The following is a 56894-nucleotide window of genomic DNA, read 5'->3' on the forward strand; positions in this document are numbered from 1 at the left end:
CGCCCTGCATCGACCCTTCGGCGCTCGAGAGGAAACCCGGCCCCGAGCGCTTTTGCCCCGAGACCACGTCGGAACCGAGATTGCTCGTCGCGATCACGACCGTATTGCTGAAGTCGACCACGCGCCCCTTGCCGTCGGTGAGCCGGCCGTCGTCGAACACCTGCAGCAGCACGTTGTAGACGTCGGAGTGCGCTTTCTCGATTTCGTCGAGCAGGATCACGCAATAGGGGCGGCGGCGCACCTTCTCGGTCAACTGGCCGCCTTCGTCATAGCCGACGTAACCCGGCGGCGAGCCGATCAGCCGCGACACGGCGTGGCGCTCCATGTACTCGCTCATGTCGATGCGCACAATCGCGTCTTCATCGCCGAACACGACTTCGGCCAGCGCCTTCGCAAGCTCCGTCTTGCCGACGCCGGTCGGCCCGAGGAACAGGAACACCGCCGTGGGCCGCCGGCCGCGGCGCAGCCCGGCGCGCGAACGGCGCACCGCGTCGCTGACCGCCACGATGGCCTGCTCCTGACCGATCACGCGCTCATGCAGCCGCTTTTCCATTTCGAGCAGTCGTGTGCGTTCCTCGGCGGTCAGTTGCGTGACCGGCACGCCCGTGAGCTTCGAGACGATCTCCGCGACATCTTCACTCGTCACGTCGGAGGTCACGGTGCCGAGCTGGCCTTTCCAGTCGCTGGTGGCCTGCGTGAGCGCCTTTTCCTTGTCGGCAATCGGCTCATCCAGCGTATGGGCGCGCTCGAAGTTCTTGCGCGTCGCCGCATAGTCCTGCTCGCGCCGCAACTGCGCCAGCTCCGCTTCGAGTTCGAGGATCGCCGCGGGCCGCGAGGTGGCTGAAAGATGCACGCGCGCCGCCGCCTGGTCGACCAGGTCGATGGCCTTGTCGGGCAGGAAGCGCCCCATCACATAGCGGTCCGACAGCTCGGCCGCCGACACGAGCGCGTCGTCGCGAATGGTGACGTGGTGATGCACCTCGAGCTTGTCGCGCAAGCCGCGCAGGATGTTGATCGTCTGATCGACGCTCGGCTCGGAAACGAACACGGGCTGAAAGCGCCGCTCGAGCGCCGCGTCTTTCTCGATGTACTTCTGGTACTCGGACAGCGTCGTGGCGCCGATCAGGTTCAGTTCGCCGCGCGCCATGGCCGGCTTGAAGACATTGGCGATGTCGAGCCCGCCCTCGCCGCCGCCCTGGCCCGCGCCGACGATCATGTGCACTTCGTCGATGAAGAGCACGAGGCTTTCGCGCTGCGCCGAGATTTCCTCCATCAGGCCCTTCACGCGTTCCTCGAATTCGCCGCGATACTTTGCGCCGGCAATCAGCCCGTTGACATTCAGCTCGACGAGCCGCCGCCCACGCAGCGATTCGGGCACGTCGCCGTTGAGCATGCGCTGCGCGAGGCCTTCGGCGATCGCGGTTTTGCCCACGCCCGGTTCGCCGATCAGCACCGGATTGTTCTTGCGCCGGCGCGCGAGCACTTCCACCACGGTCTCGATCTCGCTCGAACGCCCGATCACGGGGTCGAGCTTGCCTTCGCTCGCGAGCGCGGTGAGATCTCGGCTGTATTGGTCGAGCTGCGGGGTCGCGCTCGGCCCCTTCGCGGCGGGACGCTCGCGTTTGTCGCCCTGGGCCTCCACGAGCCCCTGCAACACCTTCTGCGGCGTGACGCCGTAGCGGCCCAGCAGATGGCCCGCAAAACTCTCCGGCACCTGCGTGAGCCCAAAGAGCAGATGCTCGGGCGCGACGTAGCTGTGACCCAGTTCGCGCGAAACGAGAAACGCGCGGTCGAGCGCGCCCTTCAGGCGCGGCGAGACGCCGATGCGGCCGTCCTCGGGCGCGGGCGCGCCTTCGCGCTTCTGCGCATTGGCGTCGATGAACGCGCGCACGTCGTCGGGCTGAATGCCCAGACGCTTCAGGATCGCCGCGCCGGCGTCGTTGCCCGCGAGTTCGTAAAGCAGATGCTCGGTGTCGACCTCGCGCCGCCCGAACTGCACGGCCCGCTCCGCCGCGCGCTGGAGCAACTCACGCGCCACGTCGCTGAAATAGCGCTCGACGATCGCGCCGTCGCCGGCTTCCATCGCCTGCGGCGCGGGTTCGGCCGCCGGGCCGCCGGCGTCGCCTGCGCCGTCCGCCTGCTGCGAGGCGCGAAACAGCGCCTCCAGCGGACTCAAGGTGCGCTGATGGCGCGTGAGCTGCGCGTAGTGATAGTCGCAGACATCGAGAAAACGCCGCCTGCCGTCCTGCAACACGGCGACCCGCACCGTCGCGGGGCGCACGCCGCAGATATCGCAGTTGAACTGAGCCATTTCGTCTCCTTGGAAGCGATGCGCGACGCTCGCGGGTGCACTGCCCGCGCCCTGGAATGGCACGAGACATGTCCGCGCGAGCGCCGCATGAATGCTCTAACGAATGCCGAAGCGAAGTCCAGACGTCATCGTAACGTCGAATCGAACTGCGCGTCGGCAAGAGGGGACGTTTGCCAATCGACGGCGTCGCCTGCACACTCTCAAACGTCCTGGCGGGCTGCCGGACTGGATGCCCCGCGGGCTTGCGCCGCCGGGTCGCGGATCCAGGCGCTCAGCAAGGTGGACGAAACGGCGAGGATCACCGGGCCGATGAAGAGCCCGACGATGCCGAAGGCGAACAAGCCGCCGAGCACGCCGGAGAGAATGAGCAGCATCGGCAGATTGACGCCGCGCCGGATCAGCACCGGACGCACGAGATTGTCGAGCATGGCGACCATCACCGACCACACCGCGAGCAGGATGGCCGCGACATGCGCGTCATGCACGAACAGCCAGATCACGCCCCCCAGCAGCGGCAGCGTCGGGCCGATCTGCGCGAGACACAGCATGAGCATCACGGCCGTGAGCACGCCCGCACCCGGCACCCCGGCCACCCACAGGCCGATGCCGCCGAGCGCCGACTGCAGGACTGCCGTCACGACGATGCCGAGCGCCACCGCGCGCACCGAAGCGCCTGCGAGCTTGACGGCCTGCTCGCCGTAGGCGGGAGCCACGCGAATGGCGAAGCGCGTGACGTAGTCGGCGGCCTGTTCGCCGTTGCTGTACAGAATGCCCGTAATGATGACGGTGATGAACATGTGCATGACGAACACGCCCACCGAAGCGGCGTGGCCGATCAACCAGTGGGCCGCGATCGAAACGTACGGTTCGAGCTGCGCGAGCAGACCGCCCGGACCGGCGTCCGAAAACTCCTGCCACTTGCCGGCAATGCGCCCGCCCACCACGGGAATGTCGCTGACCCACTGCGGCGGCGCAGTCAACGCATAGTCGGGCAGCTTGCGGATCAGCTCCATGATCTCGCCGCCGTGCACCGCGAGCGTCGAGATGGCTTCATAGAGCGGCAGCACGATCACGACCAGAAGGATCAGCAGCATGACGAGCGTGGCGAGCCAGCGGCGGTTGCCGCAGCGCCGCTCGATGGCTTTCATGGCCGGCCAGGTCGCGACGACGATGGTCGTGGCCCAGATCAGCCCCGGGAGAAACGGGCGCATGACGTAGAGACTGCCGATCGTCAGCGCGCAGAGTATGGCAACAACGAACAGGATGCGGGCAAGGTCCGGCATGGCTTGCGGCTTCACGTACTTCTCCTCACGGCTGGGCGCGCCTCACGGCGCCGACGCGCTAGTCTATATCGGATAGGCTACGAATCCCTTTTAAAAGTCCCGCACGGCCGCCGCCCGCAACGCACTCTGGAATAATGGCCCTTTCCCCGACCTCGCAACGAAGAAGAGCCAGCCATGACCGCAACCGATACGAAACTGCCCTGCGTGCTCCTCACCAACGACGACGGCATCGACGCGCCCGGCCTCGCCGTGCTCGAAGCCGTGGCCGCCGAACTCGCGCACGAAGTCTGGGTCGTCGCGCCCGAACACGACCAGAGCGGCACCTCGCACTCGATCAGCCTGCATACGCCGCTGCGTGTCTCCCGGCGCGGCGAGCGGCGCTTCGGCGTGCTCGGCACGCCGGGCGATTGCGTGGTGATGGCGGTGCGCCAGCTCATGGGCGACGTGCGCCCTTCGCTCGTGCTCTCGGGCATCAACCGCGGCGGCAACCTGGGCGTGGAGACGATGTTCTCGGGCACCGTGGGCGCAGCGATGACGGGCCTGTTGCTCGGCCTGCCGTCCATCGCCTTGAGCCAGACCTTCCGTGACCGCGAGCGAGTGCGCTGGGACACCGCCCGCGCACTTGCGCCGGACGTGATTCGGCGCCTCGCCGCCGTGGCGCATGACGCGCCCGTCTGCCTGAACGTGAATTTTCCCGATATCGACGCGAGCGCCGTGGGGCCGCTCACGGTCACGCGCCAGGGCGTCGGGCTCGTGCAGGGCATCGACGTCGTGCCGCAGATCGACCCGCGCGGCATGGATTACCACTGGCTGCGCTTCAATCGCGGCCCGCGCGAAAACGGGCCCGACAGCGAAACGGCCGTGGTGAACTCCGGCCGCGTTTCGGTCACGCCGCTGCATTTCGAGCGCACCGACGAAAAGACGTTCGCCACGCTGCAAGCGGCGCTGGGCGCTGCCGCCTGAACACGGCTCGATGATTGCGACGATTATGCGCGCGCGGCGGCAGTCATCGCCCGCGCGATCGCCTCGCGGATGTCATCAGGAATGCCAATCGACTTGTGAGTGTCGAGCGAGGTGGTCACGATGGTCTGGCGTGCCGCCATGCGCAGCACGCCGTCCACGCCCGTGCACGCCCACGCGAGCGTGAGCGACGCCCCGCCCAGGCGCTCGACGTCGAGCGAGAGCCACACCTCGTCGCCCATCTTGCTGATCGCCTTGAAATCCACTTCGAGCCGCACGGTCGGCATGCCCACGCGGCGAGCGCCTATCACGCCGTGATAGCCCTCCTGCGGCAACAACTCGTCGATCCACGACTCGACGAGATCGTTGAAGAGGACGAAATACTGCGGGTAAAACACAATCCCGGCGGGATCGCACTCCGAGAAGTGAATCTTGTGTTTGCGGCGGTACGTGGGCGTCGCCATGCGTGTGTCTCCTTTCATGCCTCAGCAACGGCGCGCGACTGCGCGCGGCAGCGTCAAATCACGAGCCGCGACACCTTCACGCCTTCCAGCGACACCCCGGCCATGAGGCCCGCGTTGGTCAGCACGAACGCTTCCACGGGGCTCGTCGCGGTCGAGGTATCGACGTTGCCGTTCGCGCCGACTGTGACGAGCGCAACCGTGGCGTCGGCGCCTGCCGACCAGCCCTGGCTGCTCGTGAAATCGTTGAGCGCGACCGGGTTCATGAACGCGAAGATGATGGCCTTGGACTGCGCGCCGATCTGCAGGCCGAACGAGCCCGCAATGGTGCTGTAGTAGCCCGTCGTGCGGCCATCCACGCGCAACGCGCCGGTGCCGTACTGACCGCCGATCCAGAAGCCCGCCGAGAGAACCTGCGGAAAGACGAGCACGCCGCTCGCCTTCGAGACCAGTTCCTGCGATCCGCTCACCGTGCCGAAGAGGCGCGAGAGCGTGGCGTCGACGCCCGCGTCGATCGAATTACGCTTCGCCGCGTTTTGCGACGCGCTGTTCTGCGTGCCGAGCGGCGTTGTCGTGCAGCCGGCAAGCGCGAGGCCGCCGGCGGCGAGAGCGGCACTGGAACTGAGTAGAAATTGACGTCGGCGCATTACGTGGTTTTCCTGTGCAAATGGGGCTTCGGGTGCCCGCGCCGGCCCGATCGCGGACAGCCGGGCCGCGCGCAAAGCGCTACAGGATAGCGCGCATGGCCGCCGCCGGGGCAAACCCGCAATCCGGCGCGTGGGCAGCCGGCCGCCTGCGGCGGCCATGACCGCTCATCCTTGGGGGGATAGGACCATGCGGCGGGCATCGAGTTCGCGCGAAGATGTAAGGAAATCCCCAGCCCGCGCGTTTCGATGCGACGCAACCACCCCGCGTGTGCAAACGCGCAAGGCCGTGTTAGACTCCGCCGCGCAATCATTCTCATTCTCATGAACTCACGCAAGCACTCACTGCTTACCGCATGGCTTGGCCTCGTCGCCATGTGGCTCATCGTGCTTGTGCCGCTCGTGAGCCAGCTCGTCGCCGCGCACCATGCGCACGAGCCGGACGCCGCGCTCTGCTCGGCCGTACAGCCGGCCCAGGGCGGTAGCGCGCCGCATCTTTCGCACGACGATGCATTCGGCGCCTGCGGCTACTGCCATCTGCTCGAGCATCATGTGGCGGCGCCTCCAGTCGCCGCGCCCGGTCCGCTGGCCGCCCTCGAGCTCGCGCGCGAGACGGTCGCGCCGCCCGTCACCCACGACCTCCCCTTAGGCGCCTTCCCTTCGGGCAGGCCGCGCGCCCCTCCCGTCCTTTCCTGAGTTACGCCTTTACCGGCCGGCCAATCGCGATCTGATTGCGTGCGCGACGCGCGCACGCCGCGCGCGGCTGCTCGATTCCCGTTTTCAGGAATGCACCTCATGTCCACGCTCACCACGCGTGGCGCTGGCGTTCGCTCGCGCGAACGCACAACGCCGCGCGCGCTGCGGCACGCCGGGCGCCTCGCGCTCGCCATGCTGCCGCGCGTCTTGCCGCTGCCTCTCGTTGCACCCAGCGTCGTTCACGCGGCCCAGGCTGCCGAGGCGCAACCCGCCGATGCGGCCTCGTCCGCCACGCTGCCCACCGTCAAGATCAGTGCCACCGCTAGCGGCGCCGCGGCGCCCGCCGTCGACGCCAACCTGCCCGCGACGGTGGAAACCGTCACGCCCGCGCAGTTCGCGAACTGGAACGTCGTGAACACCGAGGACGTGCTCAAGTACCTGCCCAATCTCGCCGTGCGCAAGCGCTATGTGGGCGACCTGAACTCGATCATCGCCGTGCGCGGTACGAGCAATACGCAAAGCGCACGGGGCCTCGTCTATGCCGACGGTCTGCTGCTCTCGAACCTGCTCGGCAACAGTTACAGTTTTCCGCCACGGTGGTCGATGGTGTTCCCCGACCAGATCCAGCAAGTGGATGTGATCTATGGGCCGTATTCCGCGCTCTATCCCGGCAACTCGCTCGGCGCCACCGTGCTCATCACCACGCGCATGCCGAAGCAGTTCGAGGCGAACGCGGACGTGAAGGCGTTCACGCAGCACTTCAGCCTCTTTGGCGTGAACCAGAATTTCAACGGCAGCGAGATGAGCGCGTCGATCGGCGACCGTATCGGCCGATTCTCGTATCTGCTTGGCGTGAACCACCTGGAGAACACGAGCCAGCCGCTGCAGTTCGCCACGCTTGCGCAGTCGGCGAAACCCGCGCAGCCGGGCGACGTGCCCGTGCGCGGCGCGTACTTCTACAACAACCAGACGAACACGCCCACGGTCGTGGCCGGCGTGAACGGCGAGGGCATGCAGCACACGGCGCAGGACCAGTTCAAGCTGCGCATGCAGTACGACTTCACGCCCACCGTGCAAGGCGGCGTGACGCTCGGCTACTGGCACCAGTCCTATAACAGCGCCACCTCGACCTTCCTCTACGATGCGAACGGCAACCCCGTGTACAGCGGCAAGGTGTCGATCAATGGCTACGAGTACGCCCTTCCCGCAGCCGCGTTCGCGCCGAGCCGAGGCTGGAGCGAAAACTGGCTGTATGGCGCGACACTTCGCACGCATCAGGCCACCGGCTGGAATGCCGAAGCCATGGCTTCGTACTATGACGTAAGCAACAGCGTGGCGCGCACGGCGAATGAGGGGGGACCCGGCAACGGCCCGGGCGTCATGACGCTCGGCGACGGCACCGGCTGGAAGACGCTCGACCTCACGACGACGTGGACACCCGCCACGCGCGACGCCGGGCTCGCCGCCCACTGGCTCACGTTCGGGTATCACTACGACAACTACGCGCTCGACAACCGCACGTACAACACGCTCGCGTGGCGCGACGGCGGCGCGGGCAGTTTCGCCAACGCGTTCGCGGGCAAGACCGGGACCCAGGCGCTCTACGCACAGGACGCCTGGCGCTTCCTGCCGCGCTGGAAGCTCGTGTACGGCGCGCGCTACGAGCACTGGCGCGCCTTCGACGGCTATCAGGCGCTCGGCAGCGTGAACGTGCCTTACGCGAACGTGGGCGACCATCACTTCTCGCCGAAGGCATCGCTCTCGTTCGACGTGACCGACGACCTCACGCTGCGTGCATCGATCGCGCGCGCCTACCGCTTCCCGACAGTGAGCGAGTTGTTCCAGGGGCAGGTGAACGGCTCGTCCATCGTCAACAACAATCCGAACCTGCGCTCCGAAGATGATCTCTCGAAGGAACTCAGCGCCGAATGGGCGCACTGGAACGGCCTGTTCCGCTTGACGCTCTTTCAGGACGACGTCAAGAACACCATCTTCAGCCAGACCGATACGACGGTCATCCCGAACGTCACGAACTTCCAGAACATCGGCAAGGTCCGCTCGCGCGGCGTGGAAACGAGCTATCAGGGCGAAGACGTCATCCTGCGCGGGCTCGATCTCGCGGCGAGCGTGGCGTATACGCAGTCGAAGATCCTGGAGAACGCGCAGAATCCGGCGAGCGTCGGCAAGGACTTCTACCGCATTCCGCTGTGGCGCGCGAATCTCGTCGCAACCTGGCGCTTCGATGCGCGCTCCGCGCTCACGCTCGCCGCCCGCTACTCGGGGCGCCAGTACAACACGCTCACGAACACGGATACGAACCCGAACGTATTCGGCGGCACGAGCACCTACACGGTCGCCGACGTGAAGTACACCTTCCGGCCGACGAAGAAGAGCGAGATAGGCGTGGGCATCGACAACCTGTTCGACGCGCGCTACTTCGTCTATCACCCGTATCCCGGGCGCACGTACTACCTCGAAGCGAAGCTCGGCATTTGAGCGGCACGCTCGCAGCCTTCGTTTCCGTCCGCATTTTCGTTTGAATCATCCATGTAGTCGGGCCGTCCCGGCTCGACAGGGAGTACCCGATGTCCACGATATCCGACCCGGTGAGCGCGCCGCCTAGCCACGCGGCGCACGCGGCGCAGCCCGGCTACCGCACGCTGTGGCGCTGGCATTTTTACGCGGGCCTCTTCGTCATGCCCTTGCTGCTCGTGCTCGCCATTACGGGAACGATCTACTGTTTCCAGCCGCAGATCGAACCGCTGCTTTACCCGCATCGGCTGGTGGTCGCGCCTGCGGCGACACCGCGCCTGCCCGTGGATGCGCTGCTGGCGCGCGCGCGAACCGCGCTGCCGCCAGACGCGCGTGCGCTGCGCGCCCACGTCGAGTCGGATCCCGCGCGCAGCGCCGAATTCGTTTTCGCGCTGCCTGATGGAACCAAGACGGGGACCAAAGAGAGCGTCTACGTGAATCCCTATGATGGCGCGGTGCTCGGCACGCTCGACGTCGATCGCCGCTTCATGCAGGTCGACCGCATGCTGCATCGCAAGCTCCTGCTCGGCAAACCCGGCGAACTGCTCATGGAACTGGCCGCCTGCTGGACGCTCGTGATGCTCGCCACCGGCGTTGCGCTCTGGTGGCCGGGCGCGGGCGCGTCGTGGCTAGCCGCCCTGCTGCCTCGCTTCGGCGCGCGCGGACGGCCATTCTGGAAGAGCGTGCACGCGAGCGTCGGCATCTGGCTCGCCGTGGGCGCGCTCGCGTTCGTGTTGAGCGGCTTGCCGTGGACGGGCTCGTGGGGCAAGCAGTTCAAGGCGCTTGCCACCCGCGCGAGCCTCGGCGCGCCGCGCGGCGCGTGGGGCGGCGGCCTCGCGCTGAAGTCGGCCTTGCCGGGTGCGCAGGCCGCCGCTGCCACTGGCACTGCCGCCACTGCCGCTGCCGCCGCAGCAGCAAGCGGCGCGGCGGATAACCCTCCCGCAAGCCGCGCCGGCCCCCAGGAACACGGCGCAGAGCACGCGGGCCACGACACGGCGTCGATGCCGGGCATGGTGATGGACGACCTGCCGCTGCCGCTCGTGCCATGGGCGGTCGGCGCGATTCCCGTGCCGCACTCGCCCCACGCGTCCAGTACACCGCAACACTGGACGCTCGCCCAGGTCGTTGCCCAGATGCGCGATCTCGGCGTGCGCAGCGGCTACGACATCGTGCTGCCCGCCGCGCCCGATGGCGTCTACACGGTCTCGTACTTTCCGCCCGATCCGAAAGCGGAGCGCACGGTGTATATCGACCAGTACAGCGGCGCGGTGCTCAGGGACATTCGCCATGAGGATTACGGCGCAGTCTCGCAAGCCATTTCATATGGCACGTCGCTGCACATGGGCCGCTATTTCGGCCTCGCGAATCAGCTGATCTGCGCGGCGATCTCGCTGGGCCTCGGCGCGCTTGCGGTAACCGGCTTCGTGATGGGGTGGATGCGCCGTCCCGCGCGTGCGAAGGGCGCGTCGATGCTCGCCGCGCCCCCACGCGAGCGCGCTGCGCCCCCGCTGCGCGCCTGGAAGACCAGTCTCGTACTGCTCGGCATCGTGTTTCCCCTGATGGGCGCGACGCTCCTGGCGGTCTGGCTGTTCGACCGCGCAGCTTTCCGACGCGCCTAGCAGGCTGTCGTCCTGCCGGCATCGGCGGCACTGACGGCCCCGCGGTAATCTGCGGACACAATTCCGTCTGAACCTGGCTGCGCCAAACGGTTTCAAACGTATCTATGCGGAGATGATCGTGTTGCGGCTAATTACGACACTGGGCGCGGCAGCGGTGCTCGCGGGCTGCGCCGTCGCGCCTTATCCCGGGTACCCGGGATATTACGGCTATGACTACGGCTACCCCTACTACTCGGGCTATCCGTACGCCTACGGCTACGACTCCTACCCCGGTTATTTCGGCGGCGGCTATGGGGGCGTCGCCATCTGGGGCGGTGGCGGCGGATGCTGCTATCACCATGGCTGGCACGGCGGTGGCTGGCACGGTGGCGGGTGGCATGGAGGCGGTGGGCACGGCGGCGGCTGGCATGGGGGCGGTGGCGGCACGTGGCACGGCGGCGGCATGGGTGGCGGCGGTCACGGCCACTAACCGGTCACCACGCGATCACAGCCGGGCCGCTCCGTTGAAGCGGCCCGTATACCGTGCGAGCGCGGCGCCCCGCTTACACGCGCCCGTTCACGGGAATCAGCGCGCCGGTAATCGCCTGCGCGTCCGCGCCCAGCAAAAACGCAATCACCGTCGCGATCTCGCGCGGCTGCACCCAGCGCGTGAAATCGGCGTCCGGCATGTCGGCGCGGTTTTGCGGCGTGTCGATGATGCTCGGCAAAATCGCATTCACCGTCACGCCCTTGTCCTTCAGCTCTTCCGCGAGCGCTTCCGTCAAGCGCGCCACCCCGGCCTTCGACGCCGAATACGCGCCCATGCCGAGCCCCGCCTTGAGCCCCGCGCCCGCGCCGATGTTCACCACACGCCCCGCGCTGCTCTGCACGAGATGAGGCAGCGCGGCCTTCGAGGCATTGAGCGCCGTCTTCACGTTCAAGTCGAACATCAGATCCCACGTGCGCGCTTCGCCGTCGCCGATGGTTTCCCACCGGAACGCGCCCGCCACGTTGACGAGTGCGTCAAGCCCGCCGAGCTTGCCCTGCAATGTGCTAAACGCCGTCTGCGCCGCGTTCGCGTCGACGAGATCCACGCCGCCCATGCACAGTGCGCCCGCGAGCGCGACGGGCAACGCCGCCACTGCGGGGGCCGCGCCCCGGCCTAGCAGCGCCACGCGGGCGCCGCGTTCGGCCAGCAATTGCGCCGTCACCAGACCCAGGCTGCCGAAGCCGCCCGTTACCGCGACGACTTTGCCGTTCATACCGTTTTCCATGCTTATTCCTCTAATTCCGTCACTAACCTGAGACCGATGCGGCCCGCGCGATCGGTGCGGGCGCCGCTGGCGCCACGTTACGCGAGGTGCCGCCTTCCATCAACCCGCGCTCGGTCGGCCATGTGAGGCATCCGTGCGTACCGTGGCGAGCGCGCGCTGCTTGCGCAGATTCTCCGTGGTGTCGCCGCCGCCGTCCGCGCGCCAGCCCGGCGGCAGGAAAACGTAGCGCACGGCAGTCCAGACGTTCTGCGCCGTCGCGACGTCGCGTGCGAGCGCTGCCCAGTGCTCCAGTTCGACGACGAACGGATTGCGCGAGCGCACCGGCGTCACGAGCCCGTAGCGGCAAGGCTCTTCGGCACGCTCCGGCACATAGGTGCCGAACAGGCGGTCGAAAACGATCAGGACTCCGCCGTAGTTCGCGTCGAGATAATCGATGTTCGAAGCATGGTGCACGCGGTGGTTGGAAGGCGTGTTGAACACGTACTCGAGCCAGCCGAGCTTCGGAATCCACGTGTTGTGCAGCCAGAACTGATACAGCAGGTTGAGCGAGAGGATGGCGAGCACGACTTCGGGCCGCACGCCGAGCCACACGAGCGGCGCGAAGAACATGGCGGGGCCGGTGAGCTTGCCGGTCCACCCCAGCCGGTACGCAGACGAAAGCGTCAACTGGTTCGGCGAATGGTGCACGGCATGCGTGGCCCAGAAGAAGCGGATGCGGTGCGACGCGCGGTGATACCAGTAATAGCAGAACTCCTGACCGATGAAGACCAGCAGCACGAGCACAACCGTGTCGATATTCAGCGTGAAGAGGCGATGCTCCCATGCGAAATCGAAGATCGGCGTGGCGAGCGAAAGCGGCAGGAGCGCGAAGAGCTTGCGGCCCGCGAGGTCGGCTAGCGAAAGCCAAACCTCGGACCAGGCGAAAGCGGGCTCTCCCGCTGTTTCCCGGCGCTTCCTGAACGTGAGCACGCACGCCTCGATCAGCGAAACGGCAACGACGAACAGCGTGACATAGAGCGCGAGTTTTCCTGGGGTGAGCATGATGGATCGTGTGTAATAGGCGCGCCTTGCGCGGTGGAAAAAGACGCGTGTTGCACGCAGGAGTCGCGGCGTCGCGTCGGATGAAGGGCACTGTAGTGGCGCGCAACGGGAAAAACCACGCGCAAAGTATGTCGGGATATGTCACGCGCCCGCCACGCGAAACGCACCAATACGCCTGCCGCGCCGCGTGCACGGGGAATTCGCGCCAGAGGCCCCGCGGCGTGTAACACGGCGACATGGTTTACGACGCGACTTGCACAGAGCCCAGCCCTATAGTTCGTTCCGCTGACACGCCACAGCGTGCCCCCCGAAACGAACCGCAAGGACCTCTGATGAAAACGCTCCCCCTCGTCGCCGCCGCGCTCATCGGCTTCGCCAGCGCCCCTGCCTTCGCCGGCTGGTCAGGCCACGGCACGGCGTACACGCCGCACGGCACGTACAACGGCGCGCACTACGGTTCCTGCAGCGGCGGCACCTGCTCGCATGCGGGCGGCGTGGCCGGTCCCTGGGGCGGCGTCGCCACCAACAGCGGCTCCGTCACGCGCACCGCGCCGGGCCAGTTCAGCAACAGCGGCACGGCCTACGGCCCGAATGGCCGCTCGGTCCAGCATTCGGGCGATACCAGCTGCGCGGGCGGTACCTGCTCGCACACCGGCTCGCTCGACGGCTCCGATGGCCGCACCGCGAGCACCTCGGGCAGCGTGACGCGCACGGCGCCGGGCCAATACTCGTCGACGGGCACGGTCACGACGGGCAACGGCAACACCTACGGGCACTCGGCGTCCACGACCTGCGCGGGCAACACGTGCAACCGGTCGGGCACCGTCACGGGCTCGCAGGGCGGCAGCGTCTACCACTCGGGCAGCGCCACGGGCGTCGGAACCGGCGTGGTGACCACGAGCGGCGGAACGACCGTCGTCCACGGCGGCACGGTGACCACCGGCGGCACGACGGTGGTACATGGCGCGGTTTCGACCGCCGGCACGGTCACCACCACGGGTACGACGGTCGCAGTCGTGGGCGCCCCGGCCCCCGCGCCCGCGCCGGTCGTCGTCACGCCGCCGCCACCCGGCACCACGGTATATGTCGCCCCGCCGCCGCCCGCCCCCAAGACGGTGGTCGTCGCGCCGGCACCTGTACCGCAGACGGTTTATGTCGCGCCTGCCGCACCCAAGACCGTCTATGTCGCGCCCGCGCCCGCACCGAAGGTCGTCTACGTGGCGCCTCCGGCACCCAAGGTCGTCTACGTGGGCCAGCCGCTGCCGCGCGCCGTGTACATCGCCCCGCGCCCCGCCGTGTGGGTTCCCGGCCACTGGGTCGGCCGCGTGTGGATCCCCGCCCACTGGGCGTGAACCCTCCCCGGCGGCTGCACATTCGCATGACCCGCAGCCACCCGCCTCATTCGCTTGATCAACCGGCCGGCGGGCTACGTCGGCCACCTCACGGAGAACACCATGAAGAAGATGATCGCTGCCCTCGTTTTGTGTATCGTTTCAGCAGCGGTTTGCGTGCCGGCGTCGGCTCAGGCCTTGCCAGGCAGTTCAGGCGCCACCGGCAGCGCACGCGTCGAACGTATGATGGCGCAGTTGCAAGGGCGTTTCGCCGCCGCGAACACGACACACGACGGCAAGCTCACGCGCGAGCAGGCGCAGGCGGGTATGCCGATGGTCGCGCAGCACTTCGACGAAATCGACGCACAGAAGGCCGGCTTCGTCACCCTCGCGCAGATCGAGGACTTCATGCGAGCGCGCGCAGCAGCCCGTTGAACGCCGGAGGCGTCACATGGAGCAGGCAAACAGGATCATCGTGCTCGACGACGAAGCCGAACTGCGCAACATGCTGCAGCGCTTTCTCTCGAGCCAGGGTTTCGAGGTGCGCGCCATCGCCGACGGCAAGCGCCTCGACCGCCTGCTCCAGCGCGAGCCCTACGACCTGCTCGTACTCGACCTCATGATGGAACCCGAAGACGGCCTCACGGTATGCCGCCGCCTGCGCGCCGAAGGCCAGACGCTGCCGATCCTCATGCTCACCGCGAAGGGCGATGCCGCCGACAAGGTGATCGGCCTCGAAACCGGCGCCGACGACTACCTCGCCAAGCCGTTTCTTCCCGACGAGCTGGTCGCGCGCATTCGCGCCCTGCTGCGCCGCCAGAAGATGGCCTCGGGCGAACCCACAGTCACCTCGCAAATGCTGCGCTTCGGCGACTTTCAGTTCGACGTCGGCAAACAAACGCTCTACCGTGACGGCGCGCCCGTCGAGGTCCACTCGGCGCAGATGCTGCTGCTTCACGCGCTCGGCTCGTCGCCGAACCGCGCCGTGAGCCGCGAGAATCTGCTCGCCCGCGCGCGCGGGCGCGACCACAGCGCGCTCGACCGCAGCGTGGACGTACAGATCCTGCGCCTGCGCCAGATCGTCGAGGACGATCCCGCCAAGCCGCGCTTCATCAAGACCGTCTGGGGCATCGGCTACATGCTGGTGGCCGGCGTCGAATCGTAATGGGCTTGCGCCTGCCGCGCTCGCTGCTCTCGCGCAACATCGCGCTGCTGGTGGCGCTCGTCGCGCTCTCGCAGGTCTGCTCGCTCGCCGTGCTGCTGCACTTCGTGCAGCGCCCGCGCATCGAGCGCGCCTCGATCATCTTCGCCGATTACGTCAAGCTGCTCGACACCACGCTCGCGTCCATGCCGCCCGACGAAGGGCGCGCGGCGGCGGCCCGGCTCGATGCGCACAAGGCGTTGCCTCCCACGCTGGATACACCCGCCGAAGCTCATCCGAGCCTCGTCGCCTTTTTTCGCACCTGGCAGCGCGACGTGTTCGTCGAGGCGCTGCAACGCCATCTGCCGCCCGACCTGCTGGTGCGCTGGGACGCGAGCCACGACGAGACCGTGCCCCCGGCGGCTGGCGCAGCCGCGCAGGAGCGCCTCTGGATCCGTCTGCACGCGGCGGCCGAACCGGTCTGGATCGCCCTGCCGATGACCGCCGACGCGCGCGCGAGCGGCATCACCACGGCGTTGATCCTTTCCGCCGTGCTCGCGCTGCTCGCCGCGCTCACCGGCTACCTGTTGCAGCGCCACATCAACCGGCCGCTGCGCCAGCTCGCGCGCGCGGCGCGGCGCGTAAGCGCCGGCGAAACGCCGCCGCCGCTGCCGACCGACGGCCCGACCGAAATCGCCCAGGTGAGCCTCGCCTTCAACCAGATGACCGAAGCGCTGAAGCAGGCCGAGGCCACGCGCGCACTGATGCTGGCCGGCGTCTCCCATGACATCCGCACGCCGCTCACCAAACTGCGCCTCGCGATCGCGATGGCCCTGCCGCGCGGCAGCAACGATGCCCTCGTGGCCTCGTCCGAGAGCTATCTGGACCAGATCGACACGATCCTCCAGCAATTCATGGACTATGCCGGCAGCGGCGAGCGCGAAGCGCCGCAAGCGGGCGACCTCAACGCGCTCGCAGGCCAGCTTGTCGCCGATTTCGCGGGACTCGGCCATGAATTCGACTTCGACGAAGGCGAGTTGCCGGTGTTCGCGTTCCGGCCTATCGCCGTTATGCGTCTGCTGATGAACCTCATGCAGAACGCCGTGAACTACGGACGCACAGGTCTGACGATTCGCACCTGGCGCGACGGCGACACCGCCTGCGTGATCGTGGCGGACCGCGGCAACGGCATCCGCGCCGAGGAACTGGAGCGCCTCAAATCGCCCTTCAGCCGCGGTGCGAACGCCCGTACGCATTCGGGCGGCTCCGGCCTCGGGCTTGCCATCGTCGAGCGGATCGCGCGGCTGCACGGCGGCTCGCTCGCGTTCCGCGACCGCGAAGGCGGCGGCCTCGAAGCCGTCGTGCGCCTGCCGCTGACCCTTCCCTCATCGAGTCGGAACGGCGCGCCCCCGGCCGCGCACGCGTGACATGACGCGACATAATTTGCGCGTGGCTTTCGCGCGCCCTTGCCCCCATACTTGCGCCTGAGCCTGAGCAACGGAGCAGAACAAACCGGAGCCCAGACGCCGAAGCACCACAGTCGATAGTTCGCCATCCTGAATGATTTGCGAGTATCGGCAGACACGAGACACTCTTTCAGGCTAAGGATATCGACATGCAAACGATCATCAACTTCCTCGTCAACAAGGCCAGGCGCATCGCGGGCACCACGTTCCTCGCCGGCGCGCTCTTCGCGAGCGGCTGCGCATCGGCAGCGCCTGTCGTGCAGACGAACGGGCCGCTCCCGCAGCTGCACGCCGACGTCGTCTACGTCTACACCTTCGACGCCGCCGCCGACCAGGTGAAGCTCGACAGCACCGGCATGCTGCACAAGCTCAAGACGATGACGAGCGGCGAGTCGTCGGCGCAGCAGCAACAGCAGGCCGCACTGCAAACGCGCGAGCATCTCGCCGATCAGCTCGTCAGCGAACTTCAGAAAATGGGCCTGCCCGCGGTGCGCATGGACGGTCCCGCTCCCGCCGGCCGCAACGCCCTGATTGTGGAAGGCCGCATCGACACGATGGACGCGGGCAGCAGCCGTCGCCGCATGCTGATCGGCCTCGGCGCGGGCAAGAGCGAAGTGGGCGCGACGATCGCGGTGCTGTTCCAGCCCGCCAACGGCGGCGAACCACAACCGCTCCTGAGCTTCGAAACGAAGGCGGATAGCGGTCATATGCCCGGCATGGCCGAGACGGCGGGCGTGGGCGCAGCGGCCGGCCATGTGGCGACGGCGGCGGTGGTAGGCGGCGGGCTGCACGGCGCCTCGGAGGCGAAGCGCGACACGCTCGCCTCGGACGCCGGCAAGCTGGCCCGCTCGATTGCGAAGGAACTCACGCAGATCAGCACGCAGAACGGCTGGATGGCAACGACGGCGAAGAGCTGATACGGGGGCAAGCGCGCCGCGCAGCGCGACGGTTCATGCCAAGGCTCATGCCCTTTCCGGCGACGGTTCGATACCGCCGCCGTCTTTTCGTTTACCGGGCGTGCGGCTCGCACTGCACCTGCGGCTCGCGATAGCGCGCGAACTTCGAGGTATGGCCGATACCTGGATTGAAGCAGTTGCACGGATCGAGCGTTTCGTAAAACGACTTCAGCGCAGGCTTCGCCACGTAGAGATGGCCGACATTGTGCTCGGCGGGATATTCGGCGCCGCGAGCGTCGAGCAGCTTCCACATCTCGTGTTCCAGCGCGAGGCAATCATTGCCCTTGCGGACGATGTAGTCCTGGTGAAACACATGGCAGAAGAAATGTCCGTAATAAAGCTTGATCGCGATGGGCTTTTCCACCGCTGCGGGCAGTTTCTCGAACCAGTCGCGATCGTTGCGGCGCAGCGCGATATCCAGCGCGACGATATCCTCCACTTCGTCGCCATGCACCGCGCGATAGCGCACCGCCGCGCCCGCCGCCGCGAAACGATGAAGAAACGCCTTGCTGCCTTCTTCGTCGGTGCATTCGAAAAAGCCGCCGCTCGCCACGCCGAAGAACGTGTTCAGGTAAGCACGCGTTTCGTCGACCATATCGGCCGACACCTTGAGCATCAAATGATGTTCGTAGCGCTGCCTGTAGTCCTTGAGCCGCGCGGGCAGATGGCCCGGAAAGAGCCGGCTCGCGGCCTGCGCCACGCGGTCGATGAAATGCGCGGGAAAGAACGGCAGCCGCTCGAAAAACGCATCGCAACGGCTCTTGAAGGCGAACAGCGCGGGCAGCCGCTGCGTGCCGAGATGCTGGATCAGCAGGAACATGTCCTTGCCGTAGCGCTCGGCAATATCGAAGGCGTCCCGATGCAGGTATTCGCCCGCGATCGGCAGCTTCGGGAACTTGCCGAGCATGTCGCGGCGCAGGTCAGTGAGTTCGGCCGTCTCGTTCGTGCCGATGTAGAACACCTTCGCGCCGCGCTCGATGGGAAACGTGTCGAGCCGCACCGCGAACACCATGACCTTGCCCGCCGAACCCGCCGCTTCGTGCAAACGAAGCGGGTCGGCGTTGTAGCGCGCAGGCGTGTGAGCGTCGATGTCGCGCACATGATCTGCGTAACGGTGGTCGGAAGCCGCGCCCGCGTCGTGGAGGATATCGGCTTCGGGCAGCTCGCCGCGATCGAGGCGGCCAAGCACCGTTTCCGGCGTCCCGCCCAGCCGGATGCCAAGATGATTCACGAGCGTCAGACGCCCCGCCGCGTCGACCTGTGCAAACACGGACATTTCCGTATAGGCCGGGCCGCGCCGCACGAGCGAGCCGCCCGAGTTGTTGCATACGCCGCCCACGACCGAAGCCCCCAGGCATGAGGAGCCGATGACCGAATGCGGCTCGCGCCCGAGCGGCTTGAGCGTCTGCTCCAGCTGATCGAGCGTCGAGCCCGGCAGGCAGACCACCTGCTTGCCGCCGTCGATCACATAGACCTTGCGCGTGCGCGTCATGCTCACTATCACGACGTCGCGGTCGTAGTCGTCGCCGTCGGGCGTGGAGCCGCCCGTCAGGCCTGTGTTCGAAGCCTGCGAGATGACGATCGCATTCGCGGCCACGCAAGCCTGCAGCACCCGCCACTGCTCGACGAGCGTGCCGGGCCGCACGACCGCCGCCACCCTGCCCTCGCCGAAGCGAAAGCCCTTGCGGTAGCGCCGCGTGGCTTCATCGCCGGTGAGCACATACTGGCGGCCGACGACGGCTCGCAACGACGCGACAAGCGGCTCGCGAGCGGCGCTCGGGTACGGGGTGGACATGCGAACGGCTCCTGCAGAAAACAATGATTGCGGAACGATAAAGCTAGAGATTTATTACGTCCAATATTGCGACCAAGCAAAATCAAGACGAAAAAGATATGGATAAGCCCTTGAAGCCGTGGAATCAGCCCTGCGGCGCATGCCGCGACGCATCGCGCACGATGCGCGCGAAGTTCTGGACCGTAGGTGCCTTTTCGCGCGGGCGGTACACGAGCGCAATGGTCGTGTGCAGCGGGCCACCCTTGAGATCGTGGTACGTCACGCCCTTGGCCTGGATCTGGCGCATCGAGGAAGGAATGAGCGTGACGCCAAAGCCCGCCGCCGCCATGTTGACCGTCGACGAAATCTGTGGCGACTCCATGCTGATCACGGGGTTGAAGCCCGCCGCGTGGCACGCGCTGATGATCGAGTCGTAGAGATCGGGGCCAATCGGGCGCGGAAAGAGGATCAGCGGATCGCCCGCGAGATCGCCCAGATCGATGCCGCGGCGGCGCGCGAGGCGATGGCGCGGCGGCAGCACGGCAAGGACGTCCTCTTCCACGAGCCCCTGCGTGGCGAGGCCGCGGCAATCGAGCGGCAGGCGCACAAAGGCGGCATCCACCTTCGCCTCGCCCACGCGTTCCAGCAGCACGGAACTGTTGCTCTCCTCGCATCCGATCACGACACCGGGATAAGCGCTGCGAAAGCGTTGCAGCACGGTTGCAACGAGCGGATGAAACACCGTGGAGCCCGCGAAGCCGAGCACGAGCCGCCCGCTCTCGCCACGCCCCGCGTTTTGCGCCTCCGCGAGCGCGAGATCCGCGTCGTCGATGAGCCGTTGCGCGCGCTCCCGAAAGAGCCGCCCGGCTTCGGTCAGCTCGACGCGCCGCGAATGGCGAATGAAGAGCCGCGTGCCGATTTCCTTTTCGAGCTTGAGAATCTGCTGGCTGAGCGGCGGCTGCGCAATGCCGAGAAAGGCCGCCGCCTCGCTGAAATGCAGATACTCCGCGACGGCGAGAAAGTAGCGTAGCTGGCGCAATTCCATATCTTTTTCGTCTTGATGCAACCGGTGGATTGTGAACCCGCTGTGCGTGCGCGTCCAATCCCAACGGCGGGACGCGGGCGCAACCGGTATGCATCGGGACGGCGCAGGCCAGGCAATCAGCCGAGACCCATACGCGTTTCGTCGACGAACTTCTCCGTGGCGTCGTCGATCCTGCGGCCCTTGCGGCCGGTGGGGCCGTGAATGTAGACGGTTTTCATATCGACCGGCGACGCCCCGCTCATGCCGGGAGGCGGCGTCATCTCGTAGTGGACTTCGCGCGCGTGGTCGGCCATCTGCAGGCGCGGATCGAACACCGAGTTGAAGCGCCACAGCATGCGCACGAAATTGGTCTGGCCGCGCAACAGCAGGTGCGTGGCCTGCCCCGCCGCGCCGCGCAGCGCGGTCCAGCCCATGTGCTTGCGATTGAGCACCTGCTGCGTGCGCACGAGTTCAGCGTAGAACTCGGGCAACGGGAGCTTCGTCGGCACGACGGCGTGCTGGATGTCATAGAGACGATAGTCGAGGCTCGTAAGGCGCCGCGCCTCGCGCTGCCAGTTCTCCGTGCCCGGATACGGGGTATTCACGCTGATATTGACGATCTCGGGAATCTCCAGGCACCACTGGCGAATCGTCTCGAAGCGTTCGCGGTCCCAGTCCGGATCGGCAATCAGATTGATCGCGACGGTCATTCCCAGCGAACGCGCGAACTCGAGCGCTTCGAAATTCCGGTCGAGGCTGATCCGTTTGCGAAACGCCTTGAGCCCCTCCTCGTCGATCGCCTCCAGACCGAGGAACATGTACTTCAGGCCAATGGACTGCCAGAGGCGGAACACGTCCTTGTTGCGCAGAAGCACGTCGCCACGCGTTTCCAGGTAGTAGCGCTTGTGGATGCCGCGCCGCTTGATCGCCTCGCCGATCGCCATGCCGTGTTCGGCGTGCACGAACGCCACATCGTCGACGATGAACACGCCCGGCTCGCGCAGCGCCGCCAGTTCGTCCACGACGACTTCGGGGCTGCGCGTGCGGTAGCTGCGTCCGTAAAACGTCCATGCGCTGCAGAACGTGCAGTCCCACGGGCAGCCGCGCGCGAATTCGATGGAGGCGCAAGGATCGAGCGTGCCGATGAAATATTTGCGGCGATGGCGCAGCAGGTCGCGCGCGGGCCGCACAGGATCGAGATTCTCGACGAAGCGTGGCGGCGGCCCCGATCCGTGGCTCGTCACGACGCCGGGCACCGCGAGCAGATCGGCGCCGCGCGACACCGCTTCGAGCAGTTCGTTCACCGAAGCTTCGCCCTCGCCGCGCAACACGCAATCGATCGCGCCTTCGGCATGACGCAGCAAGTCGTGTGCCGTGAACGACACACTGTGTCCCCCCACGAAGACGAAACACGACGCAAGCGCGGCCTTTACGGCCTTCGCGAGGTCGACGATCTCGGGAATGTTGGCCAGATAGTTGCCCGAAAAGCAGAGCGCCTCGGGCTGCCAGTCGCGCACCATGCGCATGAGGTCGCGGTGCGTCTGGACCTGCAGATCGAGCAGGCGCACGTCGTGGCCCGCCTCGCGCGCCGTGCCGGCCACGGATTCGAGACCCAGCGGCTCGAGCCGCAGGAACACGCGCGTGTACATCAGTCCGCCCGGATGGACAGCAAGCAATTTCATGAAGCCTCCTTGCGAAGGGCCGCCGCTTCGCGAGAGTCTACGCGCGTTGGCGGATCGCTGCCCCGCGGCGTATCTCGCGCAAAAAACGACGCTCAGAAACTGCCGAACAGCGACCCGAGCACGATCACCACGGCGAGCGCGATGAGCGCGCCGACGATGCTCACCACCACGAGATCGCGGTAGCTCTCGCGATGCGTCGAGCCGCACACGGCCAGCAGCGTGACGACAGCGCCGTTGTGCGGCAGGCTGTCGAGCGTGCCCGACGACATCACGGCGACGCGGTGCAGCAACGCGGGATCGATGCCATGCTGGGCGGCGAGCTGCATGTAGGTGCCGCCGAGCGCGTCGAGCGCGATGGTCAACCCGCCCGACGCCGAGCCCGTGAGCCCGGAGAGCAGGTTCGTGGCCACGGCGAGCGAGACGAGCGGTCCGCCGCCGATGCCGAGCACCCAGTCGCGCACGGCGCCGAACGCGGGCAATGCGGCGATCACGGCACCGTAGCCCACGAGGCTGCCCACGCTCAGCACCGGCAACACCGACGCGTTGGCGCCCGCGTCGACGCTTTCGCGCAGCGCACCGAGCCGCCCGCGATTGAGCGCCACCAGCACGACAATGCCGAGCGCAAGCGCAACCGAAACTCCCCACACGCCCGCAACCGCCGAAAGCGTGGTCGAGCCCCAGCGCGGCTCGGCGAGGTATGAGGCGTCGATGCGCGGGAACACCACGACGTTCATCACGAAGTTCATCCCCACGACGACCACGAGCGGCGCGAGCGCGACGAAGGGCGACGGCGGCCCCGCATGGTCCGAGGCCGCCGCGCCGTTGCCGATCTCGGCCGGATCGAAGGCCTGCGCGAGGCTCGCGCGCTCGCGCACGAGCGGGGACTTGCCGCGCGCCTCGTCATCGGCGCCGCCGTTGTCAGGCTCGACAAAGCCCTCGCCGTTGCGCCGCGCCGCCGCCGCCGCGCGCCCGAGCCACCAGAGGCCGAAGGCCGCCATCACGAGGCTTGCGATCACGCCAAGGCCCGGCGCCGCGAACGGCGTCGTGCCAAAGAACGGCATGGGAATGGCGTTTTGCAGCGCGGGCGTGCCGGGCAGCGCCGACATCGTGAAGGTCGCCGTGCCGAGCATGATTGCAGCGGGCATCAGGCGGCGCGGGATATCGGCGGAGCGAAACAGCGCCTGCGCCATGGGGGCCAGCACGAAGAACGCGACGAACAGGCTCACGCCGCCATAGGTGACGAGCGCACCGCCCAACACCACAGCCACGAGTGCGTGGCGCGTGCCGAGCTTGTCGATCATGAGGCGCGCCACGGCATCCACCGAGCCGCTATCTTCCATCAGCTTGCCGAACAGCGAGCCGAGCAGGAAGAGCGGAAAGAACTGGGCAAGAAATCGGCCCGTGCTCGACATGAATGTTTGCGTCCAATGCGCGAGCACCGGCTCGCCGGAAATGAGCGCGGCCAGCATGGCGCACAGCGGCGCGAGCAGCAGCACGCTCCAGCCGCGATACGCGAGCCAGACCAGCAGCGCGAGACTGGCGAGCATGCCCCCGAGGCCGACAACGATCGTGCCCGCGCTCATCGCAGTACCCCTTCGAGCAGCGCTTCGAAATTGAACGTGGACGCCTCGCCGAGTTGCGCACCGTGCTGCGCGAGGAACGCATCGGCGGCGCGGCGGCCTTCGTCGCGCAGCATCGTGATGAACGACCACTCGGCGTTGAGCTTCGACGACGAGCCCAGTGCGACGAGCTTCGCGCTATGCACGCGGTGCAGGCGCATATGCGCCCAGCGGCGGCCCTCCTCGCTGCCTGCGTCGGCAACCTGGTGCAGCAGCGCCATCATGCGCAGCTCCTTGATCAGCGGCGAGTTGAACGCGATCTCGTTCACGCGGTTGATGATGTCGCGCGCCGAGCGCGGCGTGCCCGCGCGTTCCACGGGGTTCACCTGCACGAGAATCGTGTCGACCGAATCGGTCTCGCGAATCAGCGGCGTAATCGTGGGATTGCCCGCGTAACCACCGTCCCAGTAGGCTTCGCCGTCTATCTCGACGGCCTGAAACAGCGTGGGCAGGCAGGCCGAGGCGAGCAGCGCGTCGGGCGTGACGTCGGCATTGCGGAACACGCGTGCCTGGCCGTTGGAAACGCGCGTGGCCGTGACGAAGAGCTTGATGCGCGAGCGGCGCAACGCGTCGAAGTCGATGGTGTCGGCGAGGATCGTGCGCAACGGGTTCACGCGCCCCGGATTCAGGTCGTACGGGGAGACGACGCGCGCCATCATGTCGAGCGCGACGAACACGGGCGAATGATCGAGCGACCAGCGCCCGAGCAGGATGTCGACGGGGCCGCGCCGGAACGGGCTGAAGCGCGCGGCGTCGGCCACGCGGCGCCAGAAGCGCTCGAGCGCCTCGCGCGCGCCGGCCGCGCCGCTGAGCGCGTGGCCGCTCGCGAGCACGGCGGCGTTCATCGCGCCCGCCGAGGTGCCCGAAATGCCTTCGATCTGCAGCCACGGTTCTTCGAGCAGGCGGTCCAGCACGCCCCACGTGTATGCGCCATGGGAGCCGCCGCCTTGCAGCGCGAGATCGACGAGCAAGGGCTCCGTGCGGGTCGTGCGGGTTGACGTCTCGGCTTCGGCAGGCATTGCGGCTCCGTTCCAGACAGACCACGGGCGAGATTACAGGAAAACCGTAAATAGCCGCACGAGAATGACGCGGCGCGCAATGGGGTTCGAGCGTGGGTTCGAGCGGGCCGGAATCGCGCTGGAATCGCGCGGCGGCCGGCACGCAGCGGGCCTCGCAGCGGCGCGCCAGGGCGTTTGGTAGACTGGATCTCCCCACACCTTCCCGCCTTGCCGTGTCGAACGTTCATCCGCTGCGGGGGCCGCTTTCGCTCTCGGGCCCGCTGCCCGCGCTGCTCGCCGAAATCCGCGCCTGCCATGCCTGCGCCGACGCGCTGCCGCTCGGGCCGCGCCCCGTGCTTCAGGCGAGCGATACAGCAAGCCTGCTGATCGTCGGCCAGGCGCCGGGCGCAAAGGTCCACGCCTCGGGCATGCCGTGGGACGATGCAAGCGGCAAACGCCTGCGCGCGTGGCTCGGCATCGACAACGAAACGTTCTACGACGCCGCCCAGGTCGCGCTCGTGCCGATGGGCTTTTGCTACCCTGGCCGCGGCGGCGGCGGAGACAACCCGCCGCGCCCGGAATGCGCCCCGCTGTGGCACGCGCGGCTCGTCAAGCAGTTGCGCGGCGTGCGCCTGACCCTGCTCGTCGGCCAGTATGCCCAGCGGTATTTTCTGGGCAGCGAGCGCCGTGGCTCGCTCACCGAAACGGTGGCGGCCTGGCGCGACTACGCACCCAATTTCGTGCCGCTGCCGCATCCGTCGCCACGCAATCAGGCATGGTTCAAGCGCCACCCGTGGTTCGAACTCGACGTCCTGCCCGCGCTGCAGGCGCGCGTGCAGGTGTTGCTGGCACCCGGGGACCGCCACGCGCAAACCCCTCAAAAGGAGCCGACGATGACGAAACCGGCAATCGATATCCAGCGAGTCTACGAACCGCTGCCCGAAAACGGACGCCACTGCTATCTGGTCGACCGGCTGTGGCCGCGCGGGCTGAGCAAGGAAAAGCTCGCGAACGTGCAATGGCTGAAGGAGGTAGCGCCGAGCACCGAACTGCGCCAATGGTTCCACAAGGACCCGGAACAGTGGAGCGAATTCAGGAAACGCTATCTGGCCGAGCTGAACGCCAATCCCGATGCCTGGCGGCCGCTCGCCGAAGCGGCCGGCAACGGGCACATCACGCTGCTCTATGGCTCCCACGACACGGAGCGCAATCACGCGATCGTGCTGCGCGACTATCTGGCAAAGCACGTGGAGCACCAATGAGTGGACGGCGCCCGGGCGCCGCCCGTTTCACGCTCAGAAGAGATACATCCCCGCGACGAATACCACGCCCGAAAACAGCAACGTGGTCACGCAGTAACCCATGATGTCGCGCACACCGAGGCCGGCGATCGCGAGCGCGGGCAGCGCCCAGAACGGCTGCGCCATGTTGGTCCACGCCTCGCCGTAAGCGATCGCCATCGCCGACTTGCCGAGGTCCGCGCCGAGCGCCTGCGCCGCCGGCATCACGAACGGCCCCTGCACGACCCAGTGGCCGCCGCCCGAAGGCACCGCGAAGTTGATCAACGCCGAGCTGAGAAACACGAGCAGCGGAAACGTGTGCACGTTCGCGATATCGACGAACCACTTCGTGATGACGCCCGCCAGACCCGAGTGGTCCATGAGCGCCTGAATGCCCGCGTAGAAGGGGAACTGGATCATGATGCCCGAGGCGCCCTTCGCGGCGCCGGCCACGGCGCGCGCGTAGGCCATGGGCGTTTTGTGCAGCACGAGGCCCGCCGCGAGGAACACGAGGTTCACCGTGTCGATGTCGAGCGCGAAGCCCTTCGTGTGAAAGCGCAAGCCGAGGAACACGAAACACAGCGCAGCCACCAGCAGCGAGAGTACGCGGCTTTCCTCGATGCGCTCGGCGAAGGTCGCGTCCGGACCGAGCTTGCGCTCGACGCCCGGCGGATCTTCGAGCAGCGCGGGGTCGACCGAGACGACATCTTCGGGCTTCGGCATCATGAGACGCACGAGTATCGGCAGCAGCACGATCAGTCCGATCGTGATGAACGCGTTATAGCCCGTGAAAATGGTCTGCGAGACCGGGATCAGGCCGACGGCCTTTTCCATGGGGTTGCCCTTCGTGGCCGCGACGAGCGGCACCGAGCCGGAAAGGCCGCCGTGCCATGTGAGAAAGCCCATGTACGCGGCGGCAACGAGCAGCCGGTAATCCGCGCCGCGCACCCGCCGCGCCACTTCGCGAGAGAACATCGCGCCGAGCACGAGGCCGAAGCCCCAGTTGATCGCGCAGGCGATCGCGCCCACGAACGCAACCAGCATCACGCCCTGGCCCGGCGTGCGCGCGCAACTCGCCAGCGCGACCAGCATGCGCCTGACCGGGCCGGAGCTGGCGAGAGCGTGGCCGGTCACGAGAATCAGGACCATCTGCATCGCGAACGCGAGCAGGTTCCAGAAGCCCGAGCCCCACATCATGACGAGCGCTTCGGGCGGCTGCGGCGTGAGCGCGAACGCCAGCACGAAGGTCACGACGGTGAGGAGAACGGCAAAGATGAGCGGGTCCGGCAAGATCCGATGCACGACGCCGGTAAAGAAATGGGAAATACGCTGAATCACGGTGGTCTGCTCCTCGTCTGCTGATACGGAATCGGCCGCGTGTTTTCTTGTTTGCGAACCGAGGCCGCGATTCTTGCACAGCGCGGCACAATGCGTGCGCCCCGCCGGCAAATTGCCGTATGCGCGCCGAACCCACGCTGAACGCCGCGCCTGACCGGCGATTGCGCCCGAACGAAATACGCCGTTACCTGCTTCTACGCGCCTTAAAAGTCTTATCTGCTACCGTTACGGTTGCGATCTCAACAAATGTCCGGGTAGTTCCACTCCGCGGGAGGCATCAATGCGCAAGCCGTTTCTCGGTGTCGTGTTCGCCGCGCTAGCCGGCATATTCGTGGCTTCGCCGCCCGCGCACGCCCAGTCGCAGGCCTTCACGAATCAGACCGTCTATATCTACGCGGGACCCGCAGCCGATTTTCCTGTCGTCGCCCAGATCCCGGGTGGCGTGGCAGTGACGGTATGGGGCTGCGTCGCCGGCTTCAGCTGGTGCGACATCGGCTTTCCTGGCCTGCGAGGCTGGGTCTACGGCACCTTCATCAGCTATCCGTGGCAAGGACAGCGTGTGCCGGTAATGAGCTATGGCCCACGCATCGGTCTGCCCATCGTCCCGTTCTCGCTCGGTGCGTACTGGGGCCTTCACTACCGCGACCGGCCGTGGTACGCCAATCAATCGCGCTGGGCGCATCATCCAGGGCCGCGCCCCGTGCCGCCGCCACCCGTGCGGCCGCGTCCGCCCGTCGGTCGTCCGCCGGGCGGCACACGGCCGCCTGACCAGGGCGGCGGGCATCGTCCGCCCCACAACAACGCGCGGCCGCCCGGACACGGGAACGCACGGCCTCCGGGACAAGGACATGCCCGGCCGCCTGGCCAAGGCGGCGGCGGGCGACCGTCCAGTGGCGGGAATAATCGACCACAGGGAGGCGGTGGCCCGGGCGGCGGCAGTGGCCCCGGTGGTGGCGGCCCCGGTGGCGGTGGCCCTGGCGGTGGCCGTCCGCCTCAGGGTAGCTAACGTCGCGACTCGCGCGCGGACAAGTCGCGCCAGGTAACGGCATGCCCGCGCTCGCTACCTCACCGTCGCTCAGAACCGATAGCCGATACCACCCAGGATCACGTCCGTATCGCGGCTATAGCGCGTGACCACGCGGTTCCACGCGACACGTGCAGCCCAGTGCTGCGTCAGGCGCCATGAAGCCGAGACGGAGATGAGCCCAGAGAGAATTCCGTCGCCGGTATCACGCTCGTCGGGATGCTCGCCGTGATGGATCGCCGCGTAGAGGCCCGCGCCAAACCCGAGCGTGAGGTGCTCGTCGAAGAACGCGCGCGTGAGCCAGAGCTGCGCCGTCGCGCCATCGCGCCGCGCCGAGATGCCATTGCCCTCGTGCAGATACCCCACCGTAGCGTCGAGAAAGGAATTGATGCCGCGCCGGTACTCGACTGCCTCAGCCGCGGATGTCTGCGATTCGAGGCTGTTGAGGATCGTTTCGCCCGCCATCAGCGTAATCTCGTTGTTCGTGACCTTCCGGGTGCGCGGCAATGCGAAGTCGCGCGGGCCTGGCGTGTCGGGCGCGTCGAGCTGATAGCCCACGCCCAGCATGAGCGACGTCGTCGACGGCCCGCGCGACACCTGCACGCGGTTGAGCTGCAGGTTCGCCGTCCAGCGACGTGTGGAGTACCACGTGGCGCGGGCACTGTAGAGCACGCCCCAGCCGTGCGTATTGGACCAGCCCTGGCCCTGTGACGCGGCCTCGGTATCGAAATAGCGATACGGCCCGGCACCCAGCGCGAACACGAAGCGGCGCTGCGCGAGCGGCAAACGCGCCCACGCCTGGATCGCCTGACCGTCGCGGTGATGATCCGGAATATGGCCTTCGTTCAACCACGCAATGCTGCCGGCAAAATACTGGCCGAAACCCTCCGTGTAATCCATTTGCCACGAATAGGTATGATCGGCGCCGCTTTTGAGCGGCCCCGCGTAGAGCGTGAATTCCTGCGCGCGAACCAACCCCGCGGTCAACGCGAGCGCACTGCCGACAACACCGGCTGCGGCTAGCGACGTGATGTTTTTCATTGCGTGCGTTGGCCTGGCGATTGGGGTGACGCGAGTCGCCGCAAGGAAAATGTATGCAAAGGAACGCGGAGCATACCGCGCCGTGACATTTTTTGTGTGACCCCACTCTTTCAATTAATTACGACATGACACAGCACAAATTTCCGATCTTTATTTCGCCATCCTAATTACGAGATAAAAAAAACGCCGCACAAAAAGTGCGGCGTTTTCCTACAGCCAGCTTCGCAATCGGCGCAATATCAGCGCACGTGGTGGCAGACGCGCTGAGCGTGGTGGTGAACGTGCTCGATGTGGCACACCTCGTGGTGATACGGCTGGGCGACAGCAGCGAGCGGCGCGAAAAGCGCGGCGCAGGAAATCAGGGCGAACAGGCGGACAACGGGCTTGACGACGGCGTTCATGACTAGGCTCTTGCGTGTGAAAAACAGCGTGGATGGAAGCAAAAGCCAGCACTGTATCGCAGAGTGTTCCGTGGCGTATTACACGGATGTAACGGAGGTAGCGCCCGATGAAACGCACTTGACACGCCCTGCTGCACAAGACCGGGTCGCGGCGGCCACTCAAATAGCGGGCTCGCCCCCCTCTTCGTGCGTGAGACGGCGCAGCAGTTCGCGACCTCGGGTAGTGAGGCGCAGCGTGGGGTCGCCGCCCGCCTCGTCCATTTCGACGAGACGGTAGTGCTGAAGCGCCAGGAAATCGGAATCGAGCATCTGAATCGGCGCGTCTGTATCACGGATCAGCAGCAATGTCGCTAGTTCGTGGTGGCTGAGCATCAGGTCTCTCCAGTTGTTGGCCGGAGTCGAGGCGCAAGCGCCGATTCCAGCCACATGCCCGAAAAGCAATCGACCGAAGGGCCGCGGGCTTGAGTCAACCCAGCATAGCGAGTCAATCGTACAGTTTCGCTACAGTCGTGTTTCCCTGTGTTACGTGCGACGTCCGAAGCAGAAAAAGCGGCGTGCAACTGCACGATATGCCGTTTGCGCGCCGCTCGCTCAACCCCTCTTCAGCCTTGGTTGATTTCGAGGCGCTTACTCGCGCCTGCAGCCCGCCTTCATGGGCTGAACGTTTTTCGTGTCCACGCAACGGCGATGTTGGGTCGGATTCCTGAATTCCATGCCAGTTGCTGCAGAGCATGACGCCTCTGCCGCCGACGGCGGAGAATTGCCTGCAGCGAAGCGCGCCGCTCGCGCGGCGCGGTCGCTGCCGCTTGCCGTTCCAACATGAAGGCGCCTCGCGCGTTTGCAAAGCCCTTTTTCCCGCGTGTGAAATTTTTGTGTCGCAGCGCGGCGGGTCATTGCATATGCATGCCGCCGTTGATCGCGATATCGGCGCCGGTGATGAACGCCGCGTCGTCCGAGCAGAGGAACGCCACCAGCGCCGCGACCTCGTTCGGCTGGCCGAGACGGCCTACCGGAATCTGCGGGAGGATGCGCGCATCCAGCACGTCTTTCGGCACGGCTTCCACCATTTGCGTGGCGAGGTAGCCCGGCGACACGGTGTTCACCGTCACGCCTTTCTTCGCCACTTCCAGTGCGAGCGCCTTCGTGAAGCCATGCATGCCCGCTTTCGCCGCCGAATAGTTGGTCTGGCCGAAAGCGCCGCGCGAGCCGTTGACCGACCCGATATTGATGATGCGCCCGAAGCCGCGCTCAATCATGCCGGGCAAAAACGGCTTCGTCACGTTAAAGAGCGCGTCGAGATCGGTGCGCAGCACGGAATCCCAGTCGGCTTTCGACATCTTCACGAAACTGCGGTCGCACGTAATGCCGGCATTGTTGACGAGCACGTCAACCCGGCCTAGATCGTCGAGCGCCTGCTGCGCCGCACGCTCGCAGGCCTCGCAGTCGGCGACGTTCATCTGGTGACAGCCGAAGTCGCGGCCCGCCGCGCGTTCGGCGGCAAGCCAGGCATCGGCGCGCGTGTTCGCCGCCGAGCACGAGACAGCGACGGTCATGCCCGCGTCGTGCAGGCGCCGGCTGATCGCCTCACCTAGCCCGCCCATGCCGCCCGTGACGAAGGCAACGCGCTTAGTGGCCATGCTGGCCTCCGCCCGCGCTCGCACCCTGCGCGCGGGCTGCGCCCGCCGCCTTGCCCGGATGAGCGGCACCATTGGCGGCGCCGCTCATCGCACGTTCGAAGGCGTCCATCCACTCGCGCATCGGCAGCGCGCCAGGCGCCCTGGACGCACTGGCTTGCGCGCCCGCGCAGGCCTCTTGCCACTGCTGCGTGAAGTCGCGCGCACTGTCGGACCAGGTACTCGCGCCCTGGACCGCCGCCGCGACACCCTCTTGCCAGAGTGTGGTGCTCGCACCGAGATAATCGCGCCAGACCGACTGCGTGGCGACCGCGAAGTCGGTCCAGTCGCGCGCGGTGCGCAGCGATTCGAGCAGGCCTTCGACGGCTTCGCGGTCACGCGCGATGCGGCGCTGCTCCAGCTTCAACAACTGCTCGCGCCATTGCTGCTGCCCGACGAGCAGGCGCAGCGCGGCCGACGTGTTGGCACGGTACGTGTCGAATGCGGCGCCCACCGCGTTGCCGGGCGAGGCGGCATCGAATGAGGGACGGGAAGCGGTTGCCATGGTCAAATCTCCTCCTTATGTAGCTTTCGCCCGGCGCGGCCGGATACGTTTGCTGCCAAAAGAGACCGCGGTGGACCGCGAAGGGACGCGGGCTGCGGCGAGCGAAATGAGAGCGCTTCTCGCGCGACGATGGAGAACGGAATGCTTCGGAGTGCCGTGTGTTCGCAAGACAACCGGCCCAAGCCAACATCATAGGCAGGAAGACCGCCTCCCGCGTGACGAATGGGCGATTTTGTCGCTTGATCGGCGTCACATTTCGAGATAGTTGATGCGCAGCGAGTCAAAACCAGGCCTGCTATTGCGGGTATTTCTCGACGTGTGGCAAGGGCGGGAACGCGGGCCGGCCGATCGCGCCCTCGCCGCTGACCGGCCGGTGGAACCGGGGTGCCCCGGTCAGGCGGCCGGCGTCTCTTCGTCGCGCACCAGCATCACCGGCCGGTCCGCCATGCGCAGGAACGATTCGGCCACGCTGCCGAGCAACATGCGCTTCACGCCCGACAAGCCACGCGTGCCCATCACGACGAGGTCCGCGCCGTCCTCGGCGGCGATGCGCGAGATCACCGCGGCAATCTCCTCGCCGCTCGCATCCGCTGCGCGCGTGGAGCCCGGCACCTGCGCCTGGGCGAACACGAGTTTCGCCTCTTCGAGCGCCGCCGTGGCCGCGTCGTTTTCCGCCGAGTGGCGCGCCTGCTCCTCGGCGAAGCCCGAACTCACGTCCACGAGCCGCGCGGGATGCCGCACGACACACAGCGCCTGAACGGCACCGCCCGTCGCCTTCGCGATTTTCACGCCCTCCTCGAGCGCGCGCCGGCCGCTGCGGCTGCCATCGACCGCTACCAGAATCTGCTTGTACATCATGGACCTCCCGGGCGTTGCCCATGTTGCGCGGCATGATCGCCGCGCGCGTGCCGGGCAAGCGCAGCGCGCGGCGGGCAGCCGGCTGTTGCCGGGCGCGCACCGGCTCCCGGCGCGCGCTATCTACATAAAGATCGTTGTAGCGCATTTGGGTACGGATGCGTGCCTTTGCCATTGCGACCCGTTGTCTCCCCCGCGCCCGCGGCGTGATCCACCTGACCCGTTCAGCGCATCGTCAACACCGCCGCCCCCGTGAGCCGTCCCTCGCGCAAATCGGCCAACGCCTCGTTCGCACGCGCGAGCGGGTACGGCGTGGTCTCGATTTCGAGCTTGTGCCGCGCGGCAATCGCCATGAAGGTCGCGCCGTCTTCGCGCGTGAGATTCGCCACGGAGACGATGCGCCGCTCCTCCCACAGCCATGCGTAAGGAAACGAAGGAATGTCGCTCATATGGATGCCGCCGCACACGACCGTGCCCCCCTTCGCCAGCGCCCGCAGCGCCGCCGGCACGAGCGCACCGACCGGCGCGAACAGCAGGGCCGCGTCGAGCTCCTCCGGCGCGCGCTCGTCGCTGCCGCCGGCCCACGCTGCACCGAGGCGCCGCGCGAACTGCTGCGCCGCGGCATCACCCGGGCGCGTGAAGGCATAGACCGTACGCCCCTGGTGGCGAGCGACCTGCGCAACGATATGCGCCGCCGCGCCGAAACCGTAGATGCCGATGCGTCGTGCATCGCCCGCCATCACGAGCGATCGATAGCCGATGAGTCCCGCGCAGAGGAGCGGCGCGGCCTCGACGTCGCTGTACTGGCGCGGCAGATGGAAGCAGTAGCGGGCGTCGGCGACGGTGCGCGTGGCATAGCCGCCGTCGATCGTGTAGCCGGTGAAGCCGGGTGCGTCGCAGAGGTTCTCGCGCCCGTCGGCGCAGAAACGGCAATGGCCGCAGGTATGGCCGAGCCACGGCACGCCCACGCGGTCGCCGGGCGTGAAACCCGTCACGCCCGCCCCGAGCGCGGCGACCGTGCCGACGATCTCGTGGCCGGGAATGACCGGCCTTTTCGGGCGATCGAGATCGCCGTCCACGACGTGCAGGTCGGTGCGGCACACGCCGCACGCGCGCACATCGATCAGCAGTTCGCCCGCGCCCGGCGCCGGATCGGGCAGATCGGCTTCGCGCAGCCGCGGATTCTCGCCATCGAACAGCATTGCCCGCATCGCCATCCTCCTCGCCAGAACGCGGCTGACGCGCCGCATCGATCACCATAAAGCCATGTTACGCAATCGGGACGCCCGCTGCCGTGCATTGCGCGCTGCGGCGCAGCGCGCACGGCCAGATGTGACTCACGGCCGCGGGACATCCACGCGTGGCGCATCGTGCGATCGTGGCACCATAAGACGAAACCCACAGGACCACGAGGGCTGCCGCCCGGCCGCGCGCGCGGAGTACGTCCGCCGTGCGGGCCGCTCGCTTGCGCCACGCGCGCCGCCGCGCCGCGCACGCAGTCCGCCTCGGTCCACCTTCCGCCGCTGCGCAACCGGAGCCCCGCATGAACGCTGCCGACACCCCTGCCTACCCGCCGCTCTCCGACGACTTGCTGCGCCGCATGGACGCCTGGTGGCGCGCGGCCAACTATCTCTCGGTCGGCCAGATTTATCTGCTCGCCAATCCGCTATTGCGCGAACCGCTGCAACTCGCACACGTGAAGCCGCGCCTGCTCGGCCACTGGGGCACCACGCCGGGCCTGAACTTCCTCTATACGCACCTGAACCGCGTCATCAACGCACGCGATCTCGACGTGCTGTTTCTCGCGGGGCCGGGCCACGGCGGGCCGGCCGTCGTCGCGAACACCTGGCTGGAAGGCACCTACAGCGAGACCTGGCCGAACGTGCCGCTGGACGTCGAGGGCATGGCCGCGCTCTTCAAGCAGTTCAGCTTTCCGGGCGGCATCCCGAGCCACGTCGCGCCGCAAACGCCGGGGTCCATCCACGAGGGCGGCGAACTCGGCTACGCGCTCTCGCATGCCTACGGCGCGGTGTTCGACAACCCGGATCTGATCGTCGCCTGCGTGGTGGGCGACGGCGAAGCCGAAACGGGCCCGCTCGCCACCGCCTGGCACTCGAACAAGTTCCTCAATCCCGCCACCGACGGCGCGGTGCTGCCCATTCTCCATCTGAACGGCTACAAGATCGCGGGGCCGACCGTGCTTGCGCGTATCGGCGACGACGAGCTCGCCTCGCTCATGAAGGGCTATGGCCACGAACCGATCTTCGTGGAGGCCGAGGAACCGGACGTGGCGCATCGCCTGATGGCCGCCGCGTTCGACACGGCGTTCGACGACATTGCGCGCATCCAGAAGACTGCGCGCGAACTCGCGGACGAACACGGCAGCCTGCCGCCCGGCTATGTGCGCCCGCGCTGGCCGATGATCGTCCTGCGCACACCCAAGGGCTGGACCGGCCCGAAGACCGTGGATGGCCAGAAAACCGAAGGCTCGTGGCGCTCGCACCAGGTGCCGCTCGCCAACATCTCGAAGCCCGGGCATCTCGCACTGCTGGAAACCTGGATGCGCAGTTACAAGCCCGAGGAACTCTTCGACGCACAAGGCCGCCTCGTGCCCGACATCGCCGCGCTCGCGCCGCAAGGCGAAAAGCGCATGAGCGCGAACCCGCGCTCGAACGGCGGCGGCCGTGTGCGCGAGCTGCGCGTGCCGCCCTTCGAGCACCACGCCGTGGATGTGCCCGCACCCGGCCAGGTGGACGCCGAAGCCACGCGCGTGATGGGCGCGTTCCTGCGCGAAGTGATGCGTGTGAACGACGCCACGCGCAACTTCCGCATCTTCGGGCCCGACGAAACCGCGTCGAACCGCTGGAGCGACGTATTCGACGTGACGTCGCGCACGTGGCTCGCGGAGGTCGCGCCCGACGACATCCAGCTCGCCACCAACGGCCGCGTGATGGAAATCCTCTCCGAGCACACCTGCCAGGGCTGGCTGGAAGGCTATCTGCTCACGGGCCGCCACGGTTTCATGTCGTGCTACGAGGCGTTCATCCACATCATCGATTCGATGTTCAACCAGCACGCGAAGTGGCTGAAGGTGATCCGCGAGATTGCGTGGCGGCGGCCGCTTCCGTCGCTCAACTATCTGCTCACCTCGCACGTGTGGCGCCAGGACCATAACGGCTTCAGCCATCAGGACCCGGGCTTCATCGACTATGCCGTGAACAAGAAGTCGGACACCGTGCGCGTGTATCTACCGCCCGACGCCAACACGCTGCTCGCCGTGACCGACCACGTGCTGCGCACCTGGAACCGCATCAACATCATCGTGGCAGGCAAGCAGCCGCAGGCGCAGTGGCTCGACATGGACGCGGCCATTCGCCACTGCGCGGACGGTATCGGCATCTGGCAATGGGCGAGCAACGATGACGGCGGCGAGCCCGACGTGGTCATGGCCTGCGCCGGCGACGTCCCGACCATGGAGACGCTAGCCGCCGTGGACCTGCTGCGCACCTGCCTGCCCGACCTGAAGGTCCGCGTGGTGAACGTGGTAGACCTGATGACGCTCGAACCCGCCGACCGCCATCCGCATGGCCTGCCGGACGCGGACTTCAACGCGCTCTTCACGACCGACAAGCCCGTCATCTTCGCGCACCACAGCTATCCTTCGCTGATCCACCGGCTCACGTACCGGCGCGCCAATCACGCGAACATTCACGTGCACGGCTTCATCGAGGAAGGCACGACGACCACGCCGTTCGACATGACGGTGCTCAACCGGCTCGATCGCTACCACCTGTGCGAAGCCGTGATCGACCGCGTGGGCGGACTCGCGCAGCGCGCGGCGCACCTGCGCCAGACACTGCACGACAAGCTGGCCGCGCACCGCCGCTACGTGGACGAGTACGGCGACGACATGCCCGAAATCCGTAACTGGCGCTGGCCGGCGGCGCGCGCCGCACAGGGTCCCGGCGAAACGGCCTAGCCGCGCCTTGTGCCGCTCATGCCGAAGCCGGCTTCGCGCGCCCGAACACGCGCGCGAACGCGGTGACGAACGCGTCGAGCCGGTTCGATTCGAGACAGTCGATGCCGGCCGCGCCTACCCGGCCGTTTCCGCCGGGGAACGCGCGGCAGAGTTCGTCCGCGCCGCGTGGTTCGGTGAGCGGCGCGCGCACGCTCACCGCGTAGTTGCCGTCCGCGTTCACGCTCAGCACCGCGTGCGCGCACGAGGGTTCCTCGTTCGCGAGCACGTTGGCGAACACGCCGCGCACACGGCGCGCCCACGGCTCGTCGGGCAACACGCAAACGCTGCCGTACTGGAGCGCGACGAGCGGCGCGATGGCCTGGGCCAGTTCGAGATCGCCGTGACGGCAACGGGCGAGCTGCCCGACGATGGGCTCCGACGCAATGAAATCGAACGGGTCGGCATAAGGCTTCATCGCCGCATACAGATCGAGCGGCGCAATCATGAGATCTTCGACGCAGTCGCCGTAAGCGTTGTAGTTGATCGACTCGCCAAGCTCGCGCAGCTGTCCGGCCTGCACGGTGTCGAGCCCGGCCTGCTGTGCGAGCGCCTGCGCCGTGCTGGGCAGATTGTCGCCCCAGGCCGCCGCAATCGCCCACGGCCGGTGGCGGCCGGCGAGATGCCGGTCGACGAGCACGCTCGTGCAGACCTGCGCCGTCGTGTCGATGTGCGCGACGAGATTCCTGTTCACAGGCAAGTCGCCCGCGTGGTGATGGTCGAAATACTCGATCGCGACGTCCTTCGCGAGCAGCGCGGTGAGCGCCTTGCGATTCACGTCGAACGAAATGTCGAGCACCGTGAGCGAGTCGCCCGGCTGGGCGCTCACGCGCTCGACGAGTGCGATGTCGCGCTTCGCGCCGGTGATGAGCGTCGCCTCGCGCGGCCTTGCAAGCCGCAGTTGATGCAGCGCGCAGATGCCGTCTGCGTCGCCGTTGAATACGTCGAAATGCGCCATGTCTCCGAGATTCCGTTGGGTTGAACATGACAGTATCGCGCAGCCCCGGTGGATTGCACAAAACGTGCAATCCACCGAGGTCCATGCGGGCCGTCTCGATCGCGGCCTTGACATGCCGCACAACGGTCTTCCCGCGCTGGCTCGCGCTATGCTGGTTTCGATGCGCATCCCCCGTAGTCCTCCATTCCCACGATAGCCATGCCGATGTCCGAAACGCCGACCTCACGCCATGTCCTCAACCGTCAGCGCGCGGCGCGCCGCCACAGCCGCCTCGTGGACGCCGCCCTCTCGCGCGCCTGCACTTACGCGCACCCGGCCGGGCACATCGTGCGCATCGAAACCCATATTTCCGTGGTATTTCTCGCCGGGCGGTACGCGTACAAGATCATGAAGCCCGTCGATTTCGGCTTCGTCAATTTTGTGCGGCTCGATGCCCGACGCCGCTGCTGCGAAGCCGAGATTCGCCTGAATGCGCCCTTCGCGGGACCGATTTATCGCGACACTGGTGAGCTATTTTTGGACGGTCGGCGCTGCAGGCTCAGGTTCAGGCGCGGCGTGCGCGGCAACGCAAGCGTCATCGACTACGCGGTTCGCATGCGCCGCTTCGATCAGCGTCTGCTGTTTTCGAACCTGCTCGCGCACGGCGAACTGAGCACGGCCGATATCGATGCGGCCGCAATCAGCCTCGCCGCGAGCCATCGGCATGCGCGCCGGGCCGGACGCGGGCCGATGGCACCCGCGGCGCGCCTCGGCTCGGCAGCACTGCTGCGCGAACAGGTGCTCGCGGCGCTCGCGCCCCTCGAAGCGGATCCGCGCACGGCGCACGCAGTGGAATGCGCCGCGTTGCGCGCAACGTGCGAGAGCGAACTCGCACGTCTCGCACCGCACCTCGACGCACGCCGCGCAAACGGATTCGTGCGCGCCTGCCACGGCGACCTGCATCTCGACAACATCGTGCGGTACGGGCGGCACGCGCTGATGTTCGATTGCATCGAGTTCAGCGACGAACTGCGCTGGATCGACGTGACCTGCGATCTTGCGTTCCTGCTGATGGATCTGCGCGCGCGTGGCCACGCGGCATATGCCCACCGTCTGCTCAATCGCTACCTCGACGCAACAGGCGAGTTCACGGGGCTCGCTGCGTTGCGGCTTTATATCGTTTATCGCGCGCTGGTGCGGGCCTTGGTAGCGATGCTCAAGGCGCGCTCGCCCGCGCGGTCCGATGCGCAAGCGAGCGCAGGCACCGCCTCGCGCTACCTGGCGCTTGCGGCCAGCGAAGCGCGCGCCATGCGCGAGCCCGCGCCCTGGCTTCTGTTGTGCCACGGGTTTTCGGGATCGGGAAAGTCGGCTGCGAGCCATGCGCTCGCCGAATTGAGCGGGGCGATCCGTGTATCGAGCGACCTCGAGCGCAAGCGGCTCGAACCCTTCGCGCCGCCCTCGCTCGACGCCCTGCCGGCAAGCGCCTACACGCAAGCCGCGCTCGACGCGCATTACGAACGCCTCGTCGCCCATGTGCGCGACGTGCTGAACGCGGGCTATACGGCGCTAGTGGATGCGACGTTTCTCAAGGCAATGCATCGCGCACGTTTCGCGGCGCTCGCACGTGAGCTGAACCGGCCAATGCTGATCCTGAACTTCCACGCGCCGCGAGCTCGGCTCGCCGAACGTGTCAACGCCCGCGAGCACGGGCCGCGCGACCCTTCCGACGCCGGAGCCGACGTGCTCGCCGCGCAGTTTGCGCAAGCGGATGCACTCGATGCGCGCGAGCGGCAACGCACCGTTGATCTCAATACCGACGTGGAAATCGAGGCGTTCTCGCGCGAACCGTGGTGGGCGCCGCTGTTCGAACGCATGCGTGCGGAGGATGGGGAGATCTGATTCTGCGGCCAACACATGAACGGCCGCGAAAAGCCCGCGCGCCCGCTCATCGTTCCACGAACGGCCGCGCGAGCGGCCAGCGCAGCGAGGACGCCACCGGAAAGCGCGGCTTGCGGCCGGCCGGCGCGCGCCACGGCTGCATGCGTTCGGCCATGGCCGCGCACAGGGCGAGGCCTTGCTCGCCATGCAGACGCTCCATGGCGTGATGCACGAGACCGGCGTCGAACCACAGCTTGAAGCGGCGATGGCAGGTGCGGAAATCGGGATACTGCTCGGGCAGCTTCGACCAGACCGAGCCGGTGACCAGGACCCAAAGAATGCCCGCGAAAACGTGACGTGGATTGTGCGCCGGGCGCCCGCGGCGATGACCGTCAACGCGGATTTCGTGAAACATCGGCGCGATGCGGCGCCACTGTGCATCGGTGAGTTCTGGAGATATGCGGGAAGACATCTGATGGTCCCTGTGAGGTTATCTGACACGACAGGACTAAAGTAGCCTCACAACGAACAGGAAAATATCGGACTATGCCTAAAAATCGAGATGAACTCGCGAGTCCGGAATCCGCACGCTAACTCGCGGCCGCGGCCGGTGCTGCGCTACACTGCGCCATCCAGGCTTCGACGGCGGATTTCCAATGGCGCCTTCATCCACTTCAAAAGCCCGGCACGGCCGGATTCGCGTCGGCGTGGGCGGCTGGATCTATGCGCCGTGGCGCGGCGCGTTCTATCCCGGCGGGCTTGCGCAGCGCCGCGAGCTGGAATACGCAAGCCGTCATCTCTCGACACTGGAAATCAACAGCACATATTACGGCGCGCAGCGCCCGGAAAGCTTCACGCGCTGGCACGACGAAACCCCCGAGGACTTCGTGTTCTCGCTGAAAGCCCCGCGCTTTGCGATGAATCGACGTGTGCTGGCCGAAGCCGGAGCCACGATCGAGCGCTTTTTGAGCGGCGGCGTGCTGAACCTGCGCGACAAGCTCGGGCCGATCAACTGGCAGCTCACGCCAGGCAAGCGCTTCGATCCCGAGGACTACGCACGATTTCTCGAACTGCTGCCGGACGAGGCAGAAGGCCGCCCGCTGCGCCACGCGCTCGAAGTGCGCGACAAGAGCTTTTGCACGCCGGAATTCGTCGCGCTCGCGCGCAAGCACAAGGCGGCGATCGTCGTCAGCGGCGATTCCGGCTACCCGCTGATCGGCGATTCGAGTGCACCGTTCGTCTACGCCCGCATCATGGGAACCGCGCAGGATCACCCGCAGGGCTATGCTCCCGCCGACCTCGACCTTTGGGCAGCGCGCGCGCTCACCTGGTCGCGCGGCGAAACACCCGACGATCTCGCCACCTACGCGCAACCGCTCGCCGCGAAGGCTGGCCGGGACGTGTATCTCTACGTCATCAGCGGCTTCAAGGAACGCAACCCTGCGGCAGCGATGGCGCTGATCGAACGCGTCGGCGCGAACTAGCCGCGCACCGCCAATCTCATCCGCGACATATTGATCGAGCGAGCCGGCGCTCACGCGCCCGGCGCGCCCGCCGGAATTCGCCGTAAGGGGTTGCTTTGAAGCGGCGCGCGTAACGTCACGTGCGGTCCGCGTTGCCACACATGTCGTTACGCCGGTCACGCGCCGCTGACCTCCCCCGTTTTCCGGCCCGCAGATAAAACCGCGTGCCTCAAATCTGCCGACGCATTTCAGCCGCCGGCAACTTCATCATCTGCCGATACTTCGTGACCGTGCGGCGCGCCACCTGCACGCCCTGCTTTTCGAGTTCCTGCGTGAGAATGACGTCGGAAAGCGGATCGCGCGGATCTTCGGCGTTGATCATTTCCTTGATGAGCGCGCGCACCGCAGCCGCGGAGCACGTGCCGCCCGTTCGCGTCTCCAGCTCGCGCGGGAAGAAGCGCTTGAACTCGAAGATGCCCCGCGGCGTGGCCATGTACTTGTTGCCCGTGGCGCGCGAAACGGTCGACTCGTGCAGGCCCAGTTCGTCGGCGACGTCGCGCAGCAGCATGGGCCGCAGCGCGATTTCGCCGTACTGGAAAAACGCCTTCTGACGCGCAACGATGCACTCGCCCACGCGCAGGATCGTCTCGCAGCGCTTGTGCGCGTTGCGGATCAGCCAGCGCGCTTCCTGCAGCTGCTGGGCAAGCGGCGAGCGGCTCGTCTGATCCGAGCGCGCGAACATCTCCGCATAGAGCTTGTGGATGCGCGCCCGCGGCTCGATGGCCGGGTTCACGCTCACCACCCACTTGCCGCGCACCTGGCGCACGATCACGTCAGGAATGACATAGCCGCCGTCCGCACGTCCATAGTGATTGCCCGGTTTCGGATCGAGGCGGCGCACAAGCGCACTCGCGGCTTGCAGGGAAGCGGCGTCGCAGCCGAGCTGGCGCTGCAGCTCGCCGTGCTCGCGGCGCGCGAGGCGTTCGAGATGCTGCGAGACGATCTGCATGGCCAGTTCGCGATACGGGGTGTCGTGCGGCATCGCCTCGAGCTGAAGCGCGAGGCATTCGGAAAGCGAACGCGCACCGATGCCGGGACGATCGAGTGTCTGCACCACGCGCAACGCTACCCGCAGACGGTCTTCGTCGAGCGTGTCGCCCGCCGTGTCGCCCGCGCCCTCTCCGTCGGCGAGATCGGCGAGGTCCTGGCGCAGGTAGCCGTCGTCGTCGAGCGCCTCGATGACGATCTGCGTTGCAATCCGGTCAAGGTCGTCGAGCGGCGAGAGGCGCAGCGCCTCGTGCAACTGCTCGCGCAGCGTAACGGGCACGCGCACCCAGTCGGAGGCTTCGGAATCGCCGTCCTCGCCGCCGCGATAGCTCGACGTGCGCAACGCGCCGGGTGTTGGCATCTCGGCGGTATAGCCCGAGCCTTCGTCGCTGTAGCTGGACTCGGCGTACGAACTCTCGGCGTAGGGTGAGGTTTCCTGCGCCATGCCGGCATCGAGGCCGGACTCGCCCGTGCCTTCCGTCGCCATGGCGGGGGCTTCGCCCGCGGGCGCCGCCGCGGAGCCGATGCCCGCCGCGCCGTCGGCCGCTTCGGCAGCCTCACCGGTCTCCGAAGCGGGCGGGACATATTCGAGGAACGGATTGGTGTCGAGCGCCTCGCGCAGCTCCTGCTGGAATTCGAGCGACGACAGTTGCAGCAGCCTCACCGCTTGCTGAAGACGCGGCGTGAGCGCCAGATGCTGGCGCGCGTGTAACGCGATGGAAGGCATGGCAATCCCGGTTTGTTGAATTGAGTGGTAGTCCCTCTCATGCAACAGCCATGCCAGTTTTTACAACGCACTGTTTTGAAACGGGATCGGCACTTGCAACGCAGGCAGGCGAGCCTCTTTTCCGACCCCACCGTGGAGATTTTTACAAACGGTGCGGAAAAATTTTTGCGCATGCCGGTCGGGAAAACCGCGGCCGCGAGAATCGGCCGCGATCCCGGATAATGGGCTGCGCAAGCGGCTTCCAGCAGGCTTTCAACGGTACGCGCAGCGAGCACGGACGCGGCGAGGCACGCGTCTTGCGGAAGGATGCGGCGACCACAACCAGAAAGGGAGAAGCCATGAAGCGCATCCTGATCCTCAAGACCGCGGCTGGCGCCGCCTGCATGACGTTCGCACTGATTGCCGGTGCGCAGACCACAACGAACAGCGCCGCGCCCGCGGCCAGCCCGGAATCCATGGGACAGCACGTTGACGACGCAACCATCACGACCAAGGTCAAGGCCGAGCTGCTCGGCGCGAAGAACGTGAAGTCAGAGCACATCCACGTGAAGACGCGTAAGGGCGTGGTCTCGCTCACCGGCACCGTGCCGAGCGCCGAGGACCGCGACAACGCCAGGCAGGTCGTGGAAGGCGTCTCCGGCGTGACCTCGGTGAAGAACCATCTCAAGGTCTCGGCAGCGAGCTGATCGATCCGCCGGGCAACCGGATCGACCCTGTTTCAGGCCGGACCGCGCCGACGGCTTCCACCGCCGGTGCTGCTCATCCCGGCCCCAACCCTGCCTCATTGCCGCCTCATTGCTGCCTCATTCCTGCCTCATTCCTCTTCCTGCCGCGATTGCCTGAGCAGCGCGCGCCGCTGCTCGCCCTGACGCGCGAGCATCCAGCCCGGATACTCCGCCGGCAGTCCGCTCGCCTCGCCCAGCACGCCTAGCTCTTCGGCACTGAGCCTGACTTTCGTCGCGGCGATGTTGTCGTCGAGCTGGTCCACGCGTTTGGCGCCGACGATCACCGATGTCACCGCCTTCTGATGCAGCAGCCAGGCAAGCGCGATCTGCGCGACCGACACGCCTTTGGCCTGCGCAATCGGCCGCATCGCGTCCACGCAGTCCCATGCGCGCTCGCGGTTGACGGGCGGAAAATCGAAAGTCGTGCGGCGGCTGCCGGCCTCGCCTTGCTGGTCGCGCCCGTACTTGCCGCTCAGGAGCCCGCCCGCGAGCGGACTCCAGACCATCAGGCCGAGCCCCTCGCTTTCCAGCATCGGCACGATCTCGCGTTCGAGATCGCGCCCGGCGATCGTGTAATAGGCCTGCAGCGACTCGAAGCGCGCTAGCCCTTCGCGCTGCGCGATGCCAAGCGCCTTCACGATCTGCCAGGCCGCCCAGTTCGAAACGCCGGCGTAGCGCACATGCCCTTGCTGCACGAGCGTATCGAGCGCACGCACCGTTTCCTCGATCGGGGTGACGGGGTCGAAGGCGTGAATCTGATAGAGGTCGATATGGTCGAGCTGCAGGCGCTTCAAGCTCGCCTTCACGCCGTCCATGATGTGGTAGCGCGTGGCGCCGCGCTCGTTCGGCGACGAGCCCATTTCGCCGAACACCTTGGTCGCGATCACCACCTGCTCGCGCGGGATCTTGAGGTTCCTGAGCGCCTGCCCGGTGATCTGCTCGGAAACGCCTTGCGAGTAGACGTCGGCGGTATCGATGAAATTGACGCCCGCGTCGAGCGCGCGGCCAACGAGCCGTTCGGCGTCGGACTGCTGGAGATCGCCGATCTGGTTCCAGATGCCGGCGCCGCCGCCGAAGGTCATCGTGCCGAGGCAGAGTTCGGAAACGAACAGGCCGGTGCGGCCCAGGGGGTTGTAACGCATGATGTGACTCCGTCGTGGTTCGAGGGAAAGCCCAACGCGGCGAGGATACTGCGTTCGCGCCGCGCGTGCCGGACGGCCGCCAAGGCTTGAAACGCCGCAAGGCGGCCGTACATTCCTGCTTGCGCACTGCAACGCCCGCACCCAGCCCGCGCCACGCCAGGCAGACGCGCACGAAAGCTGCGAGACTGGCAAACGTGCAATGCCGCCTTCTCTGCCGCTTTTTTGCCGCACGCCGCCCGCATGACAACGCCTTCGCCCCTATTCGATCCGCAAGCGTCTGAAGCCGCCACCAATCCCGACGGCGAGCAAAGCGACGTGCTCGCGCGCTTCCATCCGGCCGTGGCCGGCTGGTTCCGGCGCAGCTTCGACGCGCCCACCGCCGCCCAACGCGCCGCGTGGCCGCTCATCGCGAGCCGTCACGCGACGCTGGTGGCCGCCCCGACCGGTTCGGGCAAGACGCTCACCGCCTTTCTCGCCGCGCTCGACGAGCTGGTGCGTGAAGGCCTCGCGAACGGCGGCGCGCTGCCCGACACGACACTCGTCGTCTACGTGTCGCCGCTCAAGGCGCTCTCCAACGACATCCGGCTCAATCTGGAACGGCCGCTCGAAGGTATCGGCGAGGAACTCGCGCGACTTGGCTTGCCGCCGGTCGAAATCCGCACCGCGGTGCGCACTGGCGATACGCCGCAGCCCGAGCGCGCGGCGCTCCGAAAACGCGCGCCGCACATTCTCGTCACGACGCCCGAATCGCTCTACGTGCTGCTCGGCTCCGAATCGGGCCGCCGCATGCTGGCGAGCACGCGCAGCGTGATCGTCGACGAGATTCACGCGCTCGCGGGCAACAAGCGCGGCTGTCATCTCGCTCTGAGCCTCGAGCGGCTCGACGCGCTGTGCGGCTCCCGCCTGCTGCGCATCGGGCTGTCGGCCACGCAAAAGCCGATCGGGACCGTCGCGCGCTTTCTGGTAGGCATGGGCAACGCGGCGCAGGATCCGCACGCGAACCCACCCGCGTGCGAGATCGTCGATGTGGGCCATGCGCGCACGCGCGACCTGGCAATCGAAATGCCGCCCGTGCCGCTGGAAGCCGTGATGGCGAACGACGTGTGGGAGCGCGTGTACGACCGCATGGCCGAACTCGTCGCCATGCACCGCACGACGCTCGTGTTCGTCAACACGCGCCGCATGGCCGAGCGCGTGGCGCGCCATCTCACCGACCGTCTGGGCGCCGAAGCCGTGGCCGCGCACCACGGCAGCCTCGCGCGCGAGCATCGTTTTCTCGCCGAGCAGCGGCTCAAGAGCGGCGATCTGCGCGTGCTCGTGGCGACGGCGTCGCTCGAACTGGGCATCGATATCGGCGACGTCGATCTCGTGTGCCAGATCGGCTCGCCGCGCTCGATCGCGGCCTTCCTGCAGCGCGTCGGGCGCTCCGGCCACCAGGTCGGCGGCGTGCCGAAAGGACGGATCTTCCCCACGTCGCGCGACGACCTGATCGAATGCGCGGCGCTGCTGGATAGCGTGCGGCGCGGCGAACTCGATCGCCTCGCGCTACCGCAGGCGCCGCTCGATGTGCTCGCGCAGCAGATCGTCGCGGAAGTCGCCTGCGAGGCCTGGGAGGAAGATGCGCTCTACGCGCTCGTGAAGCGCGCGACGCCTTGGGCAGCGCTCGAACGCACGCAGTTCGACGCCGTGCTGCGCATGCTCGCCGAGGGTTATACGAGCCGTCACGGGCCGCGCGCCGCCTACCTGCATCGCGATGTGGTGAGCCACACGTTGCGCGCGCGGCGCGGCGCGCGGCTCATCGCGCTCACGTCGGGCGGCACGATTCCCGACAACGCCGACTACTCGGTGCTGCTCGAACCGCAGGGCGTGCAGATCGGCACCGTCAACGAGGACTTCGCCGTCGAAAGCCTGGCGGGCGACGTGTTCCAGCTCGGCAACGCCTCGTACCGGATCCTGCGCATCGAGGCGGGCCGCGTGCGCGTGGAGGACGCCCAGGGGCAGCCGCCCAACATTCCGTTCTGGCTGGGCGAGGCGCCGGGCCGCAGCGACGAACTTTCGTTCGCGATTTCGCGGTTGCGCAAGCAGGTGGAAGCCGCGTTGATCGCCGCGAGCGCAAACGCCGGCGCGACGGATGACGCCGCAGCGAGCGCCGTCGTCGATCGGGCCACGGCGGCGCTCGCCGCTTCCCTCGAGATCGACGATGCCGCCGCGCGCCAGATCGTCGAATATCTCGCGCGCGCCCGCGCCGCGCTCACGGTGTTGCCCACTCAGGACACGCTCGTCATGGAGCGCTTTTTCGACGAGGCGGGCGGCACGCAGCTCGTGATCCACACGCCGTTCGGCAGCCGCCTGAACCGGGCGTGGGGTCTCGCGCTGCGCAAGCGTTTTTGCCGTCAGTTCAACTTCGAGCTGCAGGCGGCCGCGACCGAGGACGCCATCATCCTCTCGCTCACCGGTGCGCACAGTTTCGCGCTGGACGAGGTGTGGCGCTATCTCCATTCGAACTCCGCAGAGCATCTGCTCGTGCAGGCACTGCTCGACGCGCCGCTGTTCGGCGTGCGCTGGCGCTGGAATGCGACCACCTCGCTCGCGCTGCCGCGGCAGACCCGCGGGCGCAAGACGCCGCCGCAGATCCAGCGCATGCGCAGCGAAGATCTGCTGGCGGCCGTGTTTCCCGACCAGGTGGCGTGCGTCGAAAACATCGCGGGCGAGCGCGAAGTGCCGCGCCATCCGCTCGTCGACCAGACGCTCGACGACTGCCTGCACGATGCTATGGATACCGAAGCATGGGTCGCGCTGCTGCGGCGCATCGAGGCGGGCGACCTGCAGCTCGTGGTGCGCGAATTGCCCGCGCCGTCGCCGCTCGCGGCCGAAATCCTTACCGCGCGCCCGTACGCGTTCCTCGACGACGCCCCAATCGAAGAACGCCGCACCCAGGCTGTGCTGTCGCGCCGCTGGAGCGACCCCGAATCCACCGACGATCTCGGCGCGCTGGACCCCGAAGCGATTGCGAGCGTGCGCGAAGAAGCGTGGCCGCAAGTGCGCGACGCCGACGAAATGCACGACGCGCTCACGAGCCTCGGCGCGCTGGCAGAAAGCGAGGCGCAGCAAGAGCCGCAGTGGCTCGCATGGCTCGCCGATCTGGCGGCGGCGGGCCGCGCAACCCGGCTGCCGGTTGCGGACCGCGACGCGCTGTGGGTGGGCATCGAGCGGCTTGCGTGCGTGCAGGCCATCTATCCGCAGGCGCGGTGCGAGCCGCCGCTCACGCCGCCGCCCGAATACGCACAGACGTGGACCGAGGACGCGGCGCTCGTCGAGATCGTGCGCGCACGCCTGTCGGGCTTCGGGCCGCTCACGGTCGCGCAGGTGGCGCGGCCGCTCGCGCTGGAGGCGAGCGTGGCGGCGCTCGCACTCACGCGCCTCGAAACCGAAGGCACCGTGATGCGCGGGCGCTTCACGCCACAAACGATGGGCGGCGGCGAGGAGCAATGGTGCGAACGCCATCTGCTCGCGCGCATCCACCGCTACACGGTGCGCAAGCTGCGGCGCGAAATCGAGCCGGTCGAGCGTCACGACTTCATGCGCTTCCTGTTCGAATGGCAGCGCGTGGCGCCCGGCGCGCGCGGCTCGGGCCGCGACGCGCTGGCCGCCGTGCTCGACCAGCTCGAAGGCTGGGAAGCCTCGGCGCTCGCGTGGGAGGACGAAATCCTGCCGGCACGCATCGACGATTACACGCCCATGCTGCTCGACGAGCTGTGCCGCTCGGGGCGCCTCGCCTGGGCGCGGCTGCCCGCGCGCGCGGCGGCCGCATCGACGGTACGCAGCACGCCGGTCGTGCTGCTCGCGCGCCGCGAGCTGGCGCGCTGGATGGCGCTCGTCGAAACGACCGGCCCGGCCGGTCTGTCGGCGCGCGCGCAACGCGTCTACGAGGCCCTGCTGCGGCACGGGGCGATGTTCTTCGACGAACTGGCCGCCGACGCGCACTTGCTCGGCGTCGAGCTGGAGAACGCGCTCGGCGAGCTGGTGGCGGCGGGCCTCGTCAACGCAGACAGCTTTGCCGGGCTGCGCGCGCTGGTGAAACCGGCGGCTCAGCGCAGCGCGCATCACGGCAGACGCCGCCCGCGCGGCTTCGGGCCGCTCGCGGGCGGCATGGCCGACGCCGGGCGCTGGGCGACGCTGCGGCGCGCAGAGCAGGCCAATTTGCTGGCCGATGCGACAGCCAGTTCGTTGGCCGCTCCGCTCGCGGAAGTGGACGATGAAACCGCACTCGTCGAGACGGGGCCGGCTGTATCGAATGCGGGCGCAGCAGCGGGCTCGCGCTCGCAGGCGCTTGCGCGGGCAAGGCAAACGGCCGCCGGCGCCGCGCGCCGCCCTCCCGCCGCCCCCGATCTGCTGGAGCACGTCGCCAATGTGCTGCTGCGACGTTACGGCGTGATCAGTTGGCAGCTGCTCGGTCGAGAAGCGGCGTGGCTGCCGCCCTGGCGCGATCTGCTGCGCGTGCTGCATCGCATGGAGGCGCGTGGCGAGGTGCGAGGCGGGCGCTTCGTCACCGGGATTTCGGGCGAGCAGTTCGCGCTGCCCGAAGCCGTGGCGCTGCTGCGTGACGTGCGGCGGCGCGCTACGGCGCAAGGCGAAGGCGAAGGCGGCGTGCTCGTCTGCGTGAGCGCCGCCGATCCGCTCAATCTCCTCGGCACGCTGCTGCCCGGCGAAAAGGTGCCTGCGCTTGCCGGCAACCGCATCGTATTCCGCGACGGCATGCCGGCCGCCACCCTGATCGCCGGCCGCTTCGGCTTTCTCGGCGAGTTCGACGAGAGCACGCGCGCCGAACTCCGTGCGCGGCTCGCCAAGCCTTGGTGAAGGGCGCTGGGTGAGCGCGGACGGGTTTGGCAGTTAGTTGCGTATCGCACTTACGCAGAAGGCTTCATACGTTGCGCGTGCCGTCGAAATGCCGGCGCACGCGCAGGCCGTTCGCCACGACGAGCAGGCTTGCGCCGACGTCGGCGAACACGGCCATCCAGAGCGTGGCCTCGCCCGCCATCGCGAGCACGAGAAACACGGCCTTGATACCGAGCGCAAGCGCGATGTTCTGCTTGAGCACGCCCGCGGTCTTGCGCGAGAGGCCGATGAACGCGGCGATCTTGCGCGGATCGTCGTCCATGATCGCGACGTCGGCGGTTTCGAGCGCGGTCGCGGTGCCCGCCGCGCCCATCGCGAAGCCGATGTCGGCGCGCGCGAGCGCGGGCGCGTCGTTCACGCCGTCGCCGACCATTGCCGCCATGCCGTACTGCTTCGAGAGCGCGGCGATCGCGTCCTGCTTGTCTTGCGGCAGCAGATTGCCGCGCGCGTCGTCGATGCCGAGTTGATCGGCAATCGCCCGCGCGGTCGACGCGTTGTCGCCGGTCAGCATGACGGGCGTCACGCCGAGCGCGCGCAAGGCGCGCACGGCCGGTGCACTTTCCGGACGCAGCGCGTCGGCCACGGCGAACACGGCGACGGCCTCCTGCGGCCCGCACAGCACGATCGCCGTCTTGCCCGCCCGTTCCAGCGTGGCCAGCTGGACTTCGAGTTCGGGCGAGCACAAACCCAGTTCCTCCACCAGACGGTGGTTGCCGAGACTCCAGAGCGTGCCGTCGATGCGGCCTTGCACGCCGCGGCCGTGCAGCACAGCGAATCGATCGACCGCGAGCAAGCCCGCGTTGGACGCCCGCGCCCGCCAGCCTTCGACCACCGCACGGGCGACGGGGTGCGTGCTTGCATCGTCCAGGCTCGCGGCAATGCGCAGCGCCTCTTGCGGCGAAAGCCGCGCTTCGCAGGACTGGCCAGCGGTGGCCAGCGCCCGAACGGACGCCGCGAGCGCGTCGGTCAGTACAGGTTCGCCGCGCGTGAGCGTGCCGGTCTTGTCGAGCGCGACGGCCTTGAGCAGCCGGCCGCGTTCGAGCCACACGCCGCCCTTTACGAGCATGCCGTGGCGCGCGGCGGCGGCAAGGCCGCTCACGACCGTCACCGGCGTCGAGACGACGAGCGCGCACGGGCAGGCGATCACGAGCAGCACGAGCGCCTTGTAGAGCCACGCACTCCACGCGCCACCGAACACGAGCGGCCCGGCAAGCGCCACCACCACGGCGAGCACGACCACGGCCGGCGTGTAGTAGCGCGCGAACTGGTCGACGAAGCGTTGCGTCGGCGCGCGCTGCGCCTGCGCCTCCTGCACCGCCGCGGCGATGCGCGCGAGCGTGCTGTCCTTCGCGGCTGCGGTGACGAGCGCCTCGACCACGCCATCGACGACGATGCTGCCCGCGTACAGCGCCGCGCCGGTCTCCTTGTCGACAGGCAGGCTTTCACCCGTGATCGGCGCCTGATCGAGCGCGGCCCGGCCCGCGATCACGCGCGAGTCGAGCGGCACGCGCTGGCCGGTACGCACGCGAATACGGCTGCCGACAGCCACTTCGCCCACTGCGGATTCGCGCCATTGGCCTTGCCCGGGTGCGCCATCGCCGGCTTGCCAGACTTCGGCGGCTTCAGGCGCGAGCGCGGTCAGCGCGCGGATGGCCTGACGGGCGCGTTCGAGCGACAGCGCCTCGATTTCCTCCGCGAGAGCGAACAGGAAGACCACCATCGCCGCTTCAGGCCACTTGCCGATCGCAACGGCGCCGATCAACGCAAGCGACATCAGGAAATAAATGTTGATCGTGACATTGCGCAGTGCGATCCAGCCCTTGCGCAGCGTGGGCAAACCCGCGCACGCGATCGAGATGGCTGCACAGGCGAGTACGGGCAGGCTGGTTTCCCGGCCGGTGCTCCAGGCGAGCATCTCGGCGCCGGCGGCTGCCACGCCGCTCACCGCCAGCAGCAGCTTCTGGCGCAGCGCGAGACCGACCGGCGCAGCGGCGGCTTGCGCGGATGCGCCGTCGTCCAGCGCACGCGGCACCATGTCGAGCGCGCGCAGTGCGGAGACTACAGGCTGCGTATCGTCGAGCCGATGATGTACGGTCAGCTCGCGCGCGAGCAGGTCGAAGTCGAGGCGCACGACGCCCGGCATGGGCTCGAGCCGGTTGCGGATCAGGCGCTCCTCGGTCGGGCAATCCATGTTTTCGATGCGCCAGCGCGCGCGGCGCGTGCCTTCGGGCGCCGGGTCCGCATTGTGCTGACTGTGCGGCGGCGTGCTGTGCGCCGCGCCGCCGTGACAGCAACTATGAGCGTGCGCGTGATCTTCCGGCTCAGGTCGTCCATGGTGTCCATGGTCGTGACCGTGGTCATGGTCGTGCTCGTGCCGTTGATCCGGGCCATGGTCGTGCTCGTGCCTACACTCATGACCGCCGCACGCGCTCTCCACGCCGCCAGACCCGTGAGCGCCGCTCACCGTCCGTTCCTCATCGCGCGCGCACAGGCGCTGCGCAATGCCGCGCCGCGAGGCGTTGCTCTGGTTCATAGCCGGGTTCTCCCAAAAGTGACACAATCATTGAACAGCCTGTAGCCACTACAGGGTCAAGTCATCTGGGAGAGCCGCGACCATGCGAATTGGTGAATTGGCGCGCCGCGCGCACTGCGATGTCGAAACGGTGCGCTTTTACGAGCGCGAAGGCCTGCTGGACGAGCCCGCGCGCGAAACCAACGGATACCGCAGTTACACGGCCGTGCACGCCACGCAACTCAGCTTCATCCGCCATTGCCGGTCGCTGGGCATCGGGCTCGCGGACATCCGCATGCTGCGCCGCTTCCAGGCCGACCCGAGCCAGCCCTGCGACGAAGTCAACGAATTGATCGACAGCCAGATCGAGAGCATCCATCAGCAAATCGAAGCGATGCGCGTACTCGAGCAGCAATTGCGCACGCTACGCGAGAGTTGCCATGCCCACCAGAGCAGCAGCGCGGATTGCGGGATCATGAAGAGCCTCGAACAGCCTATCGACGACGAAAGCTGCTCATGCCACGGAGACGGGCACGTTGCCCAGGACGCGCCGCCGGCAGACGGCGCGCTTTCCCCTCACCGCCAGTAGTAGTCAGCCAGTAGTCACTCAAGGGCCACGCAAGCGTCACTCAAGGCGCCGCGGCGATCACTTCGGCCACTGTGGCCGTGAGTTTCTTTGCATAGGGAACATGCAGGAACTCGTTCGGCCCGTGCGCGTTGGACTTCGGGCCGAGCACGCCGCACACCATGAACTGCGACTTGGGAAACCCTGCCTGCAGCACGTTCATGAGCGGGATCGTGCCGCCCTGGCCGAGATAAGCGCAGTCTGCGCCGAAATGCGTGCGCGAGGCGGCGTTGAGCGCTTCGGTGAGCCACGGCGCGAGTTCCGGCGCGCTCCAGCCGTTGGCCGCGCCCGCGTCGGGCTTGAAGGTGACCTTCGCGTTATACGGCGGATCGAGTTCGAGCAGCGCCTTCAGTTCGGCCACGGCCTTCGAAGCCTCGACTAGCGGCGGCAAACGCAGCGAGAGCTTGAACGCCGTGCGCGGCCGCAGCACGTTGCCGGCGTCGGCGAGCGCCGGCAGGCCCGCCGCGCCCGTGACCGAAAGCGAGGGCCGCCATGTGGAATCGAGCAGCGCCTGCTGCGGGTCCGTGGTGGTGGGCAACACGCGCCGGCCATCCTGGCCGCATGCCCAAGGCAGGCTCTTCCAGACGCTCTCGCCAAGGATCTTCGCCGTGGCCTCGGCTTCGCTCAAGCGTTGCGCGGGAATCGCGCAATGGAAACCCCTGGGCAGCAGCGTGCCGCTCGCGGCGTCTTCGAGACGCTCGAAGAGCTGCCGCATCACGCGGAAGCTGGACGGCGCAATGCCTCCGTAAGAGCCCGAGTGAATGCCCTCCTCGAGCACCTCGACTTCGAGGTCGCCCGCCACGAGCCCGCGCAGCGACGTGGTAAGCCATAGCTGGTCGTAGTTACCCGCACCCGAATCGAGACAGACGACGAGCCCGACGTTGCCGAGCCGCTCGCGCAGCGCATCCACATAAGGGAGCAGGTCGTAGCTGCCTGACTCCTCGCAGGTTTCGATGAGACCCACGCAGCGCGGATGCTCGATGCCTTGCGCGTCGAGCGCGGCGAGCGCCGTGACGCTCGCATAGATCGCGTAGCCGTCGTCAGCACCGCCGCGACCGTAGAGGCGGCCGTCTTCGAGCTTCGGGGTCCACGGGCCGAGGTCGTTGCGCCAGCCCGCGAATTCCGGCTGCTTGTCGAGGTGGCCGTAGAGCACGACCGTCTCGCTGCTTCCCGAGCGCGTGGCGGGCGCTTCGAAGAAAATCACCGGCGTGCGGCCCGGCAGACGCACGACCTCCAGCTTCAGGCCGCGCACCGGCTGCTGCTCCGCCCACTTCGCGGCCTCCTGCACGACGCGCTCGAGATAGCCGTGCTGCGCCCATTGCGGGTCGAATGCCGGACTCTTGGCGGGCACCGCGATGTAGTCGGTCAACGCCGGCACGATCTCGTCATGCCATTTGCGTTCGACGAAGGCGCGCAATTCGTCGTGGTCGAGTTGGCGGGTAGCCTCGGACGAGTCGGAGATCATGGTATGCGTTCCCAGCAATGAAAAACCCGATGATAGACCCGAACCCCCGCCCGCCGGCACCCCTCGCGCCCAACGTCGGCCGTTCGGCCAGGACACGGCGTGCGCTCAGGGCCAATCCGCGCGACAATGATGAATCGGGCATATTCTGCCCTTTTTCTGGAGAAAAGAATTATGGTGAGCCGTTCCGTCTTCGAGATCGTCGTTCTCGCAGCGGTGGTCGCGCTCTACTTTCTCCCGGCGCTGATCGCCGACAGGCGCCAGCGTCACGACCTGCTGGTCATCGCGGTCTTTAATGCCGTGCTCGGATGGACGCTGCTCGGCTGGCTGCTGGCGCTTTTCTGGTCGCTTCAACCGAATCCGCCGAAGGATCTCGGCGGCCAGACCAGGGTGCGCAGCCGCCGGCTAGGCATGCTGCTCTTCTCGCGGCGGCTCGACGATCGGGTCCAGGCGCGCGAAGCGCGCGCCGCCGAAAGCAAGCGCTTTCCGCATTGAGGCTGTCACTGCTTATCCGTTTGGCCAACGTTGCAGGCCATGGCGCGCAAGCGCCGCCGCCGCATGAAATAATCACCGGAAATCAAGCGGCGTTGGCTACGCTGCCTTAATCGCGCAATGTGACGCTGGAGCGCGCAAGCCTGCGCGCTCACAGCCCAAGCCATCCAACACCTGACAGCCCCCGCCAACCTTCAACACGGAGCCCCGTCATGCCACACGTCGCCCCGCTGCTCGCCTTTGCCGCCGTCGCACTCGGCATGGCGCTCACGCCCGGACCCAACATGATCTACCTGATCTCGCGCTCGATCTGCCAGGGCCGCAAGGCGGGCCTGATTTCCCTGGGCGGCGTCGCGCTCGGCTTCGTCTTCTACATGCTATGCGCCGCCTTCGGCATTACCGCGTTGGTCATGGCCGTGCCATTCGCCTACGACGCGCTGCGCCTGGGCGGCGCGCTCTACCTGTTCTGGCTGGCGTGGCAGGCGCTCAAGCCCGGCGGCCGCTCGCCGTTCCAGGTGCGCGAACTGCCCGCCGACCGCCCGCGCAAGCTCTTTCTGATGGGGTTCGTCACGAACCTGCTGAATCCGAAAATCGCGATTCTGTATTTGTCGCTGCTGCCGCAGTTCATCGACCCGCAGCACGGCAGCGTGCTCGCGCAGTCCATCGTGCTCGGCAGCGTGCAGATCGCGCTTTCGATCAGCGTGAATGCAGCCGTTGCGATGACGGCAGGCACGATCGCAACGTTTCTCGGCGACCGGCCGGGCTGGCTCAAGCTTCAACGCTGGCTCATGGGTACGGTGCTGGCCGGACTGGCCGTGCGTATCGCCGCCGAAGGCCAGCGATAAAGAGCAAACGGCCGGGCGCATCTGGCCCGGCCGCTGCTTCGTCTGCCTTCGTCCGCGCTTCCTCGGCGTTTGACACGCCTGTCCGACGCGTGCGCGCGTGCGCACGTTCGCAGGTCTGTCTGGGTCTGCCTCAGATCCCGCCGATGGCCCTTCCGCCAGCCGGACTGCGCATCTTGACGAACGCCGCGGGAATCGAGCGCGGTTGGATCTGCACCATGTCCTGAGCGAACATGTCCTGGCGCAGTTCGCCGTGCTCGTCGAACCACTGGCAGATCAGCCAGTGACCGCTGGCAAAGCCAACCGGACCGGCATACATGACAGTCATGCGCGGGCCGCCCGATTTCAGGGTGACAACGTCGCCAATTCCGGCCATGGCAGCGAGCGGCTTTTCGGCTACGTCGATGGTCGTATCAAGCATGATGTTCCCCGTTAAAAAAAGTCGCACAGAGAAAAAACCCGGGCGGGTTAGCACCCCCGGCTTCCTACCGCCGTTTCGATAATGAGAATGGGGCGGCCATTAATAAGTTTGGCAAGACTAGCAACTCGAATTAATGAGTGCAAGTGGTTTTCATTAAACCTGCTGAAAACCCTGTTATTCGACGCACGGCGAAACCGCCGCTTAATCCCGTCCCGCACAATTTACGCGGAAAGCCGCACACGGTTGGCAAAAGCTACCGGGCAAGGTTTCTCCACGAAACAGTCATATTATTTCGAATCCCGAGCCACAAAATACCGCAATCCAGCGGCAATAAATATGGCGTGCGGCGATTGCATTAACGATTTCGTCCAGAACCCATGAGCCCGGCCAAAGCGGGTGAAAGCGCTTTCTGCACCAATAAAACGTCCGTTCGATTAATTCGTTCGCGCCGCACTCGAACTGCTTGTCTGCAGGCAAATCCTCCTGTTTTACGCGATGGCGGCAAAGTTCATGCGGTTGAAATACGGCTGTCACTTACTTAAATCAAATTGCAGTGCAAAAAAAACCCACCCGGCAAAACCGGATGGGTCGGCGCGTGTGCGGGGGCGTGGTCGGCCGTGTTTATTCTGCAAACGGCAATGCCGTCTGGCCTTCGGCGCGCATACCGAAGACGTTGAGCGTCATCGCAACGAGTGCGTAGTAGCCAAGCAGTCCGACCAGGTTGATCGTGGTTTCGTGGCCAAAGCGCTCGACGGCACGCGCGTAGGTTGCGTCGGACACACGCTTCGCGTCGTACAGCTCG

General features: G+C 67.1%; 48 protein-coding genes and 1 pseudogene (2 of these 49 only partly in view). 22 read left to right on the forward strand and 27 right to left on the reverse strand.

Features of this window, described 5'->3' with window-relative positions:
- Both BHE01S_RS03460 and ydiK read right to left on the reverse strand, forming a co-directional pair.
- A protein-coding gene (locus BHE01S_RS03460) for an ATP-dependent Clp protease ATP-binding subunit (protein WP_042260779.1) crosses the window boundary here: on the reverse strand, nucleotides 1–2311 show its 5' portion. The gene continues 380 nt to the left of window position 1, outside the view; only the first 2311 of its 2691 coding nucleotides appear in the window; its start codon is at nucleotides 2309–2311; the stop codon falls past the left edge of the window.
- Between the two features lie 200 nt (nucleotides 2312–2511).
- Nucleotides 2512–3594: an AI-2E family transporter YdiK gene (gene ydiK / locus BHE01S_RS03465; RefSeq protein ID WP_042260553.1), complete on the reverse strand. Its 1083-nt coding sequence runs from the start codon at nucleotides 3592–3594 to the stop codon at nucleotides 2512–2514.
- 174 nt (nucleotides 3595–3768) lie between these two features.
- Here ydiK and surE point away from each other — a divergent pair, with 174 nt between their 5' ends.
- Complete coding sequence (surE, locus tag BHE01S_RS03470; protein WP_042260555.1) at nucleotides 3769–4557, forward strand: 5'/3'-nucleotidase SurE; 789 nt, start codon at nucleotides 3769–3771, stop codon at nucleotides 4555–4557.
- A 23-nt stretch (nucleotides 4558–4580) separates the two neighbouring features.
- Here surE and BHE01S_RS03475 read toward each other — a convergent pair whose 3' ends face one another.
- A complete protein-coding gene (locus BHE01S_RS03475; protein ID WP_042260557.1) occupies nucleotides 4581–5018 on the reverse strand; it encodes an acyl-CoA thioesterase in 438 nt (145 codons plus the stop codon).
- Nucleotides 5019–5071: 53 nt separating this feature from the next.
- Nucleotides 5072–5662, reverse strand: coding sequence for a BPSL1445 family SYLF domain-containing lipoprotein (locus BHE01S_RS03480; RefSeq protein ID WP_042260559.1), 591 nt, complete (start codon nucleotides 5660–5662; stop codon nucleotides 5072–5074).
- A 321-nt stretch (nucleotides 5663–5983) separates the two neighbouring features.
- Between BHE01S_RS03480 and BHE01S_RS03485 the strand changes: the two genes are divergently transcribed.
- From BHE01S_RS03485 to BHE01S_RS38720, 4 genes are all read left to right on the forward strand, one after another.
- Nucleotides 5984–6355: a DUF2946 domain-containing protein gene (locus tag BHE01S_RS03485; protein WP_042260562.1), complete on the forward strand. Its 372-nt coding sequence runs from the start codon at nucleotides 5984–5986 to the stop codon at nucleotides 6353–6355.
- A gap of 192 nt (nucleotides 6356–6547) precedes the next feature.
- The gene (locus BHE01S_RS03490; protein WP_157025113.1) at nucleotides 6548–8851 is read left to right on the forward strand and encodes a TonB-dependent receptor; all 2304 of its coding nucleotides are present in this window, start codon (nucleotides 6548–6550) and stop codon (nucleotides 8849–8851) included.
- Nucleotides 8852–8940: 89 nt separating this feature from the next.
- Nucleotides 8941–10506, forward strand: coding sequence for a PepSY-associated TM helix domain-containing protein (locus BHE01S_RS03495; RefSeq protein ID WP_042260564.1), 1566 nt, complete (start codon nucleotides 8941–8943; stop codon nucleotides 10504–10506).
- Nucleotides 10507–10624: 118 nt separating this feature from the next.
- Nucleotides 10625–10975: a hypothetical protein gene (locus BHE01S_RS38720; RefSeq protein WP_157025098.1), complete on the forward strand. Its 351-nt coding sequence runs from the start codon at nucleotides 10625–10627 to the stop codon at nucleotides 10973–10975.
- A gap of 73 nt (nucleotides 10976–11048) precedes the next feature.
- Here the strand turns inward: BHE01S_RS38720 and BHE01S_RS03505 are convergent, their stop codons facing one another.
- A complete protein-coding gene (locus BHE01S_RS03505) occupies nucleotides 11049–11759 on the reverse strand; it encodes an SDR family NAD(P)-dependent oxidoreductase (protein WP_042260568.1) in 711 nt (236 codons plus the stop codon).
- 99 nt (nucleotides 11760–11858) lie between these two features.
- Nucleotides 11859–12800, reverse strand: coding sequence for a sterol desaturase family protein (locus BHE01S_RS03510; RefSeq protein ID WP_042260569.1), 942 nt, complete (start codon nucleotides 12798–12800; stop codon nucleotides 11859–11861).
- Between the two features lie 332 nt (nucleotides 12801–13132).
- On the opposite strand from BHE01S_RS03510, the gene BHE01S_RS03515 reads away from it, so the two are divergent.
- The 5 genes from BHE01S_RS03515 to BHE01S_RS03535 all read left to right on the forward strand — a co-directional run bounded on the left by BHE01S_RS03515 (nucleotide 13133) and on the right by BHE01S_RS03535 (nucleotide 17655).
- Nucleotides 13133–14152, forward strand: a complete 1020-nt coding sequence (locus BHE01S_RS03515; protein ID WP_042260571.1) for a hypothetical protein — start codon at nucleotides 13133–13135, stop codon at nucleotides 14150–14152.
- Nucleotides 14153–14254: 102 nt separating this feature from the next.
- A complete protein-coding gene (locus tag BHE01S_RS03520; protein WP_042260783.1) occupies nucleotides 14255–14566 on the forward strand; it encodes an EF-hand domain-containing protein in 312 nt (103 codons plus the stop codon).
- A gap of 16 nt (nucleotides 14567–14582) precedes the next feature.
- Nucleotides 14583–15296: a response regulator gene (locus BHE01S_RS03525; RefSeq protein WP_042260573.1), complete on the forward strand. Its 714-nt coding sequence runs from the start codon at nucleotides 14583–14585 to the stop codon at nucleotides 15294–15296.
- Nucleotides 15296–16699 carry an ATP-binding protein gene (locus BHE01S_RS03530; protein ID WP_042260574.1) on the forward strand — a complete coding sequence of 468 codons (1404 nt, stop codon included), beginning with the start codon at nucleotides 15296–15298 and terminating at the stop codon, nucleotides 16697–16699. The genes BHE01S_RS03525 and BHE01S_RS03530 overlap by 1 nt, the downstream gene beginning before the upstream one ends.
- 188 nt (nucleotides 16700–16887) lie before the next feature.
- Nucleotides 16888–17655: a DUF4410 domain-containing protein gene (locus BHE01S_RS03535; protein WP_042260575.1), complete on the forward strand. Its 768-nt coding sequence runs from the start codon at nucleotides 16888–16890 to the stop codon at nucleotides 17653–17655.
- 91 nt (nucleotides 17656–17746) lie between these two features.
- Here the strand turns inward: BHE01S_RS03535 and dld are convergent, their stop codons facing one another.
- The 5 genes from dld to BHE01S_RS03560 all read right to left on the reverse strand — a co-directional run bounded on the left by dld (nucleotide 17747) and on the right by BHE01S_RS03560 (nucleotide 24812).
- Nucleotides 17747–19489, reverse strand: a complete 1743-nt coding sequence (gene dld / locus BHE01S_RS03540) for a D-lactate dehydrogenase (protein ID WP_042260576.1) — start codon at nucleotides 19487–19489, stop codon at nucleotides 17747–17749.
- 124 nt (nucleotides 19490–19613) lie between these two features.
- Complete coding sequence (locus BHE01S_RS03545) at nucleotides 19614–20513, reverse strand: LysR family transcriptional regulator (protein WP_042260577.1); 900 nt, start codon at nucleotides 20511–20513, stop codon at nucleotides 19614–19616.
- Between the two features lie 116 nt (nucleotides 20514–20629).
- A complete protein-coding gene (hpnR, locus tag BHE01S_RS03550) occupies nucleotides 20630–22174 on the reverse strand; it encodes a hopanoid C-3 methylase HpnR (RefSeq protein ID WP_042260579.1) in 1545 nt (514 codons plus the stop codon).
- A 92-nt stretch (nucleotides 22175–22266) separates the two neighbouring features.
- Nucleotides 22267–23757 (reverse strand): GntP family permease, encoded by a 1491-nt coding sequence (locus tag BHE01S_RS03555; protein WP_042260581.1) that lies wholly within the window; start codon nucleotides 23755–23757, stop codon nucleotides 22267–22269.
- Entirely contained in the window at nucleotides 23754–24812 is a 1059-nt protein-coding gene (locus BHE01S_RS03560; protein ID WP_174479483.1) for a patatin-like phospholipase family protein, read from the reverse strand. The genes BHE01S_RS03555 and BHE01S_RS03560 overlap by 4 nt, the downstream gene beginning before the upstream one ends.
- A gap of 230 nt (nucleotides 24813–25042) precedes the next feature.
- On the opposite strand from BHE01S_RS03560, the pseudogene BHE01S_RS38925 reads away from it, so the two are divergent.
- Both BHE01S_RS38925 and BHE01S_RS38930 read left to right on the forward strand, forming a co-directional pair.
- Nucleotides 25043–25642 (forward strand): annotated as a pseudogene (locus BHE01S_RS38925) (uracil-DNA glycosylase family protein); the annotation flags it as partial.
- A 42-nt stretch (nucleotides 25643–25684) separates the two neighbouring features.
- Nucleotides 25685–26053, forward strand: a complete 369-nt coding sequence (locus BHE01S_RS38930; protein WP_167337661.1) for a DUF488 domain-containing protein — start codon at nucleotides 25685–25687, stop codon at nucleotides 26051–26053.
- A 33-nt stretch (nucleotides 26054–26086) separates the two neighbouring features.
- Here the strand turns inward: BHE01S_RS38930 and BHE01S_RS03570 are convergent, their stop codons facing one another.
- A complete protein-coding gene (locus BHE01S_RS03570; RefSeq protein ID WP_042260788.1) occupies nucleotides 26087–27409 on the reverse strand; it encodes a TIGR00366 family protein in 1323 nt (440 codons plus the stop codon).
- Nucleotides 27410–27689: 280 nt separating this feature from the next.
- Between BHE01S_RS03570 and BHE01S_RS36455 the strand changes: the two genes are divergently transcribed.
- Complete coding sequence (locus BHE01S_RS36455) at nucleotides 27690–28415, forward strand: SH3 domain-containing protein (RefSeq protein ID WP_084068527.1); 726 nt, start codon at nucleotides 27690–27692, stop codon at nucleotides 28413–28415.
- Between the two features lie 69 nt (nucleotides 28416–28484).
- On the opposite strand, the gene BHE01S_RS03580 is transcribed toward BHE01S_RS36455, so the two are convergent.
- The 7 genes from BHE01S_RS03580 to BHE01S_RS03605 form a co-directional block, all read right to left on the reverse strand.
- Nucleotides 28485–29474 (reverse strand): hypothetical protein, encoded by a 990-nt coding sequence (locus BHE01S_RS03580; protein ID WP_042260585.1) that lies wholly within the window; start codon nucleotides 29472–29474, stop codon nucleotides 28485–28487.
- Between the two features lie 239 nt (nucleotides 29475–29713).
- Nucleotides 29714–29875 carry a hypothetical protein gene (locus tag BHE01S_RS38330; RefSeq protein WP_167337660.1) on the reverse strand — a complete coding sequence of 54 codons (162 nt, stop codon included), beginning with the start codon at nucleotides 29873–29875 and terminating at the stop codon, nucleotides 29714–29716.
- Nucleotides 29876–30034: 159 nt separating this feature from the next.
- A complete protein-coding gene (locus BHE01S_RS03585; protein ID WP_042260587.1) occupies nucleotides 30035–30247 on the reverse strand; it encodes a hypothetical protein in 213 nt (70 codons plus the stop codon).
- 518 nt (nucleotides 30248–30765) lie between these two features.
- The gene (phbB, locus tag BHE01S_RS03590) at nucleotides 30766–31512 is read right to left on the reverse strand and encodes an acetoacetyl-CoA reductase (protein ID WP_042260590.1); all 747 of its coding nucleotides are present in this window, start codon (nucleotides 31510–31512) and stop codon (nucleotides 30766–30768) included.
- A complete protein-coding gene (locus tag BHE01S_RS03595; RefSeq protein ID WP_042260592.1) occupies nucleotides 31502–32053 on the reverse strand; it encodes a hypothetical protein in 552 nt (183 codons plus the stop codon). Before BHE01S_RS03595 ends, phbB begins: the two co-directional genes overlap by 11 nt.
- 393 nt (nucleotides 32054–32446) lie before the next feature.
- Nucleotides 32447–32908, reverse strand: coding sequence for a universal stress protein (locus BHE01S_RS03600; RefSeq protein WP_042260790.1), 462 nt, complete (start codon nucleotides 32906–32908; stop codon nucleotides 32447–32449).
- Nucleotides 32909–33132: 224 nt separating this feature from the next.
- A complete protein-coding gene (locus BHE01S_RS03605; protein ID WP_042260792.1) occupies nucleotides 33133–34119 on the reverse strand; it encodes a zinc-dependent alcohol dehydrogenase family protein in 987 nt (328 codons plus the stop codon).
- Between the two features lie 332 nt (nucleotides 34120–34451).
- Between BHE01S_RS03605 and BHE01S_RS03610 the strand changes: the two genes are divergently transcribed.
- Nucleotides 34452–36887: a phosphoketolase family protein gene (locus BHE01S_RS03610; RefSeq protein WP_042260594.1), complete on the forward strand. Its 2436-nt coding sequence runs from the start codon at nucleotides 34452–34454 to the stop codon at nucleotides 36885–36887.
- A 16-nt stretch (nucleotides 36888–36903) separates the two neighbouring features.
- Here the strand turns inward: BHE01S_RS03610 and BHE01S_RS03615 are convergent, their stop codons facing one another.
- Nucleotides 36904–37881 (reverse strand): hypothetical protein, encoded by a 978-nt coding sequence (locus BHE01S_RS03615; RefSeq protein WP_042260595.1) that lies wholly within the window; start codon nucleotides 37879–37881, stop codon nucleotides 36904–36906.
- A gap of 198 nt (nucleotides 37882–38079) precedes the next feature.
- Here BHE01S_RS03615 and BHE01S_RS03620 point away from each other — a divergent pair, with 198 nt between their 5' ends.
- Nucleotides 38080–39759, forward strand: a complete 1680-nt coding sequence (locus tag BHE01S_RS03620; protein ID WP_052405678.1) for a bifunctional aminoglycoside phosphotransferase/ATP-binding protein — start codon at nucleotides 38080–38082, stop codon at nucleotides 39757–39759.
- Between the two features lie 46 nt (nucleotides 39760–39805).
- Here the strand turns inward: BHE01S_RS03620 and BHE01S_RS03625 are convergent, their stop codons facing one another.
- Entirely contained in the window at nucleotides 39806–40210 is a 405-nt protein-coding gene (locus BHE01S_RS03625; RefSeq protein WP_084068528.1) for a transposase, read from the reverse strand.
- Nucleotides 40211–40394: 184 nt separating this feature from the next.
- Here BHE01S_RS03625 and BHE01S_RS03630 point away from each other — a divergent pair, with 184 nt between their 5' ends.
- A complete protein-coding gene (locus BHE01S_RS03630) occupies nucleotides 40395–41222 on the forward strand; it encodes a DUF72 domain-containing protein (RefSeq protein ID WP_042260598.1) in 828 nt (275 codons plus the stop codon).
- Nucleotides 41223–41430: 208 nt separating this feature from the next.
- On the opposite strand, the gene BHE01S_RS03635 is transcribed toward BHE01S_RS03630, so the two are convergent.
- Nucleotides 41431–42975, reverse strand: a complete 1545-nt coding sequence (locus BHE01S_RS03635; protein ID WP_042260599.1) for an RNA polymerase factor sigma-54 — start codon at nucleotides 42973–42975, stop codon at nucleotides 41431–41433.
- 338 nt (nucleotides 42976–43313) lie between these two features.
- Here BHE01S_RS03635 and BHE01S_RS03645 point away from each other — a divergent pair, with 338 nt between their 5' ends.
- Nucleotides 43314–43661 (forward strand): BON domain-containing protein, encoded by a 348-nt coding sequence (locus tag BHE01S_RS03645; protein ID WP_042260796.1) that lies wholly within the window; start codon nucleotides 43314–43316, stop codon nucleotides 43659–43661.
- A gap of 128 nt (nucleotides 43662–43789) precedes the next feature.
- On the opposite strand, the gene BHE01S_RS03650 is transcribed toward BHE01S_RS03645, so the two are convergent.
- Entirely contained in the window at nucleotides 43790–44842 is a 1053-nt protein-coding gene (locus BHE01S_RS03650) for an aldo/keto reductase (RefSeq protein ID WP_042260602.1), read from the reverse strand.
- Nucleotides 44843–45082: 240 nt separating this feature from the next.
- On the opposite strand from BHE01S_RS03650, the gene BHE01S_RS03655 reads away from it, so the two are divergent.
- Entirely contained in the window at nucleotides 45083–49699 is a 4617-nt protein-coding gene (locus tag BHE01S_RS03655; RefSeq protein WP_042260604.1) for a DEAD/DEAH box helicase, read from the forward strand.
- Nucleotides 49700–49763: 64 nt separating this feature from the next.
- Here BHE01S_RS03655 and BHE01S_RS03660 read toward each other — a convergent pair whose 3' ends face one another.
- A complete protein-coding gene (locus BHE01S_RS03660) occupies nucleotides 49764–51929 on the reverse strand; it encodes a heavy metal translocating P-type ATPase (protein WP_042260606.1) in 2166 nt (721 codons plus the stop codon).
- A 93-nt stretch (nucleotides 51930–52022) separates the two neighbouring features.
- On the opposite strand from BHE01S_RS03660, the gene BHE01S_RS39740 reads away from it, so the two are divergent.
- A complete protein-coding gene (locus tag BHE01S_RS39740) occupies nucleotides 52023–52316 on the forward strand; it encodes a hypothetical protein (protein ID WP_407669455.1) in 294 nt (97 codons plus the stop codon).
- 37 nt (nucleotides 52317–52353) lie between these two features.
- The gene (gene cadR, locus BHE01S_RS03670; protein WP_042260610.1) at nucleotides 52354–52839 is read left to right on the forward strand and encodes a Cd(II)/Pb(II)-responsive transcriptional regulator; all 486 of its coding nucleotides are present in this window, start codon (nucleotides 52354–52356) and stop codon (nucleotides 52837–52839) included.
- Between the two features lie 40 nt (nucleotides 52840–52879).
- Here cadR and BHE01S_RS03675 read toward each other — a convergent pair whose 3' ends face one another.
- Entirely contained in the window at nucleotides 52880–54340 is a 1461-nt protein-coding gene (locus BHE01S_RS03675) for a M20 family metallopeptidase (protein WP_042260612.1), read from the reverse strand.
- Between the two features lie 171 nt (nucleotides 54341–54511).
- Here BHE01S_RS03675 and BHE01S_RS03680 point away from each other — a divergent pair, with 171 nt between their 5' ends.
- Both BHE01S_RS03680 and BHE01S_RS03685 read left to right on the forward strand, forming a co-directional pair.
- Nucleotides 54512–54832: a superinfection immunity protein gene (locus tag BHE01S_RS03680; protein ID WP_042260614.1), complete on the forward strand. Its 321-nt coding sequence runs from the start codon at nucleotides 54512–54514 to the stop codon at nucleotides 54830–54832.
- Nucleotides 54833–55041: 209 nt separating this feature from the next.
- Nucleotides 55042–55674: a LysE family translocator gene (locus BHE01S_RS03685; RefSeq protein WP_042260616.1), complete on the forward strand. Its 633-nt coding sequence runs from the start codon at nucleotides 55042–55044 to the stop codon at nucleotides 55672–55674.
- A gap of 130 nt (nucleotides 55675–55804) precedes the next feature.
- Here the strand turns inward: BHE01S_RS03685 and BHE01S_RS03690 are convergent, their stop codons facing one another.
- Together BHE01S_RS03690 and BHE01S_RS03695 are read right to left on the reverse strand one after the other, a co-directional pair.
- Entirely contained in the window at nucleotides 55805–56092 is a 288-nt protein-coding gene (locus BHE01S_RS03690) for a YodC family protein (protein ID WP_042260618.1), read from the reverse strand.
- A 621-nt stretch (nucleotides 56093–56713) separates the two neighbouring features.
- On the reverse strand, nucleotides 56714–56894 hold the 3' end of the coding sequence (locus BHE01S_RS03695) for a carboxymuconolactone decarboxylase family protein (RefSeq protein ID WP_042260620.1). It continues 386 nt past the right edge of the window; only the last 181 of its 567 coding nucleotides appear in the window; the start codon falls outside the window, past its right edge — the gene reads right to left on this strand; it ends in the stop codon at nucleotides 56714–56716.

This window comes from Paraburkholderia heleia NBRC 101817 (assembly GCF_000739775.1).
In the GTDB taxonomy this organism is placed as follows: Bacteria; Pseudomonadota; Gammaproteobacteria; order Burkholderiales; family Burkholderiaceae; genus Paraburkholderia; species Paraburkholderia heleia.

What these genes read in the sequence shown, in the direction of transcription:
- ydiK (WP_042260553.1), bottom strand. Translation starts at nt 3,594, where the DNA reads ATGCCGGACCTTGCCCGCATCCTGTTCGTTGTTGCCATACTCTGCGCG.
- surE (WP_042260555.1), top strand. Translation starts at nt 3,769, where the DNA reads ATGACCGCAACCGATACGAAACTGCCCTGCGTGCTCCTCACCAACGAC.
- BHE01S_RS03475 (WP_042260557.1), bottom strand. Translation starts at nt 5,018, where the DNA reads ATGGCGACGCCCACGTACCGCCGCAAACACAAGATTCACTTCTCGGAG.
- BHE01S_RS03480 (WP_042260559.1), bottom strand. Translation starts at nt 5,662, where the DNA reads ATGCGCCGACGTCAATTTCTACTCAGTTCCAGTGCCGCTCTCGCCGCC.
- BHE01S_RS03485 (WP_042260562.1), top strand. Translation starts at nt 5,984, where the DNA reads ATGAACTCACGCAAGCACTCACTGCTTACCGCATGGCTTGGCCTCGTC.
- BHE01S_RS03490 (WP_157025113.1), top strand. Translation starts at nt 6,548, where the DNA reads ATGCTGCCGCGCGTCTTGCCGCTGCCTCTCGTTGCACCCAGCGTCGTT.
- BHE01S_RS03495 (WP_042260564.1), top strand. Translation starts at nt 8,941, where the DNA reads ATGTCCACGATATCCGACCCGGTGAGCGCGCCGCCTAGCCACGCGGCG.
- BHE01S_RS03505 (WP_042260568.1), bottom strand. Translation starts at nt 11,759, where the DNA reads ATGGAAAACGGTATGAACGGCAAAGTCGTCGCGGTAACGGGCGGCTTC.
- BHE01S_RS03510 (WP_042260569.1), bottom strand. Translation starts at nt 12,800, where the DNA reads ATGCTCACCCCAGGAAAACTCGCGCTCTATGTCACGCTGTTCGTCGTT.
- BHE01S_RS03515 (WP_042260571.1), top strand. Translation starts at nt 13,133, where the DNA reads ATGAAAACGCTCCCCCTCGTCGCCGCCGCGCTCATCGGCTTCGCCAGC.
- BHE01S_RS03520 (WP_042260783.1), top strand. Translation starts at nt 14,255, where the DNA reads ATGAAGAAGATGATCGCTGCCCTCGTTTTGTGTATCGTTTCAGCAGCG.
- BHE01S_RS03525 (WP_042260573.1), top strand. Translation starts at nt 14,583, where the DNA reads ATGGAGCAGGCAAACAGGATCATCGTGCTCGACGACGAAGCCGAACTG.
- BHE01S_RS03530 (WP_042260574.1), top strand. Translation starts at nt 15,296, where the DNA reads ATGGGCTTGCGCCTGCCGCGCTCGCTGCTCTCGCGCAACATCGCGCTG.
- BHE01S_RS03535 (WP_042260575.1), top strand. Translation starts at nt 16,888, where the DNA reads ATGCAAACGATCATCAACTTCCTCGTCAACAAGGCCAGGCGCATCGCG.
- dld (WP_042260576.1), bottom strand. Translation starts at nt 19,489, where the DNA reads ATGTCCACCCCGTACCCGAGCGCCGCTCGCGAGCCGCTTGTCGCGTCG.
- BHE01S_RS03545 (WP_042260577.1), bottom strand. Translation starts at nt 20,513, where the DNA reads ATGGAATTGCGCCAGCTACGCTACTTTCTCGCCGTCGCGGAGTATCTG.
- hpnR (WP_042260579.1), bottom strand. Translation starts at nt 22,174, where the DNA reads ATGAAATTGCTTGCTGTCCATCCGGGCGGACTGATGTACACGCGCGTG.
- BHE01S_RS03555 (WP_042260581.1), bottom strand. Translation starts at nt 23,757, where the DNA reads ATGAGCGCGGGCACGATCGTTGTCGGCCTCGGGGGCATGCTCGCCAGT.
- BHE01S_RS03560 (WP_174479483.1), bottom strand. Translation starts at nt 24,812, where the DNA reads ATGCCTGCCGAAGCCGAGACGTCAACCCGCACGACCCGCACGGAGCCC.
- BHE01S_RS38930 (WP_167337661.1), top strand. Translation starts at nt 25,685, where the DNA reads ATGACGAAACCGGCAATCGATATCCAGCGAGTCTACGAACCGCTGCCC.
- BHE01S_RS36455 (WP_084068527.1), top strand. Translation starts at nt 27,690, where the DNA reads ATGCGCAAGCCGTTTCTCGGTGTCGTGTTCGCCGCGCTAGCCGGCATA.
- BHE01S_RS03580 (WP_042260585.1), bottom strand. Translation starts at nt 29,474, where the DNA reads ATGAAAAACATCACGTCGCTAGCCGCAGCCGGTGTTGTCGGCAGTGCG.
- BHE01S_RS38330 (WP_167337660.1), bottom strand. Translation starts at nt 29,875, where the DNA reads ATGAACGCCGTCGTCAAGCCCGTTGTCCGCCTGTTCGCCCTGATTTCC.
- BHE01S_RS03585 (WP_042260587.1), bottom strand. Translation starts at nt 30,247, where the DNA reads ATGCTCAGCCACCACGAACTAGCGACATTGCTGCTGATCCGTGATACA.
- phbB (WP_042260590.1), bottom strand. Translation starts at nt 31,512, where the DNA reads ATGGCCACTAAGCGCGTTGCCTTCGTCACGGGCGGCATGGGCGGGCTA.
- BHE01S_RS03595 (WP_042260592.1), bottom strand. Translation starts at nt 32,053, where the DNA reads ATGGCAACCGCTTCCCGTCCCTCATTCGATGCCGCCTCGCCCGGCAAC.
- BHE01S_RS03600 (WP_042260790.1), bottom strand. Translation starts at nt 32,908, where the DNA reads ATGTACAAGCAGATTCTGGTAGCGGTCGATGGCAGCCGCAGCGGCCGG.
- BHE01S_RS03605 (WP_042260792.1), bottom strand. Translation starts at nt 34,119, where the DNA reads ATGCGGGCAATGCTGTTCGATGGCGAGAATCCGCGGCTGCGCGAAGCC.
- BHE01S_RS03610 (WP_042260594.1), top strand. Translation starts at nt 34,452, where the DNA reads ATGAACGCTGCCGACACCCCTGCCTACCCGCCGCTCTCCGACGACTTG.
- BHE01S_RS03615 (WP_042260595.1), bottom strand. Translation starts at nt 37,881, where the DNA reads ATGGCGCATTTCGACGTATTCAACGGCGACGCAGACGGCATCTGCGCG.
- BHE01S_RS03620 (WP_052405678.1), top strand. Translation starts at nt 38,080, where the DNA reads ATGCCGATGTCCGAAACGCCGACCTCACGCCATGTCCTCAACCGTCAG.
- BHE01S_RS03625 (WP_084068528.1), bottom strand. Translation starts at nt 40,210, where the DNA reads ATGTCTTCCCGCATATCTCCAGAACTCACCGATGCACAGTGGCGCCGC.
- BHE01S_RS03630 (WP_042260598.1), top strand. Translation starts at nt 40,395, where the DNA reads ATGGCGCCTTCATCCACTTCAAAAGCCCGGCACGGCCGGATTCGCGTC.
- BHE01S_RS03635 (WP_042260599.1), bottom strand. Translation starts at nt 42,975, where the DNA reads ATGCCTTCCATCGCGTTACACGCGCGCCAGCATCTGGCGCTCACGCCG.
- BHE01S_RS03645 (WP_042260796.1), top strand. Translation starts at nt 43,314, where the DNA reads ATGAAGCGCATCCTGATCCTCAAGACCGCGGCTGGCGCCGCCTGCATG.
- BHE01S_RS03650 (WP_042260602.1), bottom strand. Translation starts at nt 44,842, where the DNA reads ATGCGTTACAACCCCCTGGGCCGCACCGGCCTGTTCGTTTCCGAACTC.
- BHE01S_RS03655 (WP_042260604.1), top strand. Translation starts at nt 45,083, where the DNA reads ATGACAACGCCTTCGCCCCTATTCGATCCGCAAGCGTCTGAAGCCGCC.
- BHE01S_RS03660 (WP_042260606.1), bottom strand. Translation starts at nt 51,929, where the DNA reads ATGGATTGCCCGACCGAGGAGCGCCTGATCCGCAACCGGCTCGAGCCC.
- cadR (WP_042260610.1), top strand. Translation starts at nt 52,354, where the DNA reads ATGCGAATTGGTGAATTGGCGCGCCGCGCGCACTGCGATGTCGAAACG.
- BHE01S_RS03675 (WP_042260612.1), bottom strand. Translation starts at nt 54,340, where the DNA reads ATGATCTCCGACTCGTCCGAGGCTACCCGCCAACTCGACCACGACGAA.
- BHE01S_RS03680 (WP_042260614.1), top strand. Translation starts at nt 54,512, where the DNA reads ATGGTGAGCCGTTCCGTCTTCGAGATCGTCGTTCTCGCAGCGGTGGTC.
- BHE01S_RS03685 (WP_042260616.1), top strand. Translation starts at nt 55,042, where the DNA reads ATGCCACACGTCGCCCCGCTGCTCGCCTTTGCCGCCGTCGCACTCGGC.
- BHE01S_RS03690 (WP_042260618.1), bottom strand. Translation starts at nt 56,092, where the DNA reads ATGCTTGATACGACCATCGACGTAGCCGAAAAGCCGCTCGCTGCCATG.